This is a genomic window from Azospirillum melinis (genome assembly GCF_013340935.1).
Lineage (GTDB): Bacteria > Pseudomonadota > Alphaproteobacteria > Azospirillales > Azospirillaceae > Azospirillum > Azospirillum melinis.
In genome coordinates this window covers 1-57671 of sequence record NZ_WHOS01000044.1, presented here as the reverse complement: position 1 = coordinate 57671, position 57671 = coordinate 1, and the positions used below count along the sequence as shown (strand labels likewise).

General features: G+C 69.7%; 41 protein-coding genes. 16 read left to right on the top strand and 25 right to left on the bottom strand.

Features of this window, described 5'->3' with window-relative positions; genetic code table 11:
- Window positions 1–61: 61 nt before the first annotated feature.
- Window positions 62–973 (bottom strand): 3-hydroxyacyl-CoA dehydrogenase family protein, encoded by a 912-nt coding sequence (locus tag GBZ48_RS25855; RefSeq protein ID WP_174473646.1) that lies wholly within the window; start codon window positions 971–973, stop codon window positions 62–64.
- Window positions 974–1270: 297 nt separating this feature from the next.
- On the opposite strand from GBZ48_RS25855, the gene GBZ48_RS25850 reads away from it, so the two are divergent.
- Window positions 1271–2698, top strand: coding sequence for a sigma-54 interaction domain-containing protein (locus GBZ48_RS25850; protein WP_174473645.1), 1428 nt, complete (start codon window positions 1271–1273; stop codon window positions 2696–2698).
- Between the two features lie 132 nt (window positions 2699–2830).
- On the opposite strand, the gene GBZ48_RS25845 is transcribed toward GBZ48_RS25850, so the two are convergent.
- The 12 genes from GBZ48_RS25845 to GBZ48_RS25790 all read right to left on the bottom strand — a co-directional run bounded on the left by GBZ48_RS25845 (window position 2831) and on the right by GBZ48_RS25790 (window position 16860).
- Complete coding sequence (locus GBZ48_RS25845; RefSeq protein WP_211105893.1) at window positions 2831–4192, bottom strand: 2-hydroxycarboxylate transporter family protein; 1362 nt, start codon at window positions 4190–4192, stop codon at window positions 2831–2833.
- A 373-nt stretch (window positions 4193–4565) separates the two neighbouring features.
- Window positions 4566–5159, bottom strand: a complete 594-nt coding sequence (locus GBZ48_RS25840) for an RBBP9/YdeN family alpha/beta hydrolase (RefSeq protein WP_174473644.1) — start codon at window positions 5157–5159, stop codon at window positions 4566–4568.
- A gap of 44 nt (window positions 5160–5203) precedes the next feature.
- A complete protein-coding gene (gene citG, locus GBZ48_RS25835; RefSeq protein ID WP_174473643.1) occupies window positions 5204–6148 on the bottom strand; it encodes a triphosphoribosyl-dephospho-CoA synthase CitG in 945 nt (314 codons plus the stop codon).
- Window positions 6129–6650 carry a citrate lyase holo-[acyl-carrier protein] synthase gene (gene citX / locus GBZ48_RS25830; RefSeq protein ID WP_246307453.1) on the bottom strand — a complete coding sequence of 174 codons (522 nt, stop codon included), beginning with the start codon at window positions 6648–6650 and terminating at the stop codon, window positions 6129–6131. Before citX ends, citG begins: the two co-directional genes overlap by 20 nt.
- A 20-nt stretch (window positions 6651–6670) precedes the next feature.
- Complete coding sequence (gene citF, locus GBZ48_RS25825; RefSeq protein WP_174473641.1) at window positions 6671–8173, bottom strand: citrate lyase subunit alpha; 1503 nt, start codon at window positions 8171–8173, stop codon at window positions 6671–6673.
- 16 nt (window positions 8174–8189) lie between these two features.
- Window positions 8190–9062: a citrate (pro-3S)-lyase subunit beta gene (gene citE, locus GBZ48_RS25820; protein ID WP_174473640.1), complete on the bottom strand. Its 873-nt coding sequence runs from the start codon at window positions 9060–9062 to the stop codon at window positions 8190–8192.
- Window positions 9059–9355 (bottom strand): citrate lyase acyl carrier protein, encoded by a 297-nt coding sequence (gene citD, locus GBZ48_RS25815; RefSeq protein ID WP_174473639.1) that lies wholly within the window; start codon window positions 9353–9355, stop codon window positions 9059–9061. Before citD ends, citE begins: the two co-directional genes overlap by 4 nt.
- Window positions 9356–9414: 59 nt before the next feature.
- The gene (gene citC / locus GBZ48_RS25810; protein WP_174473638.1) at window positions 9415–10533 is read right to left on the bottom strand and encodes a [citrate (pro-3S)-lyase] ligase; all 1119 of its coding nucleotides are present in this window, start codon (window positions 10531–10533) and stop codon (window positions 9415–9417) included.
- Window positions 10534–10926: 393 nt separating this feature from the next.
- Window positions 10927–13227: an NADP-dependent malic enzyme gene (locus GBZ48_RS25805; RefSeq protein ID WP_174473637.1), complete on the bottom strand. Its 2301-nt coding sequence runs from the start codon at window positions 13225–13227 to the stop codon at window positions 10927–10929.
- Between the two features lie 125 nt (window positions 13228–13352).
- Window positions 13353–15884 carry a sensor histidine kinase gene (locus GBZ48_RS25800; RefSeq protein ID WP_174473636.1) on the bottom strand — a complete coding sequence of 844 codons (2532 nt, stop codon included), beginning with the start codon at window positions 15882–15884 and terminating at the stop codon, window positions 13353–13355.
- Window positions 15874–16548: a response regulator transcription factor gene (locus tag GBZ48_RS25795; protein WP_174473635.1), complete on the bottom strand. Its 675-nt coding sequence runs from the start codon at window positions 16546–16548 to the stop codon at window positions 15874–15876. Before GBZ48_RS25795 ends, GBZ48_RS25800 begins: the two co-directional genes overlap by 11 nt.
- 105 nt (window positions 16549–16653) lie before the next feature.
- Complete coding sequence (locus GBZ48_RS25790) at window positions 16654–16860, bottom strand: antitoxin Xre/MbcA/ParS toxin-binding domain-containing protein (protein WP_174473634.1); 207 nt, start codon at window positions 16858–16860, stop codon at window positions 16654–16656.
- Window positions 16861–17080: 220 nt separating this feature from the next.
- On the opposite strand from GBZ48_RS25790, the gene GBZ48_RS25785 reads away from it, so the two are divergent.
- The 6 genes from GBZ48_RS25785 to GBZ48_RS25760 all read left to right on the top strand — a co-directional run bounded on the left by GBZ48_RS25785 (window position 17081) and on the right by GBZ48_RS25760 (window position 23077).
- Window positions 17081–18088: a substrate-binding domain-containing protein gene (locus GBZ48_RS25785; RefSeq protein ID WP_174473633.1), complete on the top strand. Its 1008-nt coding sequence runs from the start codon at window positions 17081–17083 to the stop codon at window positions 18086–18088.
- A 176-nt stretch (window positions 18089–18264) separates the two neighbouring features.
- Window positions 18265–19365: an ABC transporter ATP-binding protein gene (locus GBZ48_RS25780; RefSeq protein WP_174473632.1), complete on the top strand. Its 1101-nt coding sequence runs from the start codon at window positions 18265–18267 to the stop codon at window positions 19363–19365.
- A 50-nt stretch (window positions 19366–19415) separates the two neighbouring features.
- Window positions 19416–20579 carry an extracellular solute-binding protein gene (locus GBZ48_RS25775; RefSeq protein ID WP_174473631.1) on the top strand — a complete coding sequence of 388 codons (1164 nt, stop codon included), beginning with the start codon at window positions 19416–19418 and terminating at the stop codon, window positions 20577–20579.
- Window positions 20569–21486 (top strand): ABC transporter permease, encoded by a 918-nt coding sequence (locus GBZ48_RS25770; RefSeq protein ID WP_246307451.1) that lies wholly within the window; start codon window positions 20569–20571, stop codon window positions 21484–21486. Before GBZ48_RS25775 ends, GBZ48_RS25770 begins: the two co-directional genes overlap by 11 nt.
- A complete protein-coding gene (locus GBZ48_RS25765; protein ID WP_174473630.1) occupies window positions 21483–22316 on the top strand; it encodes an ABC transporter permease in 834 nt (277 codons plus the stop codon). Before GBZ48_RS25770 ends, GBZ48_RS25765 begins: the two co-directional genes overlap by 4 nt.
- Window positions 22317–22321: 5 nt before the next feature.
- On the top strand, window positions 22322–23077 hold the full coding sequence (locus tag GBZ48_RS25760) for an MBL fold metallo-hydrolase (RefSeq protein ID WP_174473629.1): 756 nt from the start codon (window positions 22322–22324) through the stop codon (window positions 23075–23077).
- 25 nt (window positions 23078–23102) lie between these two features.
- Here the strand turns inward: GBZ48_RS25760 and GBZ48_RS25755 are convergent, their stop codons facing one another.
- The 12 genes from GBZ48_RS25755 to GBZ48_RS25700 all read right to left on the bottom strand — a co-directional run bounded on the left by GBZ48_RS25755 (window position 23103) and on the right by GBZ48_RS25700 (window position 50097).
- Entirely contained in the window at window positions 23103–24791 is a 1689-nt protein-coding gene (locus GBZ48_RS25755; RefSeq protein WP_174473628.1) for an AMP-binding protein, read from the bottom strand.
- A gap of 7 nt (window positions 24792–24798) precedes the next feature.
- Complete coding sequence (locus tag GBZ48_RS25750) at window positions 24799–26034, bottom strand: beta-ketoacyl-[acyl-carrier-protein] synthase family protein (RefSeq protein WP_174473627.1); 1236 nt, start codon at window positions 26032–26034, stop codon at window positions 24799–24801.
- Complete coding sequence (locus GBZ48_RS25745; protein WP_174473626.1) at window positions 26031–26309, bottom strand: acyl carrier protein; 279 nt, start codon at window positions 26307–26309, stop codon at window positions 26031–26033. The genes GBZ48_RS25750 and GBZ48_RS25745 overlap by 4 nt, the downstream gene beginning before the upstream one ends.
- A gap of 57 nt (window positions 26310–26366) precedes the next feature.
- A complete protein-coding gene (locus GBZ48_RS25740) occupies window positions 26367–31658 on the bottom strand; it encodes a hypothetical protein (RefSeq protein ID WP_174473625.1) in 5292 nt (1763 codons plus the stop codon).
- A gap of 14 nt (window positions 31659–31672) precedes the next feature.
- Window positions 31673–32746, bottom strand: a complete 1074-nt coding sequence (locus GBZ48_RS25735) for a hypothetical protein (RefSeq protein ID WP_174473624.1) — start codon at window positions 32744–32746, stop codon at window positions 31673–31675.
- Window positions 32747–32751: 5 nt separating this feature from the next.
- The gene (locus GBZ48_RS25730) at window positions 32752–34368 is read right to left on the bottom strand and encodes a hypothetical protein (RefSeq protein ID WP_174473623.1); all 1617 of its coding nucleotides are present in this window, start codon (window positions 34366–34368) and stop codon (window positions 32752–32754) included.
- A gap of 72 nt (window positions 34369–34440) precedes the next feature.
- Entirely contained in the window at window positions 34441–44202 is a 9762-nt protein-coding gene (locus tag GBZ48_RS25725) for a DUF6603 domain-containing protein (protein WP_174473622.1), read from the bottom strand.
- A 5-nt stretch (window positions 44203–44207) separates the two neighbouring features.
- On the bottom strand, window positions 44208–45263 hold the full coding sequence (locus GBZ48_RS25720) for a hypothetical protein (RefSeq protein ID WP_174473621.1): 1056 nt from the start codon (window positions 45261–45263) through the stop codon (window positions 44208–44210).
- Between the two features lie 21 nt (window positions 45264–45284).
- The gene (locus tag GBZ48_RS25715; RefSeq protein ID WP_174473620.1) at window positions 45285–47858 is read right to left on the bottom strand and encodes a lipase family protein; all 2574 of its coding nucleotides are present in this window, start codon (window positions 47856–47858) and stop codon (window positions 45285–45287) included.
- Window positions 47859–47978: 120 nt separating this feature from the next.
- Complete coding sequence (locus GBZ48_RS25710) at window positions 47979–48725, bottom strand: PE-PGRS family protein (protein WP_174473619.1); 747 nt, start codon at window positions 48723–48725, stop codon at window positions 47979–47981.
- A gap of 39 nt (window positions 48726–48764) precedes the next feature.
- Window positions 48765–49427: a hypothetical protein gene (locus GBZ48_RS25705; protein WP_174473618.1), complete on the bottom strand. Its 663-nt coding sequence runs from the start codon at window positions 49425–49427 to the stop codon at window positions 48765–48767.
- A 10-nt stretch (window positions 49428–49437) separates the two neighbouring features.
- Entirely contained in the window at window positions 49438–50097 is a 660-nt protein-coding gene (locus GBZ48_RS25700; protein ID WP_174473617.1) for a hypothetical protein, read from the bottom strand.
- Window positions 50098–50541: 444 nt separating this feature from the next.
- On the opposite strand from GBZ48_RS25700, the gene GBZ48_RS25695 reads away from it, so the two are divergent.
- From GBZ48_RS25695 to GBZ48_RS25655, 9 genes are all read left to right on the top strand, one after another.
- On the top strand, window positions 50542–51318 hold the full coding sequence (locus tag GBZ48_RS25695; RefSeq protein WP_174473616.1) for an aspartyl/asparaginyl beta-hydroxylase domain-containing protein: 777 nt from the start codon (window positions 50542–50544) through the stop codon (window positions 51316–51318).
- A 149-nt stretch (window positions 51319–51467) separates the two neighbouring features.
- Window positions 51468–52604, top strand: coding sequence for a PepSY-associated TM helix domain-containing protein (locus GBZ48_RS25690; RefSeq protein WP_174473615.1), 1137 nt, complete (start codon window positions 51468–51470; stop codon window positions 52602–52604).
- Between the two features lie 7 nt (window positions 52605–52611).
- Window positions 52612–53070, top strand: coding sequence for a hypothetical protein (locus tag GBZ48_RS25685; RefSeq protein WP_174473614.1), 459 nt, complete (start codon window positions 52612–52614; stop codon window positions 53068–53070).
- Window positions 53067–53390 carry a hypothetical protein gene (locus GBZ48_RS25680; protein WP_174473613.1) on the top strand — a complete coding sequence of 108 codons (324 nt, stop codon included), beginning with the start codon at window positions 53067–53069 and terminating at the stop codon, window positions 53388–53390. The genes GBZ48_RS25685 and GBZ48_RS25680 overlap by 4 nt, the downstream gene beginning before the upstream one ends.
- A gap of 13 nt (window positions 53391–53403) precedes the next feature.
- Entirely contained in the window at window positions 53404–54015 is a 612-nt protein-coding gene (locus GBZ48_RS25675) for a DUF6162 family protein (protein ID WP_174473612.1), read from the top strand.
- Between the two features lie 24 nt (window positions 54016–54039).
- The gene (locus GBZ48_RS25670; protein ID WP_174473611.1) at window positions 54040–54981 is read left to right on the top strand and encodes a metal ABC transporter solute-binding protein, Zn/Mn family; all 942 of its coding nucleotides are present in this window, start codon (window positions 54040–54042) and stop codon (window positions 54979–54981) included.
- Window positions 54978–55745 carry a metal ABC transporter ATP-binding protein gene (locus GBZ48_RS25665; protein WP_246307450.1) on the top strand — a complete coding sequence of 256 codons (768 nt, stop codon included), beginning with the start codon at window positions 54978–54980 and terminating at the stop codon, window positions 55743–55745. The genes GBZ48_RS25670 and GBZ48_RS25665 overlap by 4 nt, the downstream gene beginning before the upstream one ends.
- Window positions 55742–56632: a metal ABC transporter permease gene (locus GBZ48_RS25660; RefSeq protein ID WP_174473610.1), complete on the top strand. Its 891-nt coding sequence runs from the start codon at window positions 55742–55744 to the stop codon at window positions 56630–56632. Before GBZ48_RS25665 ends, GBZ48_RS25660 begins: the two co-directional genes overlap by 4 nt.
- A complete protein-coding gene (locus tag GBZ48_RS25655) occupies window positions 56629–57501 on the top strand; it encodes a metal ABC transporter substrate-binding protein (protein ID WP_174473609.1) in 873 nt (290 codons plus the stop codon). Before GBZ48_RS25660 ends, GBZ48_RS25655 begins: the two co-directional genes overlap by 4 nt.
- The last annotated feature ends 170 nt before the right edge of the window (window positions 57502–57671 follow it).

Sequence of the window (57671 nt, the reverse complement as noted above, 5' to 3'; positions counted from 1 at the left end):
GTCCGGGCGGGAAGGCCCGGATGGTTCGGAATGTTCGGCAGCGATTTTCGGCGGATGGCGGCTATCCGCGCTCAAGCTCATCGAGGCGCTGGAGATGGGCGGCGAGACGGGCGGCAATCTCCTCCCGCTGCCCCTCGCTCCAGACCCGGAAACCGGCGCCGGTCTTCATGCCGAGCCGCCCGGAGGCGACCAGTTCGCTGAGAAGGGGCTGCGGGCCCGGCGTGCGGTCGAGGTCGGGCAGGACATGGCCGTGGACTGCCAGCGTCAGGTCGGTGCCGACCAGATCGGCATTCTCCAGCGGCCCCAGCACGGCGAGCCGCCGGCCGAAGCTGGCCTTGACCACGGTGTCGACCGTCTCGGCGTCGCACACGCCGTCCTGAACCAGCGCGATGGCCTCGCGCCACAGCGCATGCTGCAGGCGGTTGCCGATGAAGCCGGGAACATCCTTGCGGACCTCCACGGGCAGCTTGCCGATGGACCTCAGCAGGCCGGTTATCGCGGCGACCGCCGCGTCGGCGGTGTCACGCGTCCGCACCACCTCGACCAGCGGGATCAGGTGGGCCGGGTTCCACCAATGGGTGCCGAGCGCGCGGGTGCGGTCGTGCAGCGGTTCCATGATCCGGGTGATCGGGATGACCGACGTGTTGCTGGCGAGGAGCGCATGGGGCGGCGCCGCCGCTTCCGCCGCCGCCAGGATGCGCTGCTTGAGGGCGAGATCCTCCGGCACCGCCTCGATGACGATGTCGGCGGCGGCCACGGCCTCCTCCAGCGTCTCGTGCGGCCGGATACGGTCGGCGATGGCGGTGTCCTGACCGAGGTCACCGAGGGTCCGGCGGATGCGGTCGAGAATGCCGGCCCGGCGAACGGCATCGGGTTCCTGAATCTCGACGCGATGGCCGGCGGCGGCGAAGGCCTGCGCGATCCCCTGCCCCATCATCCCGGCGCCGATGATGGCGATGCGCTGGTGTGTCATGGTCTGTGCATTCCCCCATCCCGCGTGACCGGCGCCCATTGAGCGTTGCTCTGATTGTTCGCTATGAACACTGTTTGGAACGCTTGGTAAGCAATGGCTGTGCCAGGAAGCCAAGTGACTGTTAAGTCAGGATTTTGTTGAAAGCCTGCTCAAGCATGCTGGCCCGGTGTTTGCGAGCGCGTACAGCCCGGCCCGCCAGGACGCCCGGTTTCCCTGGAAATCAGCCCTTCCGTCGTGTTCATTTTTCTGACAGATAATGTGCGCAATATTGACAGTCCGCATCAGGGAGGGCTGGGAATGCAAACGGATCGAAGCGAACAGTTCGCGGCGGCGTGCGCGTTGATGGCGATGGTCGACGAGATGATCGACGGTGCCCTGCTGGTCGACCGCGACGCCCGCATCGTGTGGTCTAACGACAAGCATGTCTGGTTCACTGAAAAGCTGATGGCGCAGCTGGGGCTCCAGTCACGGGAGGACGCCATCGGCCAGCCGGTGGAGCGCGTCATCCCGCACAGCCGGATGCGCGAGGTGGTGGAAACCGGCCGGTCGATGCCGCTCGACATCATGCGCTATGGCGAACACACGCTGCTGGTCAGCCGCCTGCCGCTGCGTGACGAGACCGGCGAGGTCATCGGCGCGCTCGCCTTCGCCCTGAAGAACAGCCTGACCTATCTGCGCCCCATCGCCGACCGCTTCAACAAGCTGCAATCCCGGCTGACCCGGGTCGAGCAGGAACTGGCGGCCAGCCGGGCGTCGAAATACACGGTCGAGAACCTGATCGGCTTCAGCCCGGCGATGCTCCAGGTCAAGCGGTTGGTGCGCCGGGCCGGCCAGATCAATTCGGCGGTGCTGCTGCTGGGCGAGACCGGCACCGGCAAGGAGTTGGTGGCGCAGTCGATCCATGCCTGCTCCGACCGCGCCCACCGCCCCTTCGTCGGCGTCAACACCGCCGCCATCCCGGAAAACCTGCTGGAGGCGGAGTTCTTCGGCGTCGCCCCCGGCGCCTACACCGGCGCCGGCCGCCAGCCGCGCCCCGGCAAGTTCCAGCTGGCCGACGGCGGCACGCTGTTCCTCGACGAGATCGGCGACATGCCGCTGCCGTTGCAGGCCAAGCTGCTGCGCGCCCTGCAGGAACGCGAGGTCGAGCCGCTGGGCTCCAACCAGGTGGTCAAGGTCGATGTCCGCATCATCGCGGCGACCAGCCGGCCGCTGGCCGAGATGGTGCGCAGCGGCGCCTTCCGGCCGGACCTCTATTACCGGCTGAACGTCTTCCCGATCCAGCTGCCGGCACTGCGCGACCGCAGGGACGACCTGGAGATCCTCGCCTCGCTCTTTTCGGAGAAGGTCGCGCTCAGCCTCGACCAGCCGATGCGCGACCTCACGCCCTCGGCGCTCGACGCGCTGCGGCGCCATGACTGGCCCGGCAACATCCGCGAACTGGCCAATGTCATCGAACAGGTCTATGTGCGCACCGAAGGCGACCGCATCCTCGCCGACGACTTCGCCGACATCCTGCCGGACGCTCCGCTCGACCGCCCCGCCGCGGTGGAGGGAAGACGCCCGCTGGCTGCGGCGATGGACGATCTGGAACGGTCGCTGATCCTGGAGGCGCTTGCCGACTGCCGGGGCAACAAGCTGGAGGCCGCCCGCAGCCTCGGCCTGTCGCGCACCAACCTCTACGCGAAACTGCGCAAGCACGGCATTCCGGTGCAGCCGGACGACTGAGGTTGGCGGAGCCGGTCAGCGGGGTTGCTGCGTCCTCCGGCGAACGCCGCACCGTGCCCCTGGACGGCGAACGCCCCGCTTCTGGTGAAGCGGGACGTCCGGAAGCAGTGGACCGACGGCCGTTTGCGGCGGTCACATCAGCTTCGCCATCGCGATCAGCGACAGGGTGACGGTGATGGCGCCGCCGATCCGGGTCGCGACCTGGGCAAAGGGCATCAGCTGCATCCGGTTGGCCGCCGTCAGGATGGCGACGTCGCCGGTGCCGCCCTGGCCGCAGTTGCAGGAATTGATGATCGCGGTTTCGATCGGGTACATCTTGACCATGCGGCCGACGATGAAGCCGACGCTCATGTGCGTCGCCACCGTGCAGAAGATGATGATCAGGTTCTGGATGGTGAAGGCGGACATCAGCTTGTCCCACGGCGTCACCGCGACACCCATGGCGAACAGCAGCGGATAGGTGACCGCGACCTGGAAGAACTTGTAGACGACGCCGGCACCGGCCTCCAGCGACGGCGAAGCGAGCTGGAACACCTTGATCAGCACGGCGATGAACAGCATCGCCACCGGGGCCGGCAGGCCGACGATCTTCTGGGCCATGACGCCCATCAGATAGAGGGTGACGGCGAACAGCCCGGCCGCGGCGACGGTGTTGGCATCGACGGGACCGCTGCTCCTGGCCGTCGTCCTGGTGAAATCGGCGCCGCCGGGCTGGAGCTGGCCGTTGCCGGTCAGCTGCGGCATGCGCTTGCCGATGAAGTTCAGCAGGCCCGACATCAGGATCGCCATCAGGCTGCCCAGCATGACCATCGGCAGCACCTGCGCGAAGATCTCGCCCTGGTTGCCGTTCATGATCTCGGCATAGCCCATCGACAGCGGGATGGCGCCCTCGCCGACGCCGCCCGACATGATCGGAACGACGATGAAGAAGAAGGTGTGCTTGGGATCGAGGCCGAGCAGGCTGCCGACCAGCGTGCCGACGCAGGCGGCGGCGATGGCACCGCTGGCGAGCGGCGCGAAGATCTTGAAGAAGCCCTTCACCAGCGCGTCGCGGTTCATGCTGAGCACACTGCCGACGATGATGCAGGCGATGAACAGATAGAGGAAGTTGGTGAATTTGGTGAAATCGACCACCGCCTTCAGCATCGGCGCCGGCAGCACCTGATAATAGGCCAGTGCGGAGGGGATGAAGGTGGCGAAGATCGCCGCGGCGCCGATGTGGCGGAACACCGGAAGGCGCTTGCCCAGCTCGCCACAGCTGAAGCCGCAGACCGCCAGCACGGCGATCATCATGTTGATCTCGTGGGTCAGCGATCCGGTCGCGACCGCCCCGGCGAACACCGCGAGCAGAACCACGAACACCGGGATCGGAACGATGCCGACACGCTGGTCGAGCAGCCCCCACCAGACCTCGCGCCAGGACCGGCGGGCGGCGGACGCGGACGAGCCGGGCTCGTCGAGCGGAATGGAGGCAAAGGAGACTTCACTGGGCATGGTGTCCTCCGGACATTCGGTTTTGTTTGCGCTCCGGCAGCGGTCGACAATGACGGGACGGGACGCTGCCGGGTCCGGTCCTGGGCTGGATGGCTGGAAACAATCGCTGCAGAGCGTTTCGCAGCGCTGCGATTCAATCGTGAAAAAATAAGGCGTGACGATTGGACGACAAAAATGCCGTTTTTCTTACCGATGAACACAAAACATCAATATTGAATCGAGAAAAAACGCATCTATATGTTCCGAAATCATCCATCTCCTGACGCTTATCCCTCAAAACCTCCAATGAGTTCTTCTATCATTTGGAACTGTCAGAAGCCTGTCAGCGCAGGGAAGGCCGAAGAAAATTTTGAAGAAACTCACTGGCCCCAACTCACTGGCCCTGGATGCGGGCGGCCTCGATATGGCCGACCAGGGCATGCAGAATCCGGAGGCCGTAGGGCCAGGGACCGAAGCCGGCCTCCGCGTTGATGTGCCCGGCCTCGCCGAGATCGACCAGATCGGCCTGCCAGACGCCCGACCAATGGACGGCGCGCGGAAAGCGCATCACCGGGTCGTTGTGGCTCGCCACCACCACGGCGGGCACGCCGAGCGCCAGCGACGGCACCCGCTCCTCCGCCTCGAAACGCGATGGCTCGGCAGGCGCGACCAGCATCAGCCCGGCGATGTCGTGGCTGCGGTCGCCGGCCACACAGCAGGAGGCCAGCGCCCCGAAGCTGTGCCCGACCAGGATGGCCGGACGCGCCCGCTGGCCGAGCAGACGGCGGACGGCGCCGACCCAGCGGTCGATGTCGGGGACGTTCCAGTTGCTCTGGGCGATGCGCAGCCAGAAGGGGTGGCGGGCCTGCCAGAAGCTCTGCCAATGCTCCGGGCCGCTGTCATAGAGCCCCGGCACCAGCACGAAGCTGTAGCGCGTCGACGCTTCCATCAGGGCCGCATCCACCTCGCGCATGTGATCGAACTCCATCGGCCCCGGCGGTCGTCAGCCCGCCCCCCTCTTGTCCGCAACCGTCAATGGCATGGCACCCGGTAAGGAGTGGTCGCCGGCAGGTGGGCCAGGAACCACGTCACCGCCAGCAGGTCGGCGCTGCCGCCGGGGCTGAGGTTGCGGCGGATCGCCCCGTCGTCCAGCGCCGCCAGCCGGTGCAGATAGTCGGGTGCGGCAACCCCGCCGTCCCGGCGCAGGCGCATCGCCTCGCCCTGGAGGAAGGCCAGCCCCGCCAGTCCGCCGCGCGACACCACATTGGTGTCGGGGTTGAAGGCCAGCAGTTCCAGAAGGGCCGCATGCAGCGCCATCCGCGGACCGTGGGGGCGCAGCCGCTCGAAGGCCGGCAGGGCATGGTTCCGCACGGTGGCGAAGCCGGAGGCCGCCTCGCCGCGCGCTCCGGTCAGGCCGTGGCGGCGGTAAAGATGCTCGCCCGCCGTACCGGCCTCCCCCGGCCGCCGCAGTTCCCCGACCACCTCAGCGCAGATCGCCGCCACCTCCGCGCACAGCGGCTCGCGGCGCAGCGCCCGCCCCTGCCCCGCCAGCCTGCCGGCGGCGGCGCAGAGCAGGCCGAAGGCGAAGATGCTGCCCTTGTGGGTGTTGACCCCGCCGGTGGCATGCAACATGACCCTCTCGCAGGCCATGCCGTCGGCGCGGATCCCCGCCAGGAACAGATCGGCCGGCACGGCGCAACCCTCCAGCCCGCGCTCGAAGAACCGGCGGAACCACGGGGCGATGGCGCGGGCCGACGCCAGGAAGCTCGACAAATCCATGTCGCGGTGAGAGCCGCAATTGCGGCGGTCCACCAGACCCGGCTTCGGCGTCAGCAGCAGCTCGCGCAGCAGCGAGCGGTGGGCCAGATGCGCAAGGGCGAAACCGAGCGAGCGCTCGCCTTCCCTTCCGCCAAGGCCAGGGTCCACAAGCGACCCTTCGGCAATCCCGACCCGGTCTTCAACGGGTGCGATAGGCATTCACCCTCTCCTCGATGGCCGCCAGAAGCTCGTCCAGCGGATGGCGGCGCGAGCGGGCGCAGCCATGGGCCGGCTCCCCGCACACCAGACAGCGCCGCGGCGCCAGCCCCAGCGCGCTGCGCGACAGGCCGCCCTGCACCGGACACAGCACGTCCAGATCCCACAGCCGGCCCAGCGGATGGTCGTCCTCCAGGGTCGCTGCCGCCCATTTCAGCACGCGGGCCTCGGTATCGACGGCATAGAGCGCCTCCAGCCCGGTCGGCTCCCGCACCGGCAGACGGGCCGGCACCGGCCAGCCGGTGCGGCGGAACAGCCGGTCCAGCTCGCCGGCCGCCGTCTCCATCACGAAACGGCTGGTCGCCGTCACCTTGACCGGCCCCGGCGTCACCAGCGTCACCGACAGCAGCGGCAGGCCATGGCGGGCGAACAGCGCCTGCTGCCGCTCGGCCCGGCGGTCGCGCGCCTCCAGCATGTCGGCCAGCGAGACGGCCATCCCGTCCATGGCCATCCCGTCCATAATCGTCAGCCCTTCACCTGACGGACGATGTCGATCACGCTGCCGTCGCGGTAGCGGACGATCCCGACCACCTTGTCGAGGAACTCGATGGGCCGCGGCTCGCCGGTCAGGGATTCCGCACGCTGCTGCAACGCCTCGATGGTCATCACCGGCAGGCCGGCGGCCTTCAGCCGCTGGACGATCTCCGGGCGGCGCGGGTTGACGGCGATGCCGTGGTCGGTCACCAGCACGCCGATGCACTCGCCCGGAGTCACCACCGTGGTGCAGCGGCGCACCACGGTCGGGATGCGGCTGCGGATCAGCGGCGCCACCACGATGGACAGGTTGGCCGCCGCCGCCACGTCGGAATGCCCGCCCGACGCCCCGCGCATCACCCCGTCGGACCCGGTGATGACGTTGACGTTGAAATCGAGGTCGATCTCCAGGGCGCTCAGGATCACCAGATCCATCTGGTCGACATAGGCGCCCTTCGAGCCGGCATTGGCATATTCGTTGGTCGAGATCTCGATGTGGTTGGGCGAGGTGCGCAGCGATTCCGCCGCGTCGCCGTCGAAGCTCTGGGTGTCGATCACCCGTTCGATCAGGCCCTTCTTATGAAGATCCACGATGCCGCCGGTGATGCCACCCAGCGCGAAGCCGGCGGTGATCCCCGTCTTGCGCATGTAGCCTTCGAGGAAACGGGTCGTCGCCGTGGCCGACGCGCCCGAGCCGGTCTGCATCGAGAAGCCCTGCTCGAAATAGCCGGAATGCACCATCACCTCGGCCGACAGCCGGGCGATCAGCAGCTCGCGCGGGTTGGTGGTGATGCGGGCGGCACCGACGCTGATCTTCGACGGGTCGCCGATCTGCTCGACCTTCACCACATAATCGACCTCGTCCTGCGACAGGCTGGCCGGCGCGTTGGGGAAGGGCACGATCTCCTCGGCCAGCAGAATCACCGTGCCGGCATGGCGGGCGTCCACCTTGGCGTAGCCGAGCGAGCCGCAGCGCGAGCGGCCGCTGATGCCGTTGGCGTTGCCGAAACAATCGGCGGTCGAGACGCCGAGGAAGGCGACGTCGATGTTAAGCTCGCCGTCCTGGATCAGCTTCACCCGCCCGCCGTGGGAGTGGATGTTGACAGGATGCGCCATCAGCCCGTGGCTGATCGCCTCGGCCAGCTTGCCGCGCATGCCCGACGTGTAGATGCGGCTGATGACGCCGTTGCGGATATGCTCGATCAGCGGCGCGTTGCAGCTGAGCAGCGACGACGGCGCCAGCGTCAGGTCCCTGAAGCCCAGGCGGGCCAGCAGATCGACCACGGTGTTGATCGTCTTGTCGCCTTCGCGGAAGGCATGATGGAAGGAGATGGTCATCCCGTCCTTCAGGCCGGAACGCCGGATGGCGTCCTCCAGCGACGGGCAGACCTTGCGGGAGCGCTTCAGCTCCGGGTCCTTCAGATGGGGGGTCCGGCTGGCGAACCCGTCGAAGCGGGGCAACCGGTCCAGCAGGTCGAAAGCAAGGTCGGTCACGGCAGAGCACTCCAGTTCACTTGCGGGTTCCCGACGCCTCGGCCCGCTGCAGCACACGGCGCGCGTGGTCGATGACGGGACCGTCGATCATCTTTCCGTTGAGCGAGACGACGCCCAGCCCCTTGCGCTCGCCCTCCGCCGCCGCGGCGACGACGCGGCCGGCATATTCGACCTCTTCCTCGGTCGGGGCGTAGGCGTTGTGCAGAAGCTCGATCTGGCGTGGGTTGATCAGCGACTTGCCGTTGAAGCCCAGCCGCTTGATCAGGTCGACCTCCTTCAAGAAGCCGGCCTCGTCGTTCAGGTCGGACCACACCACGTCGAAGGCGTCGATCTTGGCGGCGCGGGCGGCGTGCAGCACGGCGCAGCGGGCATAGAACAGCTCGGTGCCGTCGCCGCGCTCGGTCTGCATGTCCATGACATAGTCGAAGCCGGCCAGCGCGATGCCGGTCAGCCGCGGCGACGCCTTGGCGATGGACAGCGCGTTGATGACGCCGCTGGCGCTTTCGATGGCCGCCATCAGTTTGGTCGATCCGACCTCGCGGCCGCAGGCGCGCTCGATGCGCTCGACCTCGCGCTCCAGCAGCTCGACATCCTCGGCGCAGTCGGTCTTGGGCAGGCGGACGACATCGACGCCGGCCCGCACCGCCGCCTCCAGGTCGAGATGGCCGAAGGGCGTGTTGAGCGGGTTGATGCGCACCACCGTCTCGGTCTCGCGGTAAACCGGCAGTTGCAGGGCATGGAAGACCAGCAGGCGGGCGGAATCCTTCTCGCGCAGCGAGACCGCGTCCTCCAGGTCGAACATGATCGAGTCCGGCTTGTAGACGAACGCGGTGCTGAGCATCGCGGCGTTGGCGCCGGGCAGGAAAAGCATGCTGCGGCGGAGCTTCATGACAGCGCACTCCAGTCGATGGTTTGGGCCTCGGCCCCGCGCATCACCGCCGTCTGGACGCGGGCCTGGATGGCGCAGTCGAGCGCGCCCTTGTCCTCGACCACCACCAGCCCGGCGGTGACGCCGAGCCGGGCCAGCGTGTCGCGCACGACGCGGTCGATCTGGAGACCGAACTGCTGCATGACCTCGCTGCTGATGACGACTTCCAGCCCGGTGCCCGAGCCGGGCGATACCTTGACCAGCAGGTCGCTCGATTCGAGCGTGCCCGCCAGGGCCTCCTTCACGATCTTCATCGGTCCCACTCCAGAGGACCCGGCGGCGGACGCACCAAGCGTCGCGCCGCCGGGCCGGTTCAGATGCCGGCCGCCACGGCCCGGCGCGCCGGCGCGTCGGGCTCGCCGCCGTGACCCAGCGGGTCGGGGGCGAACGGCAGGATTTTCGACAGGTATTTCTCGCGCAGCAGCTCGAAGGTCGGCGCCGGCACCAGGGCGCGGATGCGGTCGAGGTCGCGGCTGCGCAGAAGGCGCCGCACCTCCGACGCCGAGATCGGCGTGCCGCCCGACCGGGTGCGCGCCTCCTCGATCACCGTCACCGCCGGGGCCGTGCTGCCGGCCCCCTGCAGCCAGAACTTCATGTCGGCGTTGTATTTGCGCGTGGTTTCGCAGAAGGGCTCGGTGCCGACGAAGCGGTGGGTGATGCCGAGCGCCGGCGCGATGTGGTTGCGGAACAGCAGCAGGTCGATCGCCGTGCAGCAATCGCCGACGACCCCCTTCTCCTTGAAGAAATAGTCGGGGAAGGTGGCGCGCGAGACCATGTATTGCGAGCCGTGGTGCAGGGTCAGCCGCTCGATCCCGCGCACCCCCTGTTCGACCAGCGCGAAGCGGTCGCGGTAGGAAACGAAGGAGACGTCCTCGCTGACCACGAACAGGTGCAGCCAGTCGCACTGCGCCGCCGCCAGCTTCACCAGATACTGGTGGCCCAGCGTGAAGGGGTTGGCGTTGATGACGACGCCGCCGATCCGGGCATCCGGCCGCAGGCCTCGCGGACGCTGGGCGCGCAGCCGGTCGCAATAGGCGCGGATGCCGACCGGCGTGTTCTCCATCAGCGTGACGTAGCCCGGCACCTCGGCCAGCGCATAGAAGCCGCAGCCCTGGAAGAAGGAGACATTTTCCGGCCGGGTGTAGAGGAACAGGTGCGAGTGGCCGCGCTCATAGGCGAGATGGACCACCTCGCTCAGCAGGGTCAGGCTCAGCGATCCGCCGCGCAGATCCGGGTCGATGGCGCAGCATTTGACGATGTTGCTTTCCAGCCCGGCGCAGGCCACCAGCCGGCCGGCGTCGCGGCAGACCACGAAGACCTGGATGTGCTCCTCGTAATCCAGGCCGCAGCGGCCCAGGAGCGCTCTGATGTCCCGGCGCTCCCTGGCGCTGGTCGCCGGATCGACGGCGTAGAAGTCGAGTTCGTCAGTCACGGAGTCATGCTCCTTCTGGAGCTTCCGATAGGGTGGTCGCGGTCTTGTGTGGGTCGGGCACTCCCTTCCCCCGCGCCGGGTAACGACGCCTTGCGGGCGTCCGATATGACCCAGTGTGGACCGGACTTCTGTCAAATCACTGTCAGGCCCGGTTCCCCTGATGGTCCATTTTGTCGCGGCTCATTGCTTCCAGCACGATCGCATTCGACTCCCTCTCCCGCCCCAGGAGAGGGAAGGGGCCCATGGCATCGCCATGGGAAGGGTGAGGGGTAGCACAAGGAACCATGCGCTTCTGGACTCTTGCCTTGCCCCTCACCCTCCCCACGCCTGCGGCGCGGGTCCCCTCCCTCTCCCGGGACGGGAGAGGGCAACTACCGCCGAATGTGATTCCCCTTATTCCGCGGCCTGGCGCAGCGGAACCGGGGTGGTGTCGATCTGGGCGTCGACGACGGCCAGCGCGGTGACGTTGACGATGCCGCGGGTGGTGATCTCCGGCGTCACGATGTGCGCCGGGGCGCTGACTCCCAGCAGGATCGGGCCGACCGACAGGCCGTCGCTCAGCACCTTCAGCATCTCCAAGGCGATGTTGGCGGCGTCCAGCGTCGGCATCACCAGCAGGTTGGCCTGCCCGCGCAGCCGGCCGTTGGGCAGGGCAGCGTCGCGCACCGCTTCGCACAGCGCCGCACCCGCCTGCATCTCGCCATCCGCCTCCAGCTCCGGCGCCCGCCGGCGCAGCAGGTCGCAGGCCGCCCGCATCTTCAGCGCCGACGGCGAGTCCGAACTGCCGAAATTCGAATGGGAGAGCAGCGCCACCTTCGGCTCGATGCCGAAATGGCGGACCTTCTCCGCCGCCAGCACGGCGATCTCGGCGATCTCTTCGGCGCTCGGGTCGGGGTTGACATGGGTGTCGGTCAGGAAATAAGTGCCCTTGCCCAGGATCAGCAGCGTCATCGCGGCGGAAACCGGCGCGTCGCCGCGGCGGCCCAGCAGGTCGCGGACATGGCGGTGATGCTCGGCATAGCGTCCGGCGGTGCCGCAGACCATGGCGTCGGCCGCCCCACGCCGCACCATCAGGCTGGCGAAGACGGTGGCGTCGGCCCGCACCATGGTGGCGGCGAAAGTCGGCGACACGCCGCGCCGGCCCATCGCCTGCCGGTAGACGTCGGCATACTCATGACAGCGCGGGTCGCGCACCGGATCGACCACCGTGACGTCGCGGCCGGGGACCAGCCGCAGCCCGAGCTGTTCGATCCGCCGCGCCACCACCTCGTCACGGCCGAGCAGGATCGGCCGGGCGATGCCCTCGTCCACCGCCACCTGGGCGGCGCGCAGCACGCGCTCATCGTCGCCCTCGGCATAGACGACGCGCTTGGGCGCCTGGGCCGCCTTGTGGAACACCGGCTTCATCACGAGGCCGGAGCGGAAGACATATTGCCCGAGCCGCTCGCGGTAGGCGCGCAGATCGGCAATCGGCCGGGTGGCGACGCCGCTCTCCATCGCCGCCTGGGCGACGGCCGACGCCACATCGACGATCAGGCGCGGGTCGAAGGGCTTTGGCAGGATATAGTCGGGACCGAAGCGCAGCTGCTCGCCGGTATAGGCGGCGGCCACCACGTCGGAGGCCTCGATCCGCGCCATGTCGGCGATGGCCTTGACGCAGGCGATCTTCATCGCCTCGTTGATGGTGGTCGCCCCGACATCCAGCGCGCCGCGGAAGATGAAGGGGAAGCACAGGACGTTGTTGACCTGATTGGGATAGTCGGAGCGGCCGGTGGCGATGATCGCGTCCGGGCGGGCGGCGCGCGCCTCCTCCGGCGTGATCTCCGGATCGGGGTTGGCCAGCGCCAGGATCAGCGGCTTCGCCGCCATCACCTTGACCATCGCGCCGGTCAGCACCGCCGGCCCCGACAGGCCGAGGAAGATGTCGGCGCCGACCATCGCCTCGTCCAGGCTGCGCACGGATCCTGCCGTGGCGTAGCGATCCTTGTAGGGATTCATGCCGGCATTGCGGCCCTGATAGACCACGCCCTCGCGGTCGACCAGCACGATGTTGGCGCGCTTCACCCCCATGCCGACCAGCAGGTCGAGGCAGGCGATGCCCGCCGCCCCGCCGCCGGTGGAGACGATGCGCACATCCTCGAAGCGCTTGCCGACCACCTGCAGGGCGTTGTAGACGGCCGCCGCGACGACGATGGCGGTGCCATGCTGGTCGTCGTGGAAGACCGGAATCTTCATCTGTTCCTTCAGCCGACGTTCGACCTCGAAGCAGGCGGGGGCGCCGATGTCCTCAAGGTTGATGGCGCCGAAGGTCGGTTCCAGCCGGGCGATGGTGTCGACCAGCGCATCGACGTCCTTCTCGTCCAGCTCGATGTCGAAGACGTCGATATCCGCGAATTTCTTGAACAGGACGGCCTTGCCCTCCATCACCGGCTTGGCGGCCAGCGGGCCGATGTCGCCCAGCCCCAGCACCGCGGTGCCGTTGGAGATCACCGCCACCAGATTGCCGCGCGCCGTCACCTCCGCCGCGTTGGCCGGATCGGCGACGATGTCGGTGCAGGCGAAGGCCACACCCGGCGAATAGGCCAGCGCCAGATCGCGCTGCGTCATCATCGGCTTGGTGGGCACGATCGCCAGCTTGCCCGGTTTCCCGAGGCGATGGTAATCGAGTGCGCGCTCCTTCAGATCGCCCGACATGGCATTCCCCAATATTGATTGTCCCGCGGACGCATGTCGATGCCGAAGGCCGCATTTCTGCGGCTTGCCTGTCCGCTTTTTGACGAAGTCTTGGGGTTATAGGCGCGATATCTGTCAGAAGCCTGTCAGTACCTGTTGGTCATCATGCGCCATTGTCGCAGGAAGCGGGCGCGCTTGCTGTCGTCGAGAAAGACGAGGAGGCCGGGATTGAGCGTGGTGTGCTGGAGCGGACCGTTCAGCTCCGCCAGCAGATGCGCCGCCGAGAAGGGTCCGTCCACACTGGGTGAGATGGCGTAGAAAGGCGTCCTGTTGGCGATCCGGGTCTGCCCCTCCTGCGACAGCAGATAGTCGATGAACAGGCCGCCCAGCCCGGCGAGCGCCGCCCCCTTGGGGATGGAGGCGACGCGGGAGGTGACCAGCGTGTAGTCGCTGGGCAGCACGATGCCGATGGGCGCCCCCGCCAGCTGCCGTGCCCGCGCGTAGGATCCCAGCAGATTGTAGCCGATCAGCCGCTCGCCGCGCTCGATCTGGTCCAGCATCTCGCCGGTGCAGCAGCGCTGGTCCATGTGCCGGTCGGCCATCGCGTCCACCAGTTGCCAGAACTGGCTGTTCAGCACCGAATCCTGGGTGGCGAGCAGGAAGCCGATGCCGCTCTGGGCGATGTCGTAGGTGACGATGCGGCCATCGTAAACGTCCTTCTCGCGGATCAGCCGGATCAGGTCGTCGCGGGTGCGCGGCACGTCGGCCTCCGGCACCCGGTCGCGGTTGTAGACGATGACCGCCGGTTCCTGGGCGAAGCTGAACGCCTCGTCCCGCCAGTTCGCCCAGCGCGGCAGCACCGCCGTTGCCGGCGACAGATGACGCTGCATGTAGCCGTCATTGACCAGCTTCACCTGCAGGTCGGCCGAGGAGCTGATGACCAGATCGGGCAGCCGTTCGCCGGGAGTGACGATGCCGTCGTAAAGCTCGACCGCCGTCATCTCGTCATACTGGATGGCGATGCCGGGATGGCGGTGCTGGAAATCCTGGATCAACCCCTCCATCACCGGCCGGTCGGTGGTGGAGGCGATGACGAGCGTCGCGGTGCTGGCTCCCTCCGCCGCATAGAGGGTGCGCTTGGCGAAACTCTCCCCCGGCCAGAGCAGCAGGATCGACAGCAGCAGGATCAGCGACGGCAGCCAGAGGCGCTCCGCCTTTCCCGCCGTTTGCCCCGTGCCGCCATGCCCTTCCCGGCCTTCCGCCCCTTCTCCTATCCGGCAGGCGTGGCAGCGATGGTCGAGCGGGAACACCATCCGGGCGATCAGCCCGCCGCCGGGGCGGTCGATCAGCGAGAAGGACGCGCCATGCCCGTCGGCGACCGCGGCGACGATGGCGAGCCCCAGCCCGCTGCCCACCGTCCCCGCCGCCGAACTGCCGCGGCCGAACCGGCTCAACACCTTGGGTTTCTCGTCGTCGGGAACACCGGGGCCGCGGTCGGCGACCTCGACCACCGGGCCGCCCTCGCCGTTGGCGGGGCACAGCCGGACCACCACCGCCCCGGCGTCGCCGCCATATTTGATGGCGTTGTCCACCAGATTGACCAGCGCCTCGCGCAGGATCACCCCGTCGCCGCAGACGGCGATGTTGTCCGCGCCCTCCTGCTCGACGCGGAGCGTGGTGTCCTCGGCGATGGCGGAGGCCCGCTGCACCACCTGCCGGGCCAGCACCGTCAGATCGACGAAATCGGGGTGCAGCGCCTCGCTGCGGTGGACGACCATGGCATGGCTGAGCAACTGGGTCGTCAGTTCGCTCGCCTCGACGGCGTTGCGGTGGATGCGGCCGACGATGCGCTGGAGCCGGGCGGGATCGGTTTCCTCCGACGCCAGTTCCGACTGCGAGCGGAGTGCGGCCAGCGGCGTCCGGATCTGGTGCGCCATGTCGGCCAGGAAGGTCTTGGTCGATTCCAGATTGCCGTGCAGCCGCGCCATCAGACTGTTGATGGCGCCCAGAAGCTGGCGCACCTCCGCCGGAGCCGGCACGTCGATGGCGCTGAAATCGTTGGGCCGGCGGCCATGGATCAGCCGCTCCAGAAACCCCAGCGGCGCCAGCGCCTGCCGCACGCCGAACCACACCAGCCCGATGCTGACCAGCATCATCAGCATCACCGGCAGGAAGGAGTTCATGAAGAACCCGCGGGCCAGCGTGTCGCGCTCCTCCCGCGTCTGGGCGACGACGATGGTCACCCAGTTGGTCCGCCGCGCCTGGACGATCAGATGGCCCAGGGCGACGACGCGCACCGGCTCCCCGCGATAGACGGTGTCGGTGAAGCTGGCGACATCGTCCTGCCGCACGGCGCCGGGCAGATCGCGATAGCCGATGACCGGGCTGCCGTCGGTGTCCAGCACCTTGTAGAAGGCGCGGTCGCGCTGCGCCATGGCGAGGATGCCGAGCGAGGAATAGGGAAGATCGACCACCACGGCCCCCTCCTCCACCCGCACGGCATCGGCGATGGCGAGCGCGGAGGCGAGGAGAAGCTGGTCGTAGGCGCCGTCGGCGGCGCGCCGCGCATCGCTGCGGATCAGCAGGAACAGGCAGCCGGCGACCAGCGCCAGCACAAGCACCAGCCGCACCATCAGCCGCCGTTGCAGCGACCCCGCGGTCCGGCCGTCAGGGGGCATCTTGCCGTTCCGCGACATAGCCCTGACCATGCACGGTGCGGATGACGACCGACGCGCGCTCCAGCTTGCGGCGGAGACGCGAGACGTACAGCTCGATGGCGTTGGGCGCCACCGGCTGGTCCAGGCTGCACAGCCGGTCGATCAGCGTGTCCTTGGCCATCACCCGGTTCAGGTTCGACAGGAACAGCTCCAGCAGGCGGAATTCCCGCGCGCTCAGATCCACCGTCTGGGCCTCGACCGTCACCTTCTTGGTGGCGGTGTCGAAAACCATGTTGCCGAAGACCTGTTCAGAGGCGGCGATGCCGTGATGGCGGCGCAGCAGGGCGCGGCAGCGCGCCTCCAGCTCGCGGAAATCGAAGGGCTTGACGACGTAATCGTCGGCGCCGAGGTCGAGCGCATCGACCTTGGTGTCGACGCGCGACCGGGCGGTGACCACCAGGACCGGCGTCTGGTCGCCCTTGCGGCGCAGCTGGCGCAGCAGCGTCTGCCCGTCCGGGCCGGGCAGCATCAGGTCGAGGATGACGAGCTGATAGGTCTCGCCCGCCAGCAGCTCCTCCGCCTGATAGCCGTCGGCGGCCCAATCGATGGCGTAGCCATGCTTGCGCAGGCGCTGGATGATCGCGTCGGCGAGATCCTCGGTGTCCTCGACCACCAATATGCGCATGTTACCAGCCTCCGTCGACAGAACCGGCCGTGCCGCTGCGTCCACGGGGGAACCGCTCCTCGCGACACCGTCAAAAGGCGCGGACCACCGGTGCCCGGCGCCGCTTCAGACAGGCTGGCCCAGTTCGATCCTGCGCAGGCAATGCAGCACCCGCGCCGTCCCGTCGCCGGTCTCCACCAGTTCGCCGGGCTTGGCCCCGAGCAGGCTTTCCTTGCAGCCCATCCACTCCGTCGCGCGCTCGGCCGTGCCGAGAACCTCGACGGCCCGATCGAATACCAGACCGCCATCCACCATGGCATTGACCCCAATCATAAGACCACCTCGACTTCGGAAAAGGCCGACTGCCGGATCGTTCGCCGGTGCATCCGGCCCACGGACATCGTGCCGGACACCATGGTAAAGACCGCAGCTGTCAAAGACCTGTCGCCGATCATGTCCATGTCCCCAGTGTCGGCGGCTTGGGCAAAGGCGGTCTGGCACCCCGGCCGCGAAGCCCTTACACTCGCCCCGCGACCGAGCGGCCGGAGGAACAGTGACGGGGGAGCGGAGGCGGGCGACCGCAGTGGATGTGGCGCGGCTGGCGGGGGTATCGCAGTCCGCCGTGTCACGGTGCTTTACCGAAGGGGCCAGCGTTTCGGCGGAAACGCGCAGCCGCGTGCTGGAGGCGGCACGGCGGCTGTCCTACCGTCCGAACGCCATCGCGCGCAGCCTGACGACCCGGCGCACCAACCTGATCGGCGTCGTCATGGGCGATCTGGACGGGCCGTTCCAGCCCTATCTGTTCGAAACGCTCACCCGCGGCCTGGCCTCGCGCGGCAAACAGCCGCTGCTGGTGCGCGGCGATCCGGCGGATGCGCTGGACGGCACGGCGATGGCCGCGCTCGACTATCAGGTGGATGCGGTGGTGGTGACGGCCGGCAGCGTGTCTCCGGCGGCGATCCGCGGCCTGATGGCGCTCGGCGTCCCCTTGCTTCTCTACGGCCGGGCGGTGGAGGCGGACGGGGTGGACAGCATCTGCTGCGACAATCCGCTCGGCGCCCGTCTGGTGGCGCAGGCTCTGGTCGCGGCCGGCCACCGCCGCATCGCCTATCTCGGCGGACGCCCCACCGCCTTTTCCGAACAGGAACGCGGCAGCGCCTTCCGCGCGGCCTTGGCGGAGCTTGGCATGCCGCTGGCCGCCGTGGGAGAGGGCGACTACAGCTACGACAGCGGCCATCGCGAGGCGTTGCGGCTGCTGGCCGGTCCCGACCGTCCGGACGCCCTGTTCTGCGGCAACGACGCCATGGCCTTCGGCGCGCTCGACGCCGCCCGCACCGCCCTCGGCCTACGGGTGCCGGACGAGCTGTCCATCGTCGGCTTCGACGATGTGCCGATGGCCGGCTGGCCGAGCTTCTCCCTGACCACCATCCGCAATCCGGTCGAGGACATCGTGGCGACCCTGCTCGACATGCTGGAACGCCGGCTGGCGGACCCCGATGCCCCGCCGGTCCTGAACCGGCCGGCACCGGTGCTGGTCAGGCGGGGATCGGCACGCCTTTGACGCCCCTTTGACGCGCGGCAGAGCCGCATTCACCCCAAGCGGCAGAGCCGCATTCACCAAAGCATCACAATTCCATCATTCTGGCTTCACGCTTCCCGCCTAAACCCTGCGTCAGCGGCTTTGCATACGCATGCAACGGCGCTGGCCACTTCGGGAAATGCGGGAAGTCTGCGGCGATGGCGGAATTGCATGTCGAGAATCTGACCGTCGCCTATGGCGGCTCGCGCGTGCTGAACGGTGTCAGCCTCCATGTCCGCCCTGGGGAGTTCGTGGCGCTGCTGGGCTCGTCGGGCTGCGGCAAGACCACGCTGCTGCGGGCGGTGTCGGGCTTCGTGCCGGTGGACGGCGGGCGCATCGCCATCGCCGGGCGCGACGTGACCAATGCCCCGCCGGAGCGCCGCGACACCGCGATGGTCTTCCAGTCCTATGCGCTGTGGCCGCACATGACCACCGCCCAGAACATCGGCTACGGCCTGAAGCTGCGCCGCTGGCCGCGCCCGCGCATCGCCGAGCGGGTGGCCGAGATGCTGCGGCTGCTGAAGCTCGACGGGCTGGCCGACCGCAACGTCACCCAGCTGTCGGGCGGCCAGCGCCAGCGCGTGGCGCTCGGCCGGGCGCTGGCGGTCAATCCCGACATCCTGCTGCTGGACGAGCCGCTGTCCAACCTGGACGCCCGCATCCGGCTCGAACTGCGCTACGAGATTCGCGCGCTGCAACAGCGGCTCGGCATCACCGCGGTCCATGTGACGCATGACCGCGAAGAGGCCATGGTGATGGCCGACCGCATCGTCATCCTGAACGCCGGCAGCATCGCCCAGATCGGCACGCCGGAAGAAATCTACCGCCGTCCGGCCAGCGCCTTCGTCGCCAGCTTCCTCGGCGCGGACAATGTGGTGCCCTTGCAGGCGACCCGGACGGAGCGGACGCTGGAGATCGCCGCCGGCCCGGACCACGACGCCGTCAGCCTGCCGCTCGGCGAAGAGGGCGCACGGGTCGAGATGCCGGGCAGCGGCCCGGTCGCCGCGCATTTCCGCACTGAGTCCGTAAGGCTGGCAGCGGCCGGACAGGTTCCGCCCGACGCGCTGGTCCTGCGCGGCCGCATCACGCAGGCAGCCTATCCCGGCGGCCGCTGGCGCTACGGCGTCGCGGTCGGCGGCGCGGTCTTCCTGGTCGACGACGACGACCGCCGCACGGTCGGCGACGCCGTCGCCATCGTCATCCCGCCTTCGGCCCTGCATTGCTTCCCGCTCCGCCGGGAGGCGGCGGGAACGGCCTGAGGCGATCACAACCATCCGGTCCACCATCGGGAAAGAAGGGGGATTTTTCCATGACGCTCGTGAAGCTGAGGACGCTGCTCGCCGGTGCCGCCGGTCTGGCGCTCGCCGCCGGTCTTTCCGCCGCACCGCTGAAGGCCGAGACGGTGCTGACCGTGCTCACCGCCGGTGACCAGAACATGGTCGATTACGTCAACGAGTATCTGGCGCCGAAGTTCGAGGCGCAGAATCCGGGCGTCAAGGTGCGCGCCGCCGGCACCGGGCCGGGCGACGGCGGATCGCAGAAGATCTACGAGAAGCTGAGCGCCGAGGCCGCCGCCGGTGCCGCCAAGTGGGATGTCGACGTCGCCGTCATCCACCAGAAGATGGCCGGCCAGATGGTGCAGGAGAAGATGCTCTCGGCCTATGTCGGCGACGTGAAGACCGGCACGCTCGCCAGCCGCGACAGCGCCCGCAACGCGCTCGGCACCGACGTCACCGGCTATGTCCTGCCGATGTTCCACAGCCAGATCGCGCTGGCCTACAACCCCGAGCTGGTGAAGGCGCCGCCGAAGACCTACGCCGAGCTGGCGGAGTGGGTGAAGGCCAACCCGAAATCCTTCGGCTACAACGGCATCAAGGGGGGCATGTCGGGCGTCGGCTTCGTCACCGGCTGGGCCGCCGCCAACATCGGCGATGCCACAAGGCTGGAGAAAGGCCCCTACGACGCCGCGATGAAGCCGGCGATCGAGAAGGCGCTGTCCGGGTTGAAGGAGTTCAACAAAAGCGTCACGCTGACCCCCGGCAATGCCGGCACGCTCGACATGCTGAACCGCGGCGAGATCGCCATGGGGCCGGTGTGGGTCGACATGTTCTACAGCTGGCAGGCCGACGGCCGCCTCAACCCGGCGATGAAGCTCCAGCTGATCGGTCCGGGCATGCCCGGCCAGCCGATGTACTACGCCGTCCCGGCCAAGGCCGCCAACCAGGAGGCCGCCCGCAAATTCATCGAACTGGCGACCAGCCCCGAGGTGCAGGCCGACGGCATCGTCAAGCGCTTCAACTGGTATCCGGGCATCGACGCCACCTACGTGCAGCCGAAGCTGGACGCGCAGACCTGGGCCAAGCTGTTCACCGACGTGAAGCCGGACGAGCTGGCGAGCAAGGGCAAGCCCTTCCCGCTGTCGGGCTATTTCACCGACATCATGGAAGCCTATGAGCGCACCGTTGCCAACTGAGGCCGCCGGCCGTCCCGCTGCCCTCCCCCGCTCGCGCGGGGGAGACGGCGCCCCCGCCCTGCCCGCCGCCAGGACTGGTCCCGACTGGCTGTGGGGCGTGCTTCTGGTCCTGCCGGCGCTGGCGATGGTGGCGCTGTTCTTTCTGTACCCGCTCGGCCTGTCGGCGGTCAGCGCCTTCCAGGGCCGCGACGGCGGCTGGACGCTGGCGAACGTCGTGAAGGCGTTCGAGCTGTACAGCCTCGACATGGCCTTCACGCTGGCCATCGTGCTGCTGTCCTCGGCGCTGGTGGCCGTGCTGTCGGTGGCCATCGGCGGCTATCTGACCCTCGGCGAGAACCGGGTTGCGGTCACCCTGCTGCGCTGGCTCTACCGCTGGCCGCTGTTCATCCCCTTCATCGTCGCCGCCCAGATGATGCGCTCCTTCCTCGCCAAGAACGGGTTGATGAACAACCTGCTGATCGGCGGCGGCGTCATCGAGCCGTTGCAGGCGGCGAGCCTGCTCGACTGGCGCGGCGTGGTGGTGACCTTCGTCTGGAAGCAGACGCCCTTCGTCGCACTGATGGTGGCGGGCGCCATGGCCTCGCTCGACCGCTCGACCATCGAGGCGGCGCGCGATCTCGGCGCCGGGCGGCTGCGCATCCTGGCCGAAATCGTCGTTCCCCAGGTCCGGCCGACGCTGGTCGTCGGACTGATCCTCAGCTTCGTGACCATGCTGTCGGTGATGTCGGTGCCGATGATGATCAATCCCAACAGCCCGACGATGATCACGGTGGACATGGCCTACCGCATCAACGCCCACGGCGACTACGGCGTCGCCAATGCGCTGGGCTTCGTGTCCTACGCCATGGCCGGTCTGGTCGGCTGGTTCTACCTGCGTCACGGCGTGCGCCAGGGCGGTGCACGATGACCGCCCTCATCCCGACACGGGCGCTCGCCCAAATATTCGCCTGGATTCCGCGCGGACTGGCCCTCGGGCTGCTGGCCTTCGTCATCTTCGGGCCGCTGACCAATCTCGGCCTGTGGGCGGTGGCGGAGAAATGGTACTTCCCCCACACCCTGCCCCTGCAATACGGCTTCTCCTTCTGGGAGCGGGTGTTCGCCCCGCGCTCCAACGCCATGGCGTCGCTGGGAACCAGCGTCACCATCGCATTGCTGACGGTGGCGGCCTGCCTCGCCGTGTCGGTTCCCGCCGGCTATGCGCTGGCCCGGCTGCGGCTGCCCTGGCGGGGCGCAATCCTGCTGGCCTTCCTGCTGCCGCAGGCCTTTCCCAGCGTCGCCGTCTATATCAACGTGGCGCGCATCTTCTACACGCTGGGCCTGAACGGCACGGTGGCAGGCGTGGTTCTCGTCCACACCGTCCATGGGCTGGTCTTCTCGGTCTGGATCACCGCCGCCGCCTTCGCCGCCGTCGACCGCTCGCTGGAGGAGGCGGCGCGCGACATGGGCGCCGGCCCCTTGCGCACCTTCTTCGGCATCACCCTGCCGCTGGCGGCGCCGGGGGTGATGGCAAGCTCCATCTTCGTCTTCCTGGAATCGCTGGACGAGTTCACCGGCACCTATTTCGTCGGGGTGCCCGACATCTCCACCCTGCCGCTGCTCATGTTCAACGCCGGCATGGGCGGCAATTTCCAGATCGCCGCCATCACCGCCCTGATCCTGCTGGTTCCCTCGGTGGGCTTCATGCTGGTGATCGAACGTTTCCTCAAGGCCGACGTGCTGGCCAAAGTCGGACATTGACCCTCATGGACATCCAGGTTCTGGGCGTCGGCGAAGCGGCCGACCCCTCCTTCGCCAATTCCTCGCTGATCGTCGCCGCCAACGGCTTCCGCCTGATGATCGACTGCGGCCATTCCGTGCCGCCCGTCCTGTGGCGCGAGGTGCCGGACCCCGATGCCATCGACGCGCTCTATTTCACCCACCATCACCCCGACCATTGCTTCGGACTGGTGCCGACGCTGATCCGCTGGACCGACGACCGCCGCAGCAAGCCGCTGGACATCGTCACCACCGTCGGCGGGTGGAAGCAGCTGGCCCTGCTGTTCCAGGCCGGCGCCACCGATCCCGAACGGTCGCTCTCCTTTCCGCTGCGCTGGATCGAAACCCCGGAAGACGGCACGCTCGGCCCCTTCCGCCTGCGCACCGCCCTCACCCGCCATTCCATGCCCAACCGCGCAATCCGGCTGGAGGCGGACGGCGTCGCCTTCGCCCATTCCGGCGACGGCCGCGCCACAGCGGAGTCGGAAGATCTCTTCCGCGGTGCCGACCTGCTGTTCCACGAGTGCCTGACGGTGGAGCCGGACCCGCTCCAACCCTTCCACGCTGCCTTCAGCCAGCTGTCCGATTTCCCCGAGCGGCTCGGCGTCCGCGCGATGCGCCTCTACCATGTCCGCATGGGCGAACGGGACCGGCTGGCCGCCGCCTGCGCTGCCGACACACGCATGAGTCTCGCCCAGCCGGGGGAGCGGATCGTCCTCCAGGCCCAGGCACCCACAGCCTGACCCGGCTTTCCGCAGCAAAGCCGGGTCAGGCCAGCTGCGGAATCGCTCCGGCCTGCCAGCGGCGGCGGATGACCGCGGTGCGCTTCTTGCCGCTGGAGGTCTTCTCGATGGTTCCCTTGGGCACGACGGCGATGTCGGTCGGCACGAAGCCGAAGCCGTCGAGGATGCAGCGCCGGATCGCCGTCAGCCGTCCACTGACGACCGGCGGCGGCGATGCGGCGTTTCCCTCGACCAGCAGCACCTGACGCGGTCCGCCGGGCTCGTCGGCACCGAACAGCACCGCGCGTCCGGGGCCGACGAAGGGCAGCGATTCGACCTCCAGCTCGACATCGGCGGGGATGACGTTGCGGCCGCCCACCACCAGCATCTCGTCCTTGCGGGCGACGAAGAACAGCTCGCCATCGTGCAGGAACCCCAGATCGCCGGAGCGCATCCATCCCCGGCCGAGCGCCCGCTGCGTCATCGCCTCGTCCCGCCAGTAGCCGGGGGTGAGGCAGGGCCCGGCGACCGTGATCTCGCCCAGCCTCAGCTCGCCGAGCGGATGGCCGGCCTCGTCGCGCACGACGAGGTCGCAGGAATCGTTGGGCCGGCCGACCGAGACGAGTTCCAGCGCTTCACCGTCACCGTCACCACCACCGCCGTCGTCGCCGGTCAGCACCCGGCCTCCCGGAGCGATGCGCACGCGCAGCCGGCGAAGCCCCGGATCACGGCTGTGGGTGCAGCCCAGCGTGTATTCCGCCATGCCATAGCCGGCGCGCAGCTGCGATGGCGGCATCCCCAGCGGCGCCAGGACCGCCGCCGCCTCGTCCAGCACCGCCGGGCTGATCTTCTCGGCGGCGACATAGAGGATCAGCGCCGACAGGTCGCAGCCGCGGCCATGCAGGCGGCGCACCCCGCGCAGCGTCGCCGCCAGCACCGAACTGGTGGAGAACGTCAGATCGCTGCCCCGCGCGGCCATCGCGGCGAACCAGCGCGCCGGATTGCGCATGTACCAGGCGGGGGGTGCGACCATGGCATCGGCGCCGGTGAACAGCGGCAGCAGAATGCCGATGAACAGCCCCATGTCGTGATAGAAGGGCAGCCAGGACGCAATGGACCGCGGCGACCGGCCGCTGCCGGCAGCCGCATAATTGTCGGCAAGCTGGCGGAGCTGCGCCATCACCATGGCGTGGGTGACCATCACGCCCTTGGGCTGTCCGGTGCTGCCCGAACTGAACTGGATCAGCGCCAGCCCGTCGGCCCTGCAATCGCCAATCGTCGCCGGCAACCGCTCAAGCGGCGCCTCCAGCGCCTCCACCGTGGTCAGCAGCGGTTCCAACTGCGGAACAACAGCGGGACGGTCGGTCACCACCAGCCGCGCATCACTTCGCCGCGTCACCTCCAGCAGGAAACGCAGGAAGCCGCCCGCCCGGTCGGTGCCGCCGGCCGCACCTGAAGCCGTCTCCGAAGCCGTTCCCGACCAGGGCCGCAGCGGCACCGGTACGGCTTGCAGCTGCCACAGCGCCAGCAGCAGGGAGACCGCGGCTGAACCGGTGTCGAGCAGCATCACCACGCGGTCGCCCGGCCGGATGCCGCGGGCCGCCAGCCCGGCGGCGATGGCGCCGGACTGGGTCCGCAGCTCTGAAAGCCGCCGGTCGATCCCTTCGGCGGGAAAATGCCACAGCGGGTCGCCTGCGGCCCCGCCATGGTCGAGCCAGTTCAGAAGCCCCGCCATCGCCGCCTCACACCGCCCGCACGGCGATGGCCGCGTTGACGCCGCCGAAGGCGAAGGACTGCGAGACGGCGGCGCCGAAGCGATGGGCGCGCGCCTCGTTCGGAACGCAGTCGATGTCGCAGTCGGGGTCGGCGCCCTGGTAATTGACGGTCGGCGGCGCCACGCCGCGGGTGAGGCCGAGGATGGTGGCGATCAGCTCCAGCGCACCGGCGGCGCCGAAGGTGTGGCCGATCTGCGATTTGGTGGAGGACATCATCAGCCGCGCCGCATGGGGACCGAACACCGCATGGGCCACCGCCGTTTCGACCCGGTCGTTCAGCGGTGTCCCGGTGCCGTGGGCATTGAGATAGCCGATCTCATCGGTGTTGAGCCCGGCGTCGGCCAGGGCCTGCATCACGGCCCGGACCGGGCCACGGATCGTCGGCTGCACGGTGTCGGTGGCGTCGCTCGACATGCCGAAGCCGGCGATCTCCGCCAGCACCGGGGCGCCGCGCCTGTCGGCGGACTCCATCGTCTCGATGACCAGGATGCCGGAGCCTTCGCCCAGCGCCAGCCCGGAGCGGCCGGAGGAGAAGGGACGGCAGGTGTCGGAGGCGATGGTCCGGGCCGCATCGAAGGCGCGCATCACCGCATAGATGACGTTGGCCTCGGTCCCGCCGGTCAGCGCGCGTTCGGCATAGCCGTGACGCACCATCATCGCCGCCTGCGAGATGGCGTGCGACCCGGAAGCGCAGCCGGTGGCGATGACGAAGGACGGCCCGAGGATTTCGTGCTCGATGGCGATCATGCCGCAGGCGGCCTGATGGTTGGTGCGCGGCACCGTGGTCGGATGGGCGCGCGGCCGCCGGTTGGCGAACAGGTGGATGGCCGTCTCTTCGCGCGAGATCTCGCCGCCGCCGCCGCAGCCGAGCACGATGGCCGCATCGGTCAGGTCGGCGGAGGTCAGGCCGGCGGCGGCGATGGCCTCGTTCGCGGCCAGCAGCGCATATTGCACGAAGGGTTCGCAGGTCAGCAGCTGCGCCTCGCTGAAATGATCCAGCGGCCGGTAGCCGGCGACGGTCGCAGCCGGGCGGATGACCTCCATTCCCTCGAAGGTCCGGCGGGTGGGCTGGATGGCCGTGCGCGCCTCGGTCACGCCCTGCCAGAAGGCGGGAAGGCCGACGCCGAAGCCGGTGACGGCGCCCACACCGGTCACCACCACCCGGTGCGAGCCGTCGGGGCGGCGGTACCGACCGCCTGTCATGCCGTCACCTCTCTGGCGGCGGCCAGACGCCGGACCAGCACCTCCAGTTCGCCGCAGGTCTCGAAGACGTCCAGCCCCTCATCGACGATGCCGACGCCGAACAGCTCCTCGATCTCGAAAGTGATGGTGATGACCTGGATCGACGCCAGCCCCAGCCGGTCGAAACGGGTGTCGGGAGTGAACTCGGTCTCGCGCAGGCTGGGCACGACCTTGACGATACAGTCCTTGATACCGCCCCAGACCGGGCTGTCGGCGAAGGGGGTGGAGTCGGGCATCGGCGTTCCTTCGGTTGAGGTCGATCGGGTATCGGGACGGCGGCGGCGCGGGCCGGGTCAGCCGGTGGTGACCGGCAGGTCCAGCTCGCTGGAGACCGGCGCCTGTCCGTTACCGGAGATGGTCAATGTTAGCACAGTCGAGGCCGACGGCGCTGTAATGGTTGTTTGTCCCGTCTGTTTTGTCGTGTCGAGCGGAACAGATATCGCGGCTTGGTTGCCGACCGCCAGGGTTGCCGACGTTGCGTTCAATGTCTGGTAGCTGACCGTCACGGTGGCGCCGGGGGTGGCCGGGCTCGGCGTCGCGCTGAGGAGCTGGACCTGGAGATACGGCCCCGGACCGAGATGGGCGACCAGCGGCCCGCTTCCCGCACCCGGACCATAGGCGGTCAGCGTGTAGTCCTGGCCGCTGCTGCTCACGGTCGGCGATCCCGGAGACGGATTGACCACATCGTAGCTGACCTGGGTCAGGGTGGAGTCGGTGTAGCGGAACCAGCGGATCCGCACCGGATTGAAGGTGACCGTCGCCGTTTTGTTGACCGGCCCCTGATAGCCCAGCGCCTGCAACGAGAAGGTCACGCTGGACTGGTTGCCGGTCAGGTAGCTGCCGGGAACCACGGGCTGCTGCCCCTGGGCGCCGACGCGCTGCGCGCCGCTGGGGGTGGACAGATAGAGCGGGGTGACGGCGTAGGTGCTGCTCCAGCTCAACACCGCGCTGGCGTCGGTGTCGATCGGGCCGCTCGGATCGCAGGACAGCGTGGCGCTGACCGGTCCGAGATAGGCGGTGGTGACGGCCTGCTTGAACTGGCGGTCGTCGGTGTAGAGCTGGAGCGTGTAGATCGTCTGTGCCTGCGACACCGGCATCTGCAGACTGTCGGTGAAGCTGCTGCCCTGCACCGGGCGCTTGATGTTGCCGGGCTGGATCAGCACGTAGCTGCCGCCCGAGACCGTCCAGTTCAGCGTCGTCGACTGTCCCTGCGCGACGGTGATGGGGTTGGCGTAGAATTGCTGGATCGCCAGCGGCTGGTTGGTCTTGACGATGGTGACGGCGGTGGTGCCGCCGCCGGTGAAGCTCTCCTGGATCGGGAAGGCGGCGGTGCCGACCGCATCGTTGACCACCAGATTGTTGAAGTAGACTGACAGGCTGGCCCCCGCCGCCAGGGCCGGGCCGGTCAGCTTGATGTAGGGCGGGTTGGTGCTGAAGAAGGGCAGGGCCAGCCACGTCGGGGTGCTGGTGGTCACCGAAACCCCGCCCAGGCTGGTGGCGATGGCGTCGGCGCCGGTGCCCACCGGGATCTTGACGAAGATGGTCTGGGTGCCCGTCAGCGCGGTCGTCGCGTTGGGGTTGGTGACGGTCAGCGTCGGCGCGGTCGTCGCGCCGATGATCAGGCTGTTGGGGTCGAACCGGTATTGGTAATAGGGCGGCGTGGTCGCTGTGGGGGCCGCTGCCATGGCTTTGTACCTCTCGTGGAACTGCATGTGGGCGAGTTTCTGGTCGGCGACGGCCCGGGTCGTCTTGAGCGAGCCGCCGGACTGGCCGCTGGACGGGGTGGGAACCAGCCCCAGCCAGCCTTCGCGCGCCGCCGGTATGGCCGTCGGCAGAAGCGCCTGGGGCTGGCTGCTCTTCAGGTTCGCGACGGTCTCCCACACGGTGACGCCGGTCCTGGCGATCCACGACCAGGTGCCGGAGACGTTGCCGGGCAGCGGCATCTGCACCTCGCGCGGGTCGATCAGCAGTGGGCCGACGCGGAAGGTCGCCAGCAGGGTGTTCATCGCCGAAACGACCCCCGGCGGCAGCGAGACCGTCTCCACCGGCAGGATGCCCGAGACGGCGGGGATGGACCCGCGCGGGTCCATCAGCACCGTCAGCCGGTGGACCGGCCCGTCGGGCAGCAGGGTGAAGGACGGGTCGGGGTTCAGATAGCCCGAGGTCGTGGCCGGGCTGTCCGCCGCCAGCAGGGTCGGCAGCCGCGCCATCGCCCTGCCGAGGTTGCTGCGCGGGTTGCCGGTCCGCGAGGACAGGGCGCGGCGCACGGTGCCGAAGGCGGTGTCGAAGCCGCGCAGCGGATTCAGCAGCGAGTAATCGTCGTCGAGGAAGAAGCCGAGCGCGCCGTTGCCGTCATAGGCGATGTCGCCGACATAGACGGGGAAGGGCATGGCGGTGACGCCGCCGTCGTCGTTCTTGCCGGTGGCCGCCCAGGACTGGTCGTAGGCCGGGTCGCCGTCGAGATGAAGCGCGATGTCCGCCCGCACCACCGCCACCGGCTGACCGATCAGCACCGCGAGATTGTCGCCGTCCGGCTGCGGCGTCGCCGTGGTGCGCCACAGCGTGACGTCGATGACGTCCAGCAGATCCTGCAACGCCTGATCGCCGGAGACCGGCCCCTGGGCCAGCAGCCCTTGCACGAAGCCGAGAAGATGGGCGTTGCCAATGGCCGGCGGCGAGCCCAGCGGCAGGTTCAGCCCCGGCGCCGGATCCCAGCGGATGCCGCGGCCGTTGTCGGTCTCCACTGGCAGGATCTCGCCCAGCGGCGTCCCGTCGGCGGCGAACACCTGCACGCTGTTGTCCAGATGGTTGGGCAGCAGCCAGCCGGCGACCGGGCTGGTCAGGTTGGACGAGTTGGTGGGGATCGCGTCGTCCTCGGCGTCCAGCAGATTGAGCGCCACGCGGGCCGGCTGCTGGATGCGCGGCGCCACCTGGACGAAGCGCTTGTTGTCCTGGCCGCCGGCGTCGGGGGTGGTGACGCTCTTGGAGCGGATCGGCAGCACGTCCTCGCCGGCATTGGTGGTGCGCAGGATCTGTCCGAAGGCGTCCACCACCCAGAGCTGGTTGATGACGTAATGGCCGGACCGCACCGGATAGAAGCCCGGCGCGCTGCCGTCGGTCCCGCTGCCCGGCAGCGGCACGATGGACGGCGCCAGTTCCAGCCAGCTCTCGATGGCCGGATCGTCGCTGGTCAGCTCCGTCATCTGGCCCTGCTGCATCAGCATGAACCCGCCGAAGCCGCTCAGCGCCTCGGTGACGATGTCATACTCGGCGATGTCGGCGGCGGCCTGGGTCAGGGCGTCCTGCTGGTACTGCGGCAGCTCGTCGAAATTGGGATTGAGCGTGACCAGATCGTTCAGCTTCTCCGCCAGCCCGGCGGCGATCTGGGTGCCCACCAGCGACCGGCCGCTGATGGTCTCGCTCGCGGTTCCGATGGCGGTGCCTGTCCAGCTGTAGTCGAACCCCTCCAGCGTCCAGCCGTCGAGCATGCCGGCGGCGGCGTCCGCGGCCGGATACCAGGTGACCTGCCAGTCGATGTAGAGCGGCGTCCAGGGCGGCGACCAGGGCAGCACCGACCGCTTCAGCGGCACGACGCCGGTGAAGCCGACGGCGGCCCCCACCGTCTCCTCGTTGTAGGGGGTGGCGGGGGTGGCGTTCCACGGCGCCGTCTGCTGGGCGGCGATGGTCCTGGCCAGCGTGTCCAGCTGCGCGGATGTCGGCGTGACCCCGGCCTTCTGATAGGCGATGGCGGCCAGGAAGCGCGCGTTGGAGGTGTCGAACAGCATCACCTCGACCAGATAGTCGGTCATCTCCTTCGGCACGCCGGAATTGGCCGGCGGCAGGGTGGGGACGCGGCTGGTCAGGTCGCCGGCATCGATGGTCTGGGTGGTGCCGCCGACCGGTTCGATCACCGTCAGCGCCGACACCGTCTGGCCGGTGAAGCGGCTGAACAGGCTGTCCTCGGGGCCGCCGTCGGTTCCGGGGGGCAGCAGGCGGGTGTCCTGCTGGGCGCCGGCCACCATGACCGTCGTCGCCGCCGGGGCGTGGAACCGCGTGTTCCCGTTGCTGGTCAGCACGAATTCGCTGCCGAGCAGGCCCGTCAGCGCCGTCTTGTCGGTGTCGACGGCGGCGGCCTGGGCGGTGCGCTGGGCGTCGAGCGTCGTCAGGGTGGCCATGACGGCGTCGATGGCGTCCTGGACCGTCTGGGTATCGGGCGAGAAGGGGCCGAGCTGCTGGAGCTTGTAGACCAGCGCGAAGAGCTGCCAGACATTCGAGGCGATCAGCTGGCTGGTTGCATCGAGCGCCGCCTGATCGTCGTTGAGAGCGGTCAGCGCCTGGGTCTGGGCGGGCGACAGGTCCACCGTCTGCAGGGTCCGGCCGCGGTCGGAGGGATCGTAGTCGGGCCGCGCCACCAGCCAGACGGTGCCGCCGTCGGCCTTGGCGAAGCGCGCCTCCAGCGTCCGGGTGGCGAACACCGACGGCTGCTGGAGATAGTCGAACACCAGATCCTGCTGCACGGCGAGGATCAAATCCTCCAGATCGGGCTGCTTCAGGATGGTGGCCATCCAGGCGGCGATCGCCTCGACGCCGGTGCCGCCGACGGCGACCGACACCGGATTCTGGCCGTTCAGCACCGGGTCGCGCGGATAGCTCTGCTGCGGTCCGTTCCACGACATGCCGAACACCATGCCGTGGCACAGCGTCTGGCTGGCGAGCTGCATCTGGATCGCCGGGATGGTGGCACCCCCGCTGATCGGATTGGCCGCCTGCCACGCCTGCCAGACCGCCTGCGCCGCCGCCAGCCCGGACTCGCCATGGACGTTGAGCAGCAGCGTGTTCAGGATCGACTGCCATTCGTCCTGGGTGGTGAAGCCCTGCGGGTCGGTCTCGGTGACGCCCAGCAGCGGATCGAAGCCCGAGGGGCTGTACCAGCCGAGCATGGCGTAGGTGACGTTGCCCGAGGACACGTCCGACAGGCTGTCGTAGAAGCTCAGCACATTCAGCGTGTTGTCGTAGGTGACCACCCAGCTGACGGAGCCCGGCCCGACCGACCGCAGCAGCGGCTGCGCCGGACCGGCCGGGTTGGTCCAATTGTCGAAGGTGAAGGCGCGGCCGACCCACTGGGTGTTGCCGGTCTGGACGGGGTCGGGATAGGTGTTGCTGCCCTCCGCCATGTCGCCCAGGAAATCGCCCTGCAGCACCCACACGGTGAACACCGGAGCGGCGCCGGGTGTGGCGACCACCGAGCGGGCCACCAGCCAGCGGTTCGGGATCGGCGGGAACAGGACCGAGCCGTCGGGCTGCTGCTGCCCCTGGCGGTAGCCCATCGGCAGGGTCGCCTGCAAATGGGCGCCGGTGCCGGGCGGGGCGTTGGCGGGACGGAGCTGGAAGGGCTGCGGCTCGGGATCGACGTTCGCCGGAACCTTGCGGTAGTCGATGGCGAGGTCGGCCCAGCTGCCCTGCTGGTTGGGAACGCCGACCAGCAGGCATTCGATGCCGATCGGCACGAACAGGCAGGGACCGGGCCACAGCGGGTCGACGATGGTGTCGGACGCGGCGGCGGTGTTGGACTGGGTATCCGTCATGGTCTGCGCTCCGATCAACCCGCGATCCGGCCCACGGCGGGGGCGGCGGCTTCGGCCGGGGCGGGAACGCCCCACTGGAAGGACTGCATGCCGGCCGCCCGCACCATCTGCACGGCGAACTCGGCGGCGGTGAAGGTACCGGCGCTGTCCAGCGCGCCCAGCGTCTTCATGGCCGTCTGAAGCGAGGCGGCCGAGGCGGCGACGTCGAGCACGCCGGCCGCCGCACCGCTCCGCATGGCGACCGCCGCCTGCTGGCCCTGGATCTGCTGGCCGGCGGGATAGCCGCCATAGCCGAGGCCCCGCAGGAAGCTCATGTAGCCGCTGGCGAAGCTGGTGGTCGGGCGGACGCCGAAATGCAGGCTTTCCGGTGGCTGGAGGAAGTTCACCACCCGCGGCAGCCCGTCGAACAGGGCGATCAGCACATCGTCCGACAGGCGGTCGAGCCGCAGGAGCGGCAGCTTCTGGGTGGCGGCATCGTCGGCATAGGCGCTGACCTCCACCCCCGGCCAGCCAGAGACGGCGGCCGAGCGGATCAGCAGCCCGGTGATCGGGCCGGTCGCCGTTCCGCCCGCGGCGCTGGATTGGGCCGCGGCGGCCTTCAGCGCGGCACCGGCGCGGCTGTGGCCGCTGGTCGCCTTGGCGCGCAAGGACGGACGCACCGTCGAGCTGTGCGACAGCGCCTGATCGACCAGCTGTTCGATGGTCGCCATCATCTGCACGGAATCGGCGCTGGTCGACAGCCCGATGCTCACCGCCCCCTCCAGCAGCCGGTGGATCCAGTTGAGGTCGACGTAGAAGAAGCGGATCGATTCCTTGGGCAGCATCCGCCCGTCGGGCGTGATGTACTCGAACGGCACGCCGTAGAGCAGCGCCGCGCGGGCCAGCCAGTCGATGACCGCGGGAGGCGGGTCGGGCAGCTCGACCGTGGGCTGCGTGGCCGCCGCACCGGAGGCGGCGGGAGCGACGGCGGCCGGCAGGGCGACACGGGCATGCGCCGGGCCGGACCGCAGCACGGCCAGCGCCGGGGCGGTCGCGGTGTCGATGAGCGCCTGCAGGGTGGCGGCGCGGTTGCTGATGGCACGATCCATGACGATCACTCCGCGGAAGGGCCGAATACGTGGTCGAGCAGCGCGTCCAGCGGATCGGCGGCGCCCGCCGCGGACTCGGCGGCTGCGGCAGCTTTCACGCCGGTTGCCCTCAGTCCGGGAGCCGCCGCGACCGGCGGCCGGTCCTCACGGCGGATCCGGCGGGGAATGCCGGACAGGCTTCCGCCGTCGGCGGCGGGAACCGCCACCTCCCGCCCCGCCAGCCCGGCGAACGCTTCGGCCAGCGCGACGGCGGCGGTCTGGTGCGAGAGGGCCAGCGTGCGTCCGCCGCTCCCCGGCCCGGCAGCCGGCAGTGCGCGCATCGTCTCCGCCGTGACCGGCAGCGCATCCGCGACCTGCCCGAGCACCACATTGGCGGCGACCGCCTGATGGAACTCCTTGCGCCACAGGAACATCAGGCGGGCGAAGGTGGAGTCCGACAGGGCGAGCAGCCGGCCGATCTGCCAGGCGGCGGCCTGCGACACGTCGAACAGCGCCGTGGTCGGGTCGTAGCGGATCGCCTGATCGCTGAAGACGAACGGCCCCAGCCCGTCGGCCTTGGTCGGCACCGCGCTGGCCGGGCCGCGATACCAGGCCGTCGCCTGCTCGCCCACCCGCATGCGGTAGGTCAGCGGCACATAGCCCATCCCGAGCCCCATGGCGGCGATGGCGGACGGGTCGTCGGCGTCCCCGCTGCCGGAAGCCGGGATCGGCAAATGGGGCATCTGCACCAGATCGACGCCGCCATTGTCGGGCAGCGCCTGCATGATCTCGATGAAGTCGCCCTTGGAGACATCGGCCTGCACCTTCCACCACGCCAGCGATGCGAAGCGGATGGTGGTGTAGGAGGGGGGAATGGTACAGCCGGCCAGATGATCCTGGTGCCCCTCCAGCGAGACCAGGAACAGGTAGTTCACCGCCCCCGGCTGAAGCGTCCGGTTGCCGACGACGATGGAGAAGGTGCCATCCTCGTCGAGCCCCAGGATCTCCTTGTGATCGGTGTTGACCTCGCGCACATGGGCCAGCCAGGACAGGTCGGCCAGCGTCGGGGCCACCGACTGGAACAGCGCCACCGGCAAATCCAGCAGCAGCAGGCCCGTCCGCATGTCGGCCTGCGAGACGCCCGACAGCTGCGGTCCCAGCACCGCCGGGTTCGTCGGCTGGACCAGATCGGACACCGTTCCGCTGTGCACGGGCGAGGGGGCGGCGACCGCGCCGGCATCGCCGCCCAGCTCGGCGGCGGTCACCGTGAGCAGGCCGATCCACGGCGCCGGAACGCTGTCCGCCGGCGGGACGCTGCCGTCCAGCGTGCGTTCCCACGGCAGCGTGCGCCGGCGCAGCACCACATTGGGCAGCGTGTTCTCCCAGGAGCCCGTCTGGTTGGCCGGCGGCATCACCGATTGCAGGTCGCCGGGCGCCAGGGCGAAGCGCGGCCCCTGGATCTGCAGGGTCTGCACCGCCGTGTAGGTGGGGGGCGTGTCCTGATCCTTGATGCCATCCACGGTCTGGGTGGCGCTCAGCCGATAGGTCCCGGCGGGCAGCGGCGGCAGGGCCGCCTGGCTGAACCGGATCTGGCCGGGTTGCAGCGCGTCGCCGTCACCGGCCAGCGCGATCGCGTTCGACATGTGGGATCCCCTTCCTCACGAACCTGTCCTGCCAATCGCCCCCACCCCGCCGGGGCGGGGGCACCCGCACCCCTACGCCGCGTTGCTGCGGACGAACCGCAGCACGGTCGGGCCGCCGGCCTTCGCCGCTCCGGCCCGTCCCTGGCCCTGGCCCTGGCCCAGGCCTTGGCCCAGGCCCGGACGCGGCGCCACGCTGCGCCCCAGCGCCGGGAGCGACAGCCCGTCCCAGCCGGCCTCCACCTCGGCCGGTGTGCCGGCCAGCCCGTAGACGCCGGCCAGACCCTCGACGCCGCGCACCAGGACGGCATGCCGCTCGCCGTCACCGGCGACTTCGGAGGTCACCGTCGCGGCCAGAGCCGCGGCGTCGTAGAGCAGGATGGTGCCGTCGCCGGCGGCGATCCGGGCCACCGGGGTCGCCACGACGCCGTACCCGACCGTCCAGGGCGAACCGGTCGCGGCGATCTTCACCGTCACCGCATCGGCGTCCGCCCTGCGGTCCAGCACCACCGCGACGGTCCCGACGGTGTGGCTGAACACCGTCTCCACCCAGCCCGGCGCGGTGCTGCCGACGCCGGTCTGGACGCGGTTGCGGGTCAGCATCGCCACACCCTCCACCGGTCCCCGTGCCGCGATGGGAGCCGCATCGCGCGAGCCGCGCTGCGGGCGCGGTCCGGCCTGGGGCCGCACGGTGCAGCCGCTGCCGAGCAGGGTGTAGCGGTCGGCCTGGACCAGCGTGCTGTGCCGGTTCCAGCCCGCGACCGGCGCCGTCCCGGCACTGTCCACCCCGACCAGCGTCACCCGGGCGGTGTCGGCCGGCAGAGGCTCGGCAGCGCCGGCGGCCGGCGAGACCAGACGGCTGGACAGGATGCGGCCGGCCTTGTCGAAGGCGTGGACCATCACCGGGGTCTCTCCCTGCAATTCCAGCATCGGCGCTCCGGCACCCCGTCCGGCATCGAACACCGCGACCGATCCCGGCTGAAGGCTCAGGCCGGCCTCGATGGCGGACGGCGCGGTTCCGGAACCGGCGAGCGTCCGGGCACCGCCGCGCGTCGGGCGGACGTCGGCATCGGCCCAGCGCATCGCCACCCGCGGCGCCGGCAGCAGCACCGACCCCTTGCGGGCGGCGCCACCAGCCGCAGCGCCGGCCATCTGGATGCGCCGCGGCGCCGCTGCGGGCAGCGCGTAGGCCTGCGAGGAACCGAGCAGCCGCGGGGCGAGCGGACCCTCCACCGCCGCGGCCCTGGCAGCGCGCTTGGGCTGCGGCGCCGCCAGCGCCTGCGGACCGGAGGTCGCAAGGTCGAAGCCGAGCTTGGCGAGGCTGGGCGCCGCCTGGAAGATCTGGTCGGCGAAGCTGGCCATCACCGACAGGTTCTGGTCGACGATGACCGCGACCTGGGCGTCCTCCAGCGCCTGCATCACCTGGCTGCGCAGGGTCGAGGGCGTCGGCGCCATGATGCTTCCCATCAGGACGGCGAAGCGGCCATCCTGCGGCAGCGCCGCCGGTGCGGTGTAGACGGGGGTGACGGCGAAGGGCAGCGGCAGCGGGTCGGCCTGCTCGTAGCCGAAGGAGGTGAGCAGGTCCATCGGCTCCAGCGTGTCGACCACATGGTCGCCGGTGGCGGCCAGGGTCATGCCGAAGGCGGCACCGGCGATGAAGTCGGAGGACGGCTTGCCCACCGGGTCGAAGGCCTGCGTCGACCACATCGCCGCCGCCGCACCGCCGGACAGGGTTGCCGGCGCCAGGCCGGGCCGGTCGATGGACAGGGTGCTCCAGACCCCCTGGTCGTCCTGCGATTCCAGCGTGACGGCCATCCCGGTCGCGATGTCCGGCAGATCCATCGGCGGGATGCCGAGCGACGGGCTGGAGGCCTGATAGCTGGACTCCGCCACGGTGATGGTGGAGGCCGGCATCACCGAGCGCAGGTCGATGGCGAAGGGGGCGGACTGGACCGTCGGCCCGAACTCCCCGGTCTCGCTCAGCAGGCCGCTGCTGACCTGGATGTTGACGACCACCTGGGTGGCGTCCGCACCGTCCGTGTTGCCGGAGGAGGTGCCGTCTCCCTCCGCCGCCAGCATCATCGACGCCGTCCGGGCAGAAGCCTGGGGAGCCGTCTGCGAGTCCGGCTGCGGCAGCATCCGCGCCTCGAACTCCTCCCAGCTCAGCGGCTGGGTGCTGGACAGGTCCTGATCCTGGTTGCCGAAGGGAATGGTGAAGGAGATGACGTACCAGCTGACCTTGACCTTGCCGGCGGTGGGCGGCCCCCACAGCTCCAGCCCGGCCCCCAGCTCGGCGGTCAGCGTCACCTTGACGCCTGCGACCTCGAAGCCGAAGGACACGCCGACCGACACCTGCACCCCGGCATAATAGTAGAAGGGCTGCCAGGCGATCAGGAAGTCGGCCCCGGCGTTGAACCAGGCCTTGAGCGGCCCGGCCTTGAACAGCGCCTTCAGATAGCCGCCGGCCATGATCATCGACGGCGTCAGGGCGAAATAGGTGCCGCCCGACACGCCGACCGTCATGGCCGAGGTGCTCAGCACCGGCCAGTCGAAGCCCAGGCGCGGCACGTTGGGATAATGGTCCGGCGGCTGGAAGGACGGGTTGTAGCCGCCCAGCGTGATGACGAAGTCGCCGGCATAGGGGTTCGCGCCGAACCAGAATTTCGCGGCGAAGCCGCCGGTCAGCTTGCAGTCCTTCGCCAGCAGGAACGAGCTGGGGGTCAGCTGGGCGGTGACCGAGATCTCGCCCTCGTCCGGCTTGAACGAGGCGACCAGCGCCAGCTCGATGTAGGCCAGCGCCGCGGAGGGCGAGACCTGCGGCGGCAGGGTGGCGGTGGCGACGCCGATGACGTCGATCTCGAACTCCCGCCCGAACTTCACCAGCAGCATGGCGAAGACGTCGAGGATCTGGAAGCTGGAGAATTTCAGGCCGGCGGCGACCCAATAGCTGCCGATCTGCGGGTAGACGTCCTGCGACAGCACGGCGAGCGCGCTGGCCGGCGTCGGGTCGCTGCCGAAGGTCGCCTGGGAAATGGCGCCCTGGATCAGCGGGAAGGACATGATGTTCCCGGCATCGGGAACGATGATGTTGCGGTTGACCGAGAAGCCGCCGGCCACGCCGTTGACGAAGAAGGCCGGCACGCCGCCCAGCGGCGCGTTCAGGTTCAGGAAGACGAAGAAGGACACCGCCTTGTCGCCGTCGGGCTTGTCCGGATCGACCGGGATCAGCGCGAAGGAGCCGACGGCGTAGAGCGAGAAGCTGCCCGCCTTGACCAGAAGCTGGCCGTCGTAGCGCAGCGGGTTGTTCTGCTTCAGCAGTCCGCCGGACACGCTGACCGAGCCACCGCTGAAGGACACCGATAATCCCGCCAGATCCAGGCTGTACTGGCTGTAGTCGGTGATCTGGGTGACGTTGACGCTCACCGACAGGTCGATCAGCTCGACGTCGAGCCCGGCCAGCGTCAGGCCGCCGTCGAACAGGACGCTGCCGATCTTCGTCGGGTTGTCCCAGCCGATGCCGACCTTGTTGGCATGGACCGGGCCGAAGCTGCGCTGCACCGGCAGCCAGATGCGGGTCTGGCTGCCGCCGTTGCTGTCGTACAGCTCGACGCCCAGATCCTCGCCGGACATCCAGCCGGCACGCATCGAGAAGCCGGGGTTCGCCGCCGGATTGCCGGCCGAAGCGGCGTCGCCCGACCCCAGCAGGTTCTGCGCGACCGGGTTGGTGTTGGCGCCCGGCGTCAGCGTGTCGGGCGCCAGCGAGATGGCGATGTCCTCGACATCGACGCCGCCGCCATAGGCGGTGATGGGGTTGGACTGCGCGAAGTCGAAGGTCAGCAGGCCGCGCGGCTTGATCTTCGCCAGCTGGAAGCGGCTGAAATCGACCAGCGGCGTGCCCGCCTTGCCCTGGAAATCGACGCCGATGTTGATCAGGCGCAGCTTGACCGCGGTGAAGTCGGGGATCAGCCCGTCGACCGGCAGATAGGCCGCGACGCCCGGCTGGTACTGCGACGGGTCCGCCCCGGTCAGCGCGATCCATTCGGTGTCGGTGGCGCCCAGCTGGAAGACCAGATAGGGCACCTGCTTCAAGGACAGGCCAGTGGCGGCGAAGCGCACGCCATAGCTGCCGTCCGGTCCGGGTTCCAGCCAGATGCCGCCGCCGTCGGGGAAGGACAGCACCTGGATCTGCGTCTGGGTCAGCGCCTTGAGGAAGCCGGCCAGGAAGCCCTCGACGCCGAGCGACTGCAACGACGCCAGATCGTTCAGCGCATAGGCCCCGTCCTCGGTCACCAGAAGCTGCGAGGCGGTGAGCACCTGCCCCGCCGTCAGGGTCGAGCCGGTGAACAGCGGGGCGTTCAGCCAGCTGACCACCGTCTGGGTGTTCAGCACCACGACCGAGACGTAGCGCGGCAGCGCCTGCACCATCACCCCTTCCAGCCAGACGGCAAGCGCCGCCTCAAGCCGGCCGGCATAGCCGTCGCCCGTCGCCACGCCGAACGGCAGCGGCAGCAGCTCGGCGTTCAGGCTGCTGGAGACGCCGGCCTTCATCAAAGGGTCGACCGCCGCGGCAATGCCGCCGCCGGCGCTGTCGAAGGTCACCGTCAGGCCCGGCCCCTGGTCGAGCGCGATGATCGCCTGGGCCGACAGCCCGAACTGCACCCGCGCCTCGGGCGTGCCGGTCAGCGGCACGCCGACGCCGGTCGGGGTCAGCGCCACCACCACGCTGTCGGCGGCGGTGACCGACAGGGTCGCCCAGATGCCGGCGAGCGTCTCGGCGCCCACGGTGCGCACGCCGGCCATGACGGTGACCGGCACCGATTTGGACGGCGCATAGACCAGGAGGCCGCCGTCGCTCGACACGCCGCTCAGCGCCAGCTGCAACAGGCCGGCGACGGCCGACGCAGTGGCGGCGGCCTGCTCCGGCTGCAATCTTTCGCGCAGCCATGCCAGCGCCGCCGCCTCCAGCGCCGCCGCGTCGGGCTGTGCCGCGATGAGGGACTGCACCAGCCCGGCGATGTCCAGCGAGGCCGCGGTGCTGCGCAGCGCCGTGACGAACTGCGTCAGCGTCGTGTCGCCCTCGGCAGCGAGCTGGTCGAGCAGTTGCTGGGTCAGCGTCTGCAACAGCGTCTGCGCCACTTCGGCGGCGACCTGGAGGACGAAGGTCTGCCAGCCGCCGAACGGCACGAGGTCGAGCACCGGCTTGCCGTCGCCCTCCTCGCCGACCGTCAGCGTGAAGCCCTTGTCGTAGCCGCCCTGCAGGAACAGCGGCTGGTCCAGGCCGGGGATGGCGGCGGTCAGCAGGCCGCTGCCGCTCAGGCCCGGCTGGTAGTTGGCGGTCAGCGACAGGCCGAAGCCCATCGACTGCAATTCCGCCCCGGCCAGCAGGGGCATCGCCTCGCTCAGGGACGGCGCCACCGTGAACAGGCCGGTCGCCGGGTCCGCTGTCACCGTCACCTGCAACCCATAGGGCAGGCCGGACAGCAGCACGCCGTTGGTCGCCTGCGCCAGGGTCAGCCCCCCCGCGGTTCCGGACGGAAGGCTGCCCAGCACCTTCTGGATCTGCGCGATGTTGAGCAGCCCGTCCTGGCCGACCACCGCGTCGGACAGCAGCCAGTCCACCGGATTCTCGAACAGCCCGAGCGCCGACTTCATCTGCCAGACGCCGGTGTCGGGATCGGGGTCGGCCAGTCCGAACGCCTGGAACAGGCTGCGCGCCAGCGGATATTTGGCGAGCAGCATGTCGTCGACGACCTCGGCCACAAAGGTCGCCAGCACATAGGCCGGGCCGACGGCGGCGAGCTGGTCGATGAAGGCGCTCTGGTCGAAGGGCCAGATCACCAGCGGCGTGGGCTGCGGGACCGAACCGTCGCCCCAGACCAGGGAGACCGTCACCGTGGGCGCACCGCCGCCGACCGTGTAGGTCAGGGTGGACAGGACGCTGAACCCGGCATCGGGCAGGAAGCAGTCCAGCGTGGCGGCGATGGTGCCGGTCTGCAGATCGATGCGCACGGTCATTGAGGGGTCAAGGAACGATCCCACCGTGAAGCCGCCGCGCGGCAGCGTCAGCGTCATGATCCGGCCGTTGGCCGTGGTCAGGGTGCAGGGGCCGACGGTGAAGCTCTGCGAGCCGTGCGTCATCGCCGCGATGACCGACGAGCGGGCATCCGGATCGGACAGCAGCGCGGTCAGGCGCTGCGACAGCTGGGAAGCGGGGGCGCGGGCGACCGCCAGGATCGCCTCGGCATTGGCGGCATAGCCGTGATCCGCGTCGGTCACCAGTCCGAGCCCGGCCAGCATCGCCAGCAGCGGCTCCGGCATCGCCGGCAGCGAGAATCCCAGCGTCGCGTCGATGGCCTGGAACAGCAGCGGCTGCACCGTCGCGTCGGCCAGCGCCGCCATCAGCCGGTCGGTCAGGAAGCCCAGGGGGCTGGACACCAGCGCCGTGAAGCCGCCGGGGTCGATGCCGTAGGGGCCGTCGGCGCCGGCCGCCGGCACCGCCAGCCCGAGGTCGGCGAGGACGCCGTAGACCAGTTGGAAGGTTTCGTCGCCCTTGAAGGCCGCGGCGGCCACGCCGATGGCGGCGTTGACGATGGACAGCAGGGCGCTGTTGGCCGACGGATCGAGCGTGCCGTCCAGCACCGTCACCGTGCCGTCGGTCTGCTTCGCCGCCAGGACCGGGGTCGCAGCGAAGCTCGCCGTTCCGCCCGACAGGTCCATGGTCAGCACGACGCCCAGCGTCACGCTCTCGACGGCGACGCCGTCGACCGTGACCAGGGTGCCGCCGGCACCGCTCAGCACGGTCTGCACCGACAGGCCGGGAACGCCGGATGCGGCAACCGGCTCGCCGGTGATCCAGGAGATGCCCATCGGGTCCAGCCGCACGCTGGTCACCGCGGTGACGTCGCCCGCCGTGTAGGACAGCAGCGTCGACAGTCCGGGGACCGCCATGGTCTGGCCGGAATCCTGCCACAGCGTGCCTTGCAGGTTCCACGGCACGTCGAGCGGCACCCGGTAGGGATCCAGCTGGGTGCCGGTGCCGGCGACGGGTGCCGCGGTTTCGGCGGTGCCGTCGATTGCCCAGCCCAGCAGGCCCAGCACCGCGGCGGCGCGGTCGGGGGTGGACAGCACCGACTTCAGCTGTGCCCGGACTTGGGCGATGGGATCGGTGAAGCTGGTGGGGGCCAGCACCGGCATGCCGTCGGGCCAGGCGATGCCCTGCGGCATGAACGGCCCCAGGTTGGGCAGCAGCCCCAACCAGCCGTCGAGCGCCAGCCCGCCGCGGCGTTGCGCGCGGTAGAGCGCCACGCCCAGCACCCCGGTCAGGATGGCGCCGAAGGTGGCGGCCTGATCCGTGACCAGCTGCGACAGCCCTGTGGCGTCGGAATAGTTCATATCGGTGCCGACCGGCTCCGACACGCCGTCGACCACCAGGGTCGGGGCCGCCACCGACATCGACCAGTGCCAGCCGTCGTAGGGGCTCCAATAGAGCGACAGACCGCCCTTGTCGATCTGCAGCGAGGCTCCGGCCACCGCGGGCGTCGACACGCCGGACGGCAAGGCGCCGTAGACGCCGATGCCCGGCAGGATCTGCGCCGACCGGATGCCCTGGCCGGCAGAGGCGCCGGCATCGAGCCCCAGCGCCTCGATGCGGAAGGCGAGGTCCAGCGTGTTGCCGGCGATCGGCAGGGTCGCGCCGACGCCGAGGCCCAGCACCAGCCGCTTGGCGGCGCCATTCGAGGTCTGTGCGTCGGCGATGTAGGCGACCAGCGCCGCCGGGCTGCCCGCCGGACCCAGAATCATGCTCCAGGGATCGCTGGCGGTGCCGGACCCGGTCACGCCGCCGCTGCCGCCGCCGACCTGCCGCAGCACGGTGCCCAGGGCTTCGACCATGAAATAGAAGGGCGGCTGGCCGTCGACCTCGACGTCGCCGCGGATCAGCGCGGCCCAGTAGCGGCTCAGCGCCTCGACCGGGAACTGGATGGAACTGGGCAGGCCGGACAGGCTGAAGGGCGGCGTCAGCGACGACGGCCAGGCGGTGGCGTCCGGCGGCGGGGCGACGCCGAGCAGTGCTGCCAGGGACGGTCCGACCTCGCTGTTGGTGCCCAGACCGAAGAGCGCGTTAAAGGCATCGCCGATGGCGGCGTTCAGCTCGGCCTCGGCCGCCGCGACGAGGTCGCCGGGCTGGGTCAGGTCGATGGTGGGATAGCTGCCGTTGGGCGTCGTCACCGACAGCAGCGAGAAGGCGGGCTGGACGGTGGCGCCGCCGTCGGCGACGATGACCGACATGCCGCCGGCCAGCGCGCCGAAGCTATAGGTGCCGCCGAGGATGGTCCCGCTGTAGAGCGGCTGGGCGATGTCCTTGTTGGCAAGCAGGATGCCGGCCTTGAAGCGGCCGGGCGCGACGCCCTTCACCCCGCCGCCGGTGGCGAGCGTGAAATCGAGGATTTCCAGCCCGGCGCTGCCGGTCACCGCCGCGCTGGAGCTGCCCAGCACCAGCGCCGTCGAGGCGAAAGCCAGACCGGGATAGAAATGGCGCAAGCCCGCCGTGTCGGTCCCGGTGCCAGCGGTCAGCCGCAGGGTGCCGACGCTGCTCACGCTGAGGACGGGCACAGCGAACGGATCGTCGCGCGTGCCGCTTCCCGACACCGTGGCGTCCGTGCCGGTCAGCCCGCCGACGGCCCCGCCCACCGCCTTCATCCAGGCGGACAGGGTCGGCCCGTCGGTGGCGAGTGCGGTGAACCAGTCGACGAAGGGCCGCGCCACGTCGCCGCCGCTCACCGCCAGGGCGATGAAGCTGTCCCAGCGCAGGATCGGCAGCAGCACGCCGTCGACGCCGGGCACGCTGGCGCCCAGCCCCAGCGCCGGCAACAGGTAGGACAGCGACGGCTGGTCGCCGACCAGCTTGCCCAGCGCCGTCACCGCCAGCGCCGCGGCCGTCGCCAGGATCTCGGCGCCGCTGATCGCCTGCAGGTCGGCCAGCGTGAAGTCGCGGGCGCCCGGCGCGGTGGGCAGGGTCAGCTGCGTGATGACCAGCGAGACGGTCACCGCCGGATCGGTCGCGGGCGACAGGTCGACCGTCAGCCGCACGCCGGTGAAGGAGAAGCCGGCCGCGTCGATCAGCGGCCCGTCGCTGCCGGTGACCTCGAAGCCCATGGTGAAGGGATGGCCGGCCTGCCCGACCACCACCTCGACGCCGCCGTTGCCGAGCAGGGCGACCGGCACCATGCCCCAGACCTTCAGGTCGATGCTGGACGGGCCGTCGGCCACCAGATCCAGTTCCGCCTTCTCGGTCGTCCCCAGCGTCACCGTGGTGGTGTACATGACGCCGAGGCCGAACACCGTCGGCGGCTCGCCGCTGCCGTTGCTGTCGGACGACACCGGCTGGGTCGCCAGATAGAGGCCGCTCGGCGTGTCGGTGCCGGGCTTGTTGATCGGATACCAGGTCCCCAGCGCCCCCGGCTCCCGCACCGGAATGCCGAGCGAACTGCCCGAGGCCTGGCCGATCAGCTGGGCGATCACCAAGGCCAGCGTGACGGCGTTCTCGCTCATTCCCTGGCCGGTCATGCCGACCGGGTCGGTGAACCAGTCGGGGTTGAGCTGGTAGACGCCCTCCTGCCCATCCACCGGCAGCAGAAGCCCGCAGGCGACCGCAAGCTGGATGGCCGGAGCCTCGACGCCCGCCGCCTCGATCAGGATGGGGCTGGTCGCACTGGTCAGGTCGACGGCCAGAAGATTCTCGGCCAGAAGATCCGCGGCTGCGGCCCCCCGCAGCGCATTGGAGCGCGCCGGAACGATGCCGGTGCGCGCGGTCTCTGTGGTCTCGGGCTCTATGGTCACGGGTGTCACTCCCCTGTGCGAAGCCATTGCACCAGCGCCGGCCGGCCCGGCCGGCCCGGCGCTCCGTCGCGTCCGGCATGTCCTGTCAGTCCATCGGGAAGGCCGATCCCCCCGGCCCCGCCGGCTCCCCCCATGCCGCCGGCGCCGGGCGCGCCGTCCGCGACGTCGAGCTCGAAGGCGGACCCCGGCTGGCGGACATGCACGTCGAGCCGCAGCAGGCCGGCATCGCCGCCGGCCCCGCCGTCGCCGCCCTCGCCACCATGGCCGCCGTCGCCGCCCCGGCCCATCCGGTAGAGTGCTACGGCATGGCCGTAGGTCCCCGGCCCGCCATTGCCGCCGCCGCCGCCATTGCCGCCGCGGCCCGGCCGCACCAGCAGCCGGGACCGCCCGGTCACCGTGTGGACGGTGACCGCCATGTCCCGCAACGGCATGCCGTTCAGACCCGGCTCGCCGGCATGCCCGCCGCTGGCGCCGGGGTCGCCGTCGCGACCGTCGGCGCTGGTGAGCAGCAGCGTCGCCGGTTCGACGCTGTCCGCCGTTTCCGGCCGCGCGCCGACCAGCTGCCCGACCACCAGCCGGGCCGCTCCGCCCTGTACCGTCAGCCGCGCGCCCTCCATCAGGGTCAGCCGATGCACATACAGCTCCACCGGGTCGCCGAACGGCGTTTCCAGCGTCAGCTCGGCGCCGGGGCGCAGGACGATGCCGTCCAGCGCATAGCGCACCCAGGTGTGGCGGAAGGTCTGCGCCGGCTCGACGAAGGAGCGTTCGGGCACCCAGGAAATCCGGATGGCCGATCCGTGCCGGGCGCTGTCGAGCCAGCGCCGCCGGAAGCTCTCCGGGTCGATGCCGAGGAAGGACAGCTGGCGGTCCATGAAGGCGCGGGCGTCCGCCGGCATCTCCTCGTGGGCGATGGTCTGCGGCCCGGAATAGCGCGGCAAGGGCGGGTTGAAGGGATCGATCACCCGGTTCTTCGCCGGCCTGGGCCAGCTGGAGACCACGGCGGGCTTTTCGGGCACGGCGGCGGACGCCTCGGCCTTGTCGGGCAGGGTCTTGGTGGACATGGCAGCGCTCCGAACCGGCCGTCAGGACGAGGAGGGGACGAATTGCAGGGTCGACGGGGTACCGGGTTGCCCCGGCAGGCCCGGATTGCCCGAAATTCCCGATGTGCCGGGGGGTTGCCCGGCGCCGCCCGGCCCGCCTGCGCCACTCGCCCCGCCGGCTCCCCGCAGCCCGCCGAAGTCCTGGAACACGACGGTGGTTCCCGGATCCATGGTGTCGTACTTGATGACGATCGCCGTGCCGTTGCCACCGTTGCCGCCCTGACCGCCATTGCCGCCGCTGCCGCCCCTGCCGCCGGCGGCACCGGAGCCGCCGCTGCCGCCGGCACCTCCAGCCCCACCCTGGCCGCCGTCGCCGCCCTGGCCGCCGACAACGCGGACGATGAAAGTGCCGCTGATGGTGCCGACGGAGAAGGTAATGGGCGATGGCAGGATGCCGTTGGCCCCCCACCCCCCGTTTTGTCCCGTTCCGCCGGTGCCGCCCGGATAGCCGGGAGCACCGGGAGCCCCTGTCGCGCCCTGATATCCCGGGCTGCCGTTGGTCCCGTTGTTTCCCAGCACGGTGATGTTGGGGGTGGCGGCGGCGCTCGCCGCCATGGAGGTCATGGAGCCGACGGCAAGATGCGCCGGGCTTTCGACCGACAGGGTCGCCCCCGGCTCCAGCAGGATGGAGCGGGCGAGCAGGCGGAAGGCCGGGCTGTCGGGCGAGCCGACATGCAGGGCCTGACCGGCCCGGACCAGGATCGTGTTGGCGGCGAAAACCCGGCTTCCTCCGGCGAAGACCTGCGCCGGGGCGACCGTGCTGACCCTCGGGTCGGCGGACAGCACGATGCGGCCCTGATGATCCGCGGTATTGAGGACCGGACCGGCCAGATGCCCGGGATGGAGCCCGTGGAACTCCGCCATCCGGGACAGGAAGGGCGTCAGCTCGGGCCCGGCCGGCGCGACGATGCGCGGTGCTGCGGTGGCGGCGAGCAGGCCGAGCCGGCGCGCATTCGCCGGCAATGCGGCCACCTGTCCGGCGGAAGGCCGCACTGCGGCGAAGGATTGCGCGGTCGCCGATGCCTGGGGGTTCAGCAGCGAGGTGTAGAGGGCCAGCGCATGGCCGGTGGTGCTGTTGACCGGGCTCAGCATCCCGCCGGAAAGCCGCATGGTCGTCGGCAGCGGAGCCATCAGCGACAGTCCCGGATTGGCCGCGATCACGTCGTTCGGCCGCAGGAGCTGGTAGCTGACGCCGCCGAGCGCCGTCTGGTAGGCGCTCTGGAAGGCGTAGTCGCCGAAACGGACGGTGCCGAAACCGTAGACCGCGGCGGCGGTCGGGATGCCGCTTTGGGGAGCCAGAGCCTGATTGTAGGCGGCGAGCGCGGCCAGGGCGCCGCCGAAGTCATGGCCGGCGAACACCAGCGGCTTGCCCGACACGCCGGGAACTCCCGCCAGGGCGGCGAACAGTGCCGCCGCATAGCTTGGATAGAAGCTGTAAAGCCCCTGCAGGATGCGCCCGCCGGAGGTGAACCAGGGCAGCGGCAGCAGGGACCCGTTGCCCATGAAGGCCAGAAGCTCGATCCACGAGCAGGCGCCGCGCGATGCCACCACCGTGCGGTCTCCGGAGGTGTAGATCGACGCCCAGACCACGCCGTTGACCGCGACGTCGCCCGCCCGCGTGTAGCCCGACGGCAGCGGCTGCGACAGATCCGGATGCTGGAAGCGCCCATAGGTCGCCGTCGTCAGCAGAGCCAGCGTGTAGGCGAGGTCGCCGCTGTAGCCCGTGGGAACCGGCGTCACCGTTCCGCCCCCGGCCAGCTGCGGCTGCGGCGCGCCGTAGGCGGTCTGGTAGAAGGCCGGCGTGCGTTCCAGCCAGGGCACGTCGGCGGTGGGGACCGGCGCGGTCAGCGTCTGGACCGCTCCGCTGTAGGCGAAGCCGTCAGGAGCCCCGGCGATCGACGGATAGAAGTCGATGCCATCGAGGTTGCACAGGAAGACCGACCCCAGCGCCGCCGTCACCGCCGCCGCATAGGAGGCGTTGCCGTAGGCCGGGGTCGAGAAGGAGTAGCAGCCGGCCGCGCCGACCGGGCTGGTCATCGAGCCGCCGTTCCCGTCCGGGCCGGTCTGTCCGGGCCGCAGGTCGAGGGCGGCCAGCTGCGCCAGCGGCCCGGCCGGACCCATGCCGACCACCAGAAGCGATACGTTCGAGGCGTATCCGGGCACGAGCTTCAGCTTGGCGATTGCCGTCCAGATCTGCGTGTGGATCGCGTTGTAGGCCAGGTAATAGCCCTGGGCGATCAGGGAGTCGTTGCTGCCGACATTCAGATAGGGCGGCGGTGTGGTGGTGGTGGTGAGGAAGGACTGCTCGAAGAACGCGATGAAGGCGGGCCAGTCGACCGCGACCGCCAGCACCGCGACGGGCCCGTCGATGCCGGGCATCGTGCCGGTGGCAAGCAATCCCTGGCCGCCGCCCGAAGTGACGGAGCCATTGGCAAAGGTGGTCACGAGATTCAGGTTCGCCGGGAGATAGGCCTGGCTGAGGTCTCCGCCCGCAATGTCGACCAGATCGAGCAGGGCGTTGGCGGTGGTCGCAGAATACTGGCTGACGCTTCCCATGGCACCAGGGCTCCCGGCGTGAGGATGTTGGCGAAGGAATGGGGAAAGAAAGGCGGGGAAAACCGCCGGGAGGCGCCGGGACTGAGCGATTAGCCGAGCCCGGCGCCTCCCGTCCGTCGATCAGGCCGCCGATGCCGCGGTGGGATACCTGACGATGGTCTGGGTGCCGGACTGGCCCGGATTGCCGGGGGTTGCCGCACGGCCGGCGCCGGCGTTCGCACCGGACACGGCGTTGCCGCCGGCCTCGTTCGCGCCGCCGGCACCGCCGGCACCGCCGGCACCGCCCACGCCGGCAGAGCCTCCGGCCCCGCCGGTGCCGCCCGGCGTCAGCACCAGGATGTCGCCCGGATCGGTGTCCCAATAGACGGTCACCGATCCGCCATTGCCGCCATTGCCGCCGTTCGCACCGTCACCCCCGGTGCCGCCGTTCCCGCCGGCACCGCCCTGCGAGGTCGGGCATTGCGGATTCTTGCCGCTGCTGTCGGTGCAGACGGCCTGGTTCTTCCCGCCGTCGCCCCCGGTGCCCCCGGTGCCGCCGACACCGCCATCGCCGCCATTGCCGCCGTTGCCGCCCTGCGACAGGACGGTGAGCGAGCCGGACAGGCTGCCGTAATGGAGGATGAAGGGGGGCGGCGCCCCGCCCGAGGTGCCGGCGGTGCCGTTGCCGCCGGCCGCACCGCCGCCGCCGGCCGTGCCGTTGGTGGCGCAGGTGCAGGTGTAGGTGGTGCCGCAGCAGCCTTTTTTGGGAGTGGCGCTTCCGGGGCTCCCGGCCACGCCCGGAGTTCCCGTGCCGCCGGGCGTGCCGGCCGCGCCGTCGGTTCCGCTGGATCCGCTGATCAGGATCTGCGCGTTGATCGAGTTCGTCATGTCAGGTGTCCGTTCTCGACGATGTTCGTGGGATGGCGGTCAGCCGTTGTTGGGCCGCATGGTCATCGTCGGTCCCTGGCCGGCCGGCGTGTTCTTGCCGGTGGAACCGGGCGACCCCGGACTGCCGCCCGCACCGCCGGCATTGCCGCCTGCACCGCCGGCGCCAGCCTGGCCGAACGTCGTCGCGTCGAGGCTGTAGGTCGGCGAGCCGACGATCTCGTCGTACAGAACCAGGATGGCGGTGCCGATGGACGCGCCGTTGCCGCCCGCGCCGCCATTGGCGCCGTTGCCGGCGGTGCCGGTCTTGCCAGCCGGCATGCTGGACCCGTACTGGCTCTGGCAGCACCCGACCACGGTGATGCCGGCACCGCCGTTGCCGCCCGCGCCGCCATTGCCGCCATTGCCGCCGGCTCCGCCGTTGCCGCCGGTGACCAGGGCATTGAAGGCGCCGGAGACGGTCCCGACGAGGAAGGTCAGGCTCGCCGGGCAGCTGCCGTCACTGCCGGGCGAACCGGACGTCCCGTTGCCGCCGGTGCCGCCGTTTGTCGCGCTGGTCGGCGCCGTGGTGCAGGACGCGTTGTTCTTGCCGCCGCAGACGCCCGCGGTGGCATTGTTGCCCCAGTAACCCTGTCCGCCGGGGCTGCCGCCGGTGCCGGTCGTCCCATTGGTACCGGTGACGGTGATGTTGTAGATGACACCCATTGGGCAGCCCTCACAGCATATTGATCTGGGCGGCCTTGAAGGTCACCGGGATGAGGATCTGGATCTGTCCGCCCTGCTGCACGGTGACGGTGCCGAAGATGGCGACCGCGCCGAGGACGGGGTCCTGGGTGACGTACGGGCTGTTGGGGCCGATGACCAGCGGGTTGCCCGGCGTGACGGTGATGTCCTGGCCGGTGGTCAGCAGAACCTGGTTGGGGAAGCGCAGGGCGTTGATCACCGGCTCGAAGGCCTTGACCTTCTGGCTGTTGCCGTGGATGAAGGCCATCATCGCCTGGCCGATGGTCTTCTGGTCGGCGGGATGGATCAGGCTCTCCAGCGCGCAGTTGTCGTTGCGCGCCCGTTCGATCGCCTTGTCGAAATCGGTCTGCACCGGCTGGGTCGGGTAGCGGACGCTGCGGTCGGCATGCGGGTTCGCCGCGAAATGATCGTCGGAAATCCCGGCGATGTCCTTCAGATGCTGGACCGACTGCAGGGTGACCAGCTTGGAGCCCAGATTGTCCTCCGACGGGTCGGAGGAGATCACCATCGGGCCCTTGTGGGTCTCCGGACCGAAGGACCGGCCTTCGAGCTGATCGAGGGTCAGGTCGACGGGCTTCACCGCCTTGTTCAGAAATGCGACATGCTGCTCGCGGTACGAGGCAAAGCTCACGATTATTCTCCCATTCGTATATTGATGTTTGTCCGACACACGCCGATGCATTGCGGCTCGACAAGCTGCTGCCTGACGATCGGGTTCCGGCTTTCGTGGGAAAGTATTTGTTTTTATGTGCCGGCGAAGTGTGCAATTGATGCTCTTATTGTGTCAATAACAAACAAACATAATTTTTTCGATTATCAGAACTATGACAACAATTTGAAATCTAAAGTCCATTTGCATGCGAATGTACTGTTTAAAATCACACCAATGTGGGCAATTTTTTAAAATCAATGCCTGTGTATGATTATGAAATATCTCCACACCCCGTGGACATCGAAGCAAAACATATGTCTATATAGTGGAGATTAGCGCACAACCCGGCCGATCAGGAGGCCGCGAGGGCCGGTGTTCTGGCGGCCCGCCTCCCATCATCCTTGTTTCCAAGGGGACTCCAGTATGCTGACCCTGCAGAAGACCGATCCCAACGGGCTGATCCCGACCCTGCGGCGCTGGCGCCGCAACATGTCGCTCTACAAGTCCGGAGCGCTGCTCAACCCGCTGTTCGACCTGCACACCGGCGGTGAGTCCCGTCCGGTGTTCCACGACATCGACCGGGAAATGCCCGTTCTGCGCCGGATCGATGCGGCCTACGACACCATCCGCGGCGAATTCGATCAGGTGCTGGCCGCCTACGAGCGGCTGCCCTCCTACCACAGCATCGACACCGACGTGATCCACTCGTCGGGACGGCTGCAACGCGACCGGCGGTGGAGCGTGTTCATGCTGACCTGTTTCGGCCGTGTGCCGCAGGCTGCCCGGACGCTGGCGCCGCGCACGCTGGAGCTGGTCCGGGATATTCCCGGCGTCTATCAGGCGATGTTCTCGATTCTGGAGCCGGGCAAGAGCGTGCGCGCCCATGAAGGGCCGTCGCGCATGTATCTGCGCTATCACCTGGCATTGCGCGTGCCGACGGTCCGGCCGCCGCACATCCGGGTGAAGGACCGCATCCATGAATGGAAGGAGCGCGAAAGCGTGCTGTTCGACGATTCCTGGGATCACGAGGTGGTCAACGACAGCCCGGAACTGCGCGCGATCCTGATGATCGATGTCGCGCGCCCGATGCCGGCCCCCTTGCGGATGGTGGCCAAGGGCATGGCGACGATGGCCTCGCTGCATTATGCGCCCCGCATCGTCCGCACCATGGATGCGCTGGTGCCGCCGCCCAGCCGCTGAATAGGGACGGCCGCCACGGACAGGCTTGCGCCCGCATTTCGACCCGCATCCGAAAAAATGAGAATCCTTCGCATTTCATCCTGAGGCGCGAGGCCCGCCCGTTCGTCTGAGGGGAAAGGGCGAGGATGTCCCTTGCGGAGAGGATCGAGATGAGCGCTGGCAAGTCGCGCACGCGGCTGTGGTTCCTGTGGCATTCCTGGCTGGCGATGCCGATCTGGGCCTTCCTGTTTTTCATCTGCGTCACCGGCACCATCGCCGTGGTCAGCACCGAGATCACGTGGCTGGTCGATCCGTCGATGCGGGCGTCGGGCGGGGGGCAGCCGCTGCCGCCGGGCGCGCTGATCGCCGCGGCCGAAGCGGCGGCACCCGGCGGGCGGGTCGAGTCGCTGAGCTGGGGCGGCTCCCACATGGCGGTGGGCGCCGAGATGGCGCTGCCCGACGGCACCTTCACCACCGCCTGGGTCAACCCGGTGACCGGCGTGGTCCAGGGCCTGTCCCCCGGCACCTCGTTCCGCCAGTTCATCCGGGCGCTGCACGGCTGGCTGATGACCTACCCGACCGGCTGGTATCTGGTGACGGCTCTGGCCATCCCGCTGGCCGGCTCGCTCGTCACCGGGCTCGTGGTCTACAAACGCTTCTGGAAATCCTTCTACCAGCCGCGCATCCGCTGGAGGCAGGCACCCCGCGTGATGTGGGGCGACCTGCACCGCGTCGCCGGCACCTGGTCGATCTGGTTCATCGCCGTGATCTCCATCACCAGCCTGTGGTTCCTGATCTACATCGCCCTGTTCCATCTCGGCATCGGGCTGGGCGGCGGCAAGGCGCCGGTGATGGTCGCCCGCGACCAGATTCCCGTGTCGGCGGCCCGGCCGAAAACCGACGCCGACGCCGTCGTGGCCGCAGCCATGGCCGCCCTGCCCGACATGCGGCTGCGCTACCTGCGGCTGCCCGGCACCGCCTACGACACGGCGTCGGTGATCGGCTCCAGCGGGCAGGTGCCGCTGCTGCCGGACATCGTCCGCGTCAACCCCTACACCTCCGAAGTGATCGTTGTGGAGGGCGGGCTGGAGGGCGCCTCTGGCGTCGAACTGACCCGCACCATCATGCGGGCGCTCCACACCGGCGATTTCGGCGGCCTGCCGGTCAAGCTGATCTGGTTCGCCTTCGGCTCGCTGATGAGCCTGCTGGTGTTCAGCGGCATGCTGATCTGGACCAAGCGGACGGCGCGCGCCACCGCCGAGGCGGTGCGCGGGCTGAGGACGGCGAGGGCATCCTCCAATGCGTAAATTTTCAATGCCTGGATTTTGGCACCGCGGCAAATTCCATCTCAGCGCGCTGATGATGCTGGTGCCGCTTCCCTTCCTGCCGAACTATTTCAGCCCGAAGCCGATCTTCGCCCCGCCCGAGATCCGCCGGGACGTCAGCGCCGGCCCCTTCCCGATCACGCTCGTCACCTACGACGAGTCGCCGCATTGGGCCGGCAACGGCGAATGGATGAAGGAGTACCACGTCCATCTCCGCCCGGCCGACATCGACAAGGTGCGCGGCGTCTTCCTGCGCGTCGGCAAGCCGCGGAACCTGCGCGCCGCGGGTGCGCTGGGATTCGGCAACCCATACGAGCGTGAGGCCGAGGTGGCGGTGCCGGCCGAGCCGGCCGGAACCGAGGAGCTGTGGGTGACGGTCGAGGACTGGAGCGGACGAATCCATCAGACCTCGACCCCGCTGGCCGGTTTTCTGGGAGGAAAGCGATGACTGCCCGTATTCATGTCCTGGCGGTCGCCGCCGCCCTGTCGGCCCTGTGCGCCGCCACCGCCGCCCACGCCCATTACCCGGTCTGCGAGTGCAGGATGGCGGACGGCCAGACGGTGGTCTGCACCGGCGGCTTCTCCGACGGCTCGAAGGCGCCCGGCGTGGTGCTGGACGTGATCGCCTACGACGAGCAGGTGCTGGTCAAGGGCAGGCTGGGCGAGGACTCCACCCTGTCCTTCCCGCGCCCGGCCCAGGATTTCTACGTGCTGTTCGATGCCGGCCCCGGCCACACGGTCGAGATCGAGCACAGCGCCATCAAATAGGGCTCTTCCCCCCATGCATCACCAGATCGTCCACCGCGCCGGTGCCGAGCGCGAGACCCTGTGGGTCCTGCTCGCCGCCGGTCTGATCCTCGCCACCGCCACGGCGGCGGTCGGACTGCGGCCGGCACCGGAAGCGGAGGCCGCCCTGGCCCCCCACCAGATCGATTCCCGCACCGCCCTGACTGCCGCCGAACAGGGGCTGCACGCCGACCTCAAAATGGCGGCCTACGAGATCGCCGCCGAGATCGCAGCCCTGCGCCCGGCCGACGGCACGTCCAACGGCCGGGCGCCCTCCCCGGCCGAGCTGGCGGCCCAGGCTTTGCCGCCCTTCGCCGCCGACGCCAGCGCCGCGGCGCGCGGCGGCCATGTCTGGACCCTGGCGGAAGCCGGCGGGACGGTCGCCTATGCCGGCCTGTCCGCCGATCCCGGAATAGCGGGGTCGCTGGTCCTGCTGCTGGACCGGCAAGACGACGGGCACGGGGACAGGCACGGGGACGGCCATGGCCCCGGGATCTGGCTGAAGCGCGCCGCCGAGGCGCCGCCCGCCCGCCTCGACGAGGCGTCGCTGGCCGCCGCCGGCTGGAAGCGGATCACCTCCACCTTCACCGCCGGTGTGACCCGATGAGCGCGACCCGATGAGTGCGATCCGATGAGCCTTTCCCTTAACCGCCGCCGCTTCCTCGCCGCCACCCTGGCGGCCGGTGTCCTTCGCGCCGGCGCTGCCGGCGCCGCCGACCGCAAGCGCTTCGGCATCACCCTGCACCCCTATTATTCCTATGTCGCCAACATCGTCGGCAACATGGCCGAGGTGGTGCCGATCATCCCCGCCGGCTTCAACCCGCATGCCTACGAGCCGCGGCCGGAGGACATCCAGCGCATCGGCAGCCTCGACGCCATCGTGCTGAACGGCATCGGCCACGACGATTTCGCCGGACGGATGATCGCCGCCTCGTCCAAGCCTGGCCTGCCGGTGGTCGAGGCCAACGCCGACGTGCCGCTGCTGCCCGCTGCCGGGTCAATGGCGCAGTCGGCGGCGCAGTCGGCGGCGCGGGCCTCGGGCAAGGTCGTCAACCCGCACAGCTTCCTGTCGATCACCGGCTCGGTTCTTCAGGTCGCCACCATCGCCCGCGAGCTGGGGCGGCTCGACCCGGCCAACGCCGGGGCCTACACCGCCAACGCCCGAACCTACTCCCGCCGGCTGCGCCAGTTGCGCGCCGACGCGCTGGGCAAGCTGGCCAGCGCCGGCGACACCCGCCTGCGGGTCGCCACCATCCACGGCGCCTACGACTATCTGCTGCGGGAGTTCGGGCTGGAGGTCTCCGCCGTCGTCGAGCCGGCTCACGGCATCGAGCCCAGCCCGGCCCAGCTTGCCGAGACCATCGCGACGATGCGCAGGCTCGACGTGCAGGTGATCTTCTCGGAGCTGAACTTCCCCAGCGCCTATGTCGAGACGATCCGCCGCGAGACCGGCATCCGGCTCTACTGCTTCTCCCACATCTCGCATGGCGACTACGCCGCCGACCAGTTCGAGCGCGAGATGACCCGCAACATGGACACGCTGGTCCAGGCGATGCTGGAGACCGGCCAATGAGCGGCATGGGACCGAGCGGCAGGAGAGCGAACGGCCCCGCCATCCTGTTCGACCGCGTCGACCTGACGCTCGGCCGCACCGCCATCCTCGAACAGGTCTCGCTCGCCGTGGCTCCCGGCGCCGTCCATGCGGTGGTCGGCCCCAACGGCGGCGGCAAGTCATCGCTGATCCGCGCCCTGCTGGGACAGGCGCCCCACCGCGGCACCATCCGGCTCGACTGGCCGGGGGATGGCGGAAGGGAGGGTCCCGGCACCATCGCCTACGTGCCGCAGGCGGTCGAGTTCGACCGCGGCCTGCCGCTGACGGTGGAGGATTTTCTGGCCGTGCTGTGCCAGCGCCGCCCCGCCTTCCTCGGACCGGACCGCCGGCTCGGCTACGGCGAGGCGCTGGCCCGCGTCGGCATGGCCGGCAAGGGCCGCCGCCGCTTCGGCGCCCTGTCGGGCGGCGAGCGCCAGCGTGTGCTGCTCGCCCAGGCACTGATCCCGGCGCCCGACCTGATCGTCCTCGACGAGCCGATGACCGCGCTCGACGAGGCCGGCGTCGCCATCTTCGAAACCCTGCTGGCCGAGCTGACCGCTGCCGGCACCACCATCCTGTGGGTCGAGCACGACCTCGCCCAGGTGCGGCGGCTGGCGACGCGGGTGTCGGGGCTGAACCGGCGCTTGCTGTTCGACGGCCCGCCGCCGGAGATGCTGTCGCCCGAACGGGTGCTCGGCCTGTTCTCCGCCGCCCCCCGCACCATGGCCGGGGCATTGGCGTCATGAGCTTCGAAACCCTGCGCGCCCTGATCCAGGGCTGGGCCGCGGCCGGGTGGCTGCCCGCCGGGCTGACCCACGGCTTTCTGGTCAACGCGCTGCTCTCCGGTCTGGTCATCGGCCCGGTGCTGGGCGGGCTCGGCACGCTGGTGGTGACCAAGCGGCTGGCCTTCTTCTCCGAAGCGGTCGGCCACGCCGCCTTGACCGGGGTCGCCATCGGCATTCTGGCGGGGGAGCCCTACACCGGCCCCTATGCCAGCCTGTTCGGCTACTGCCTGCTGTTCGCGCTGCTGGTCAACTACACGCGCAACCGCAGCAACCTGACCTCCGACACGCTGATCGGCGTCTTCCTGTCGGTGTCGCTGGCGCTCGGCGCCAGCCTGCTGCTGGTCCTGGCAAGCCGGGTCAACATCCACATCCTGGAAAACGTGCTGTTCGGCTCGGTGCTGACGGTGGACGACCGCGACCTGACGGTGCTGCTGGCGGTGGCCGCCGGGGTCACCCTGCCGATGCTGGCGCTGTTCAACCGTCTGCTGCTGGCCAGCTTCAACCCGGCGCTGGCGCGGGTGCGCGGCGTGCCGGTGAAGCGGCTCGACTATCTGTTCATCATGCTGGTGACGGTGGTCACCGTCGCCTCGGTCAAGATCATCGGCGCCATCCTGGTCGGCGCCCTGCTGGTGATCCCGGCCGCCGCCGCCCGCGTCGTCGCCACGTCGCTGCGCGGCTTCTTCCTGCTGTCGGTCGCCTTCGCCAGCATCGCGGCGGTGGCCGGCATCCTGCTGCCGGTGCAGCTCGCCCTGCCGGTGCCGTCGGGCGGCGCCATCATCCTGGCGGCCGGGCTGCTGTTCCTCGGCGCGCTGCTGGCGCGTCTGGTCATGAGAGGGGACGAGGGATGAAACGTGTCACGCTCGCAGCACTCCTGCTGCTGGCGACGGCCCCGGTCGCGCAGACCGCCGGCGCCGAAACCGTGCTGGCCGGGCATCCGGTCACCGCCGGGCTGGCCCAGGCGCTGACCCGCGGCACGGCGGTGGAGGTCGAGGCGGCGGTGCCGCCCGCCATCCCGATGGGCCGCCAGCAGTCCTTCCTCAGCGGGCGCGGCGAGGCCAGGTTCGCCGAGGCGGCGCGCAAGGCCGACGCGGTGCTGACCCTGCGTTCGGTCTGGGCGGAGGATCCGCTCTATCCGCTGGCGCGGCGCGCCAACATCCGGCTGGTCGAGATCGACGCCGCCCGGCCGCTGGACGGCGCCCTGCCCGGCATCGCGCTGCGCGACGGCGCCGCCTTCCCCTGGCTGGGCGTCGCCAATGCCGGGCGGATGGCCGACATCCTGGCCGCCGACCTGCGACGCCTCTACCCGGCCTCGGCCGCCGCCATCGACGCCAACCTCGCCACGGTGAAGCGCAACCTGCTGGCGCTGTCCTCGCAGACGGCGCAGAGCTTCGCAGCACTGCCCGACCCGTCGGTGGCGGCGCTGTCCGACCGCTTCGCCATGCTCGCCGCCGATTTCGGCCTCGACCTGCGCAAGGTCTGGACCCGCGACGACCGCGACTGGACGCCGGAGCGTCTGGCCGAACTGACCGCCTTCCTCAGGGCCGAGCGCATCCCGGCGGTGCTCCACCACCGCCGGCCGGCCCCGGAGATCGCCCAGACCGTCGCCGACGGCGGCGCCCGCCTGATCGTTCTGGACAGCCTGGAAAGCGGTCCCCCCGCCGCCATCGAGACCGCCCTGGCGAAGATCGCCGAACAGCTGGAGGCGGGGCTGCGCTGAGCCCCGCCCCCTCACTGCCCCGTCTCTTATAAACATCTGACGCTGCCGACGAAAAGAGAGGGGGGGATGCTCGGGGGTGGCGGGGTCATTGAAAAAAAAAATACAAGAATATGGATGCACGCGGTGATAGGAGAGCGCAGAAGACAGGTAGACAGTTAGGCGAGTAGAAA

Bases quoted from the DNA above. Each gene is read 5' to 3' on its own strand.
- GBZ48_RS25855 (WP_174473646.1), bottom strand. From the start codon at position 973: ATGACACACCAGCGCATCGCCATCATCGGCGCCGGGATGATGGGGCAG.
- GBZ48_RS25850 (WP_174473645.1), top strand. From the start codon at position 1,271: ATGCAAACGGATCGAAGCGAACAGTTCGCGGCGGCGTGCGCGTTGATG.
- GBZ48_RS25845 (WP_211105893.1), bottom strand. From the start codon at position 4,192: ATGCCCAGTGAAGTCTCCTTTGCCTCCATTCCGCTCGACGAGCCCGGC.
- GBZ48_RS25840 (WP_174473644.1), bottom strand. From the start codon at position 5,159: ATGGAGTTCGATCACATGCGCGAGGTGGATGCGGCCCTGATGGAAGCG.
- citG (WP_174473643.1), bottom strand. From the start codon at position 6,148: ATGCCTATCGCACCCGTTGAAGACCGGGTCGGGATTGCCGAAGGGTCG.
- citX (WP_246307453.1), bottom strand. From the start codon at position 6,650: ATGGACGGGATGGCCGTCTCGCTGGCCGACATGCTGGAGGCGCGCGAC.
- citE (WP_174473640.1), bottom strand. From the start codon at position 9,062: ATGAAGCTCCGCCGCAGCATGCTTTTCCTGCCCGGCGCCAACGCCGCG.
- citD (WP_174473639.1), bottom strand. From the start codon at position 9,355: ATGAAGATCGTGAAGGAGGCCCTGGCGGGCACGCTCGAATCGAGCGAC.
- GBZ48_RS25805 (WP_174473637.1), bottom strand. From the start codon at position 13,227: ATGTCGGGCGATCTGAAGGAGCGCGCACTCGATTACCATCGCCTCGGG.
- GBZ48_RS25800 (WP_174473636.1), bottom strand. From the start codon at position 15,884: ATGCCCCCTGACGGCCGGACCGCGGGGTCGCTGCAACGGCGGCTGATG.
- GBZ48_RS25795 (WP_174473635.1), bottom strand. From the start codon at position 16,548: ATGCGCATATTGGTGGTCGAGGACACCGAGGATCTCGCCGACGCGATC.
- GBZ48_RS25790 (WP_174473634.1), bottom strand. From the start codon at position 16,860: ATGATTGGGGTCAATGCCATGGTGGATGGCGGTCTGGTATTCGATCGG.
- GBZ48_RS25780 (WP_174473632.1), top strand. From the start codon at position 18,265: ATGGCGGAATTGCATGTCGAGAATCTGACCGTCGCCTATGGCGGCTCG.
- GBZ48_RS25775 (WP_174473631.1), top strand. From the start codon at position 19,416: ATGACGCTCGTGAAGCTGAGGACGCTGCTCGCCGGTGCCGCCGGTCTG.
- GBZ48_RS25765 (WP_174473630.1), top strand. From the start codon at position 21,483: ATGACCGCCCTCATCCCGACACGGGCGCTCGCCCAAATATTCGCCTGG.
- GBZ48_RS25760 (WP_174473629.1), top strand. From the start codon at position 22,322: ATGGACATCCAGGTTCTGGGCGTCGGCGAAGCGGCCGACCCCTCCTTC.
- GBZ48_RS25755 (WP_174473628.1), bottom strand. From the start codon at position 24,791: ATGGCGGGGCTTCTGAACTGGCTCGACCATGGCGGGGCCGCAGGCGAC.
- GBZ48_RS25750 (WP_174473627.1), bottom strand. From the start codon at position 26,034: ATGACAGGCGGTCGGTACCGCCGCCCCGACGGCTCGCACCGGGTGGTG.
- GBZ48_RS25745 (WP_174473626.1), bottom strand. From the start codon at position 26,309: ATGCCCGACTCCACCCCCTTCGCCGACAGCCCGGTCTGGGGCGGTATC.
- GBZ48_RS25740 (WP_174473625.1), bottom strand. From the start codon at position 31,658: ATGACGGATACCCAGTCCAACACCGCCGCCGCGTCCGACACCATCGTC.
- GBZ48_RS25735 (WP_174473624.1), bottom strand. From the start codon at position 32,746: ATGGATCGTGCCATCAGCAACCGCGCCGCCACCCTGCAGGCGCTCATC.
- GBZ48_RS25730 (WP_174473623.1), bottom strand. From the start codon at position 34,368: ATGTCGAACGCGATCGCGCTGGCCGGTGACGGCGACGCGCTGCAACCC.
- GBZ48_RS25720 (WP_174473621.1), bottom strand. From the start codon at position 45,263: ATGTCCACCAAGACCCTGCCCGACAAGGCCGAGGCGTCCGCCGCCGTG.
- GBZ48_RS25715 (WP_174473620.1), bottom strand. From the start codon at position 47,858: ATGGGAAGCGTCAGCCAGTATTCTGCGACCACCGCCAACGCCCTGCTC.
- GBZ48_RS25710 (WP_174473619.1), bottom strand. From the start codon at position 48,725: ATGACGAACTCGATCAACGCGCAGATCCTGATCAGCGGATCCAGCGGA.
- GBZ48_RS25705 (WP_174473618.1), bottom strand. From the start codon at position 49,427: ATGGGTGTCATCTACAACATCACCGTCACCGGTACCAATGGGACGACC.
- GBZ48_RS25695 (WP_174473616.1), top strand. From the start codon at position 50,542: ATGCTGACCCTGCAGAAGACCGATCCCAACGGGCTGATCCCGACCCTG.
- GBZ48_RS25690 (WP_174473615.1), top strand. From the start codon at position 51,468: ATGAGCGCTGGCAAGTCGCGCACGCGGCTGTGGTTCCTGTGGCATTCC.
- GBZ48_RS25685 (WP_174473614.1), top strand. From the start codon at position 52,612: ATGCCTGGATTTTGGCACCGCGGCAAATTCCATCTCAGCGCGCTGATG.
- GBZ48_RS25680 (WP_174473613.1), top strand. From the start codon at position 53,067: ATGACTGCCCGTATTCATGTCCTGGCGGTCGCCGCCGCCCTGTCGGCC.
- GBZ48_RS25675 (WP_174473612.1), top strand. From the start codon at position 53,404: ATGCATCACCAGATCGTCCACCGCGCCGGTGCCGAGCGCGAGACCCTG.
- GBZ48_RS25670 (WP_174473611.1), top strand. From the start codon at position 54,040: ATGAGCCTTTCCCTTAACCGCCGCCGCTTCCTCGCCGCCACCCTGGCG.
- GBZ48_RS25665 (WP_246307450.1), top strand. From the start codon at position 54,978: ATGAGCGGCATGGGACCGAGCGGCAGGAGAGCGAACGGCCCCGCCATC.
- GBZ48_RS25660 (WP_174473610.1), top strand. From the start codon at position 55,742: ATGAGCTTCGAAACCCTGCGCGCCCTGATCCAGGGCTGGGCCGCGGCC.
- GBZ48_RS25655 (WP_174473609.1), top strand. From the start codon at position 56,629: ATGAAACGTGTCACGCTCGCAGCACTCCTGCTGCTGGCGACGGCCCCG.